Raw genomic sequence first — 55,983 nt, 5'->3', positions numbered from 1 at the left:
GCAGTTCGCTGGCGGGGGACTCGGGAATGGGGCCGACATCGGGCTTGCTCATGAAACCTCCAGATTTCTTACCGGACTCGGCCATGCAATCACAGCTTCGTGGTCGCTGAACGAGCGGTGCCGCAAGTACGTACCCACGGGTGGCCGGGAAACTCCCGGCCGTGCCGCCGTACCCGGGAGATCCAGTGTTCGTCCGCCGCCTCGCCGTCACCGGCCTGCTCGCCGCCGCCTCCGTGCCCGCGATTCCCACTCCCGCCCTCGCCCACGGCGCCCCGGTGACGCCGATCAGCCGCTCGGCGGCGTGCGGGGGGAACGGCACCGAGCGTACGGCCGCCGCCTGCAAAGCCGCGCTCAAGGCGACCGGGGGCTTCCTCGGCGCCTTCGACAACCTGCGCCTGGCGAACGTGAAGGACGACCGCGCCAGCGTGCCGGACGGCAAGCTGTGCAGTGGAGGGCTGGACGCCTACCGGGGACTCGACCTGGCCCGGGACGACTTCCCGGCGACCGAGGTCAAGTCCGGGGAGCGGCTCGCGGTGTCGTACCGGGGGACGATTCCGCACCAGGGTGTGTTCCGGATATTCCTCACCCGGACGGGTTACTCCGCGGCGAAGAAGCTGACGTGGGACGACCTCGGGGCGAAGCCGATCGCCGAGGTCACCGATCCGCCGTTGCGGGACGGGGCGTACCGGATGCGGGTGACGCTGCCGGAGCGGACCGGGCGGCACATGCTCTACGTGGTGTGGGAGACGACGAGTACGCCGGACACCTACTACTCGTGCTCCGACCTGGTCTTCCCGGCCGCGGCGAAGAAGGCGGCCGTGACGAGGGCGCCGGCGTCGCGTACCCCTGCCTCGTCTGCTCCTTCTTCTGCCGCACCCTCGTCCGCCGCTCCCTCGGCGGCGGCTCCTCCCGCACCCACCTCCGAGGCTCCGGAGACGGCCGACACGGTGCTCACGTCCGCCGAGAAGCCCGCGGAGCCCGGGATGGTCACTCTCGGACACTGGCTGGTTTTGGGAGCGCTCACAGCAGCCGCCCTGGTCATCGCCGGTGCGGGCCTCTCCCGGCTGCGCCGCCGCCGCGGACAGTGAGCCGATTCTGAGAATTTGTTGAACCGCCCAGGTGTGGATCTCGTACTGATCGGCGTCGACATGCACCGCCCGTCCGGCCCCCAACAGACGACGAAAGGCCAAGCATGAGTCGTGTTCGTTACCGCGCCCCGGGACGTCAGTGGCTGTCCCGCCGCCGGGTCCTCGCCCTCGCCGCAACCGGCGTCGGCGTCTCCGCGGTTTCGGTCGCCGGCCTCAGCCTCGCCGGTGAGAACGAAGCCTCCGGCGACGGTTCCCCGCTGGTCATCTCGGTGCGTGACGCCAAGAAGGGCACGATCGACGTCTTTTCCGGCGAGAAGTTGAAGACCATCACCGACAAGAAGCTCGTCGCGAGCCTTCTCAAGGCCGCCGGCCGCTGAGCTGAAGAGGATTCAGAAAAATGTCTTCACACCGCGAAGCGCCGGAGATCAGCAAAGACCCGGTGGCCGACAGTTCCGACCTGTACGCGTTCGTCAGCCCCGACGACCCGGACACGGTCACCCTGATCGCCAACTACGTTCCGTTGCAGCTCCCGGCGAGCGGCCCGAACTTCTTCGAGTTCGGCGACGACGTGCTCTACCAGATCCACATCGACGCGAACGGTGACGCCCGCCCCGACGTCACCTACCAGTTCCGGTTCCGCACCGAGCTGCGCAACGACCGTACGTTCCTCTACAACACCGGCCCGATCGAGTCCCTGGACAGCGAGAACTGGAACCGCCGTCAGTTCTTCTCGGTGACCAAGGTCGACGGCCACGGCAAGAGCACCGTCCTGGCGAAGGACCTGCCCTGCCCGCCCTGCAACGTCGGCCCGCTCTCGATCCCCGACTACGAGAAGCTCGCCGCCGACGCCGTGCACAAGCTGAAGACCGGTGAGAAGGTCTTCGCCGGCCAGCGCGCCGACGCCTTCTTCGTCGACCTGGGCTCGATCTTCGACCTGGGCACCCTGCGCCCGTTCCAGGACAAGCACCTGGTCGGCCAGAACCTGTTCAACTACGCCGGCAAGGCGGTCAACGCCACCGACAAGACGAACGTGCACAGCATCGCCGTGCAGGTCCCGCTGCACATGGTCCGCCGCGACGGCAAGAAGCGGGTACGCGGACGCGACGCCGGAGCGGTCATCGGCGTGTGGACGTCGGCCAGCCGCCGCCAGGTGGAGGTGCGCAACGGCGACGGCAAGTCCGCCGACGTGGTCGTGGGTCCCCCGGTCCAGGTGTCCCGGCTGGGCAACCCGCTGTTCAACGAGGTCATCGTGCCGATGGCGCAGAAGGACAAGTGGAACGCGCTGCCGCCGAGCGAGGACAAGCGGTTCGCCGAGTTCGTCGCCACCCCCGAGCTGGGCGCGCTGCTGCCGGTGCTCTACCCGGGCCTGTTCGACAAGCTGGACGCGCTCAACAAGACCAAGGAGCCCCGGGCCGACCTGCTCGCGATCCTGCTCACCGGTATCCCGGACGGCATCATCGACGGCTTCCAGAACAACACCGGTGACCTGCAGGCCGACATGCTGCGGCTGAACACGGCCATCCCGCCGGCCGAGAAGGAGAACAAGTTCGGCGTGGTCGGCGGCGACCTGGCCGGCTTCCCCAACGGGCGGCGCATCGCCGACGACGTGGTCTCCATCTCGCTGCGCGCCATCGCCGGGGCCACGGTCCCGCTGGTGAACGCCGACTTCGAGCCGGACGCCGCGGCCGCGCTGGTGGAGCAGGGCCTGAGCATCAAGGACTCCAGCGCCAAGCTGCTCAAGAAGTTCCCGTACCTGGGCACCCCGTTCGACGGCTTCGGGAACCCCTCATGACCCACGCGCACAGCCACGGCTCCGGGCACCACCATCACCACACGCTCGCCCCGTCCGGTCAGGGCACCGTGATGCTGAACATCGGCGGGGGGATCGGCGCGCTGATCATCCACACCGACGGGCAATGGCACGGTCACGAGATCGAGGTGAGCCCGGCGGGGGCTCCGGAGGACCGTACGCACGCCGCGGTCCGCGCCCGTTATGTCCGGGGTGGGGTCACCTTCAGTGTGGTCCTCGACGCCCTCCCGCAGGGCCGGTACCTGCTCTGGCAGGACGCCGCGGAGCCATTGGCCGAGGTGGAGGTCCACGGCGGGTCGGTCACCGAGTTCGCCTGGCCGGTCGACGCGATTCCCGGACGGGGCCTGCTTCCGGTTTAGTGTGAAGGCATGGCAGGCGGCCTGAATCGCGGACCGGTGTCACCGGGAGCGGACATTCCGGTCCACATCGGACTGCGCACCACCGACATGGAGGAAGCGCGGGCCTTCTGCCGCAAGATGTACTACGGACCCCTGCGGATCGAGCCGGTCGGCGACCCCCGGCGCTTCCATTTCAGCGCCGACGTGGTCCTGCTCGGCCCGATCACGCTGGGCGAGGTGGGGTACGGCACCGACATCCGGGTGTCGATAGCGGCCCTGGAGACGTCGTACCACGTCCTCGTCCCGCTCACCGGGGTACTCACCTCCCGGCACCGCGGCGCGGTCGTCCTCGCCGACCCGACCCGCGCCGTGGTGTACCGGCCCACCGGCGACATCGAACTCGAATGGCCCGGCACCTGCCGCCTGCTGAGCGTCAAGGTGGAACGGGCGGCGCTGGAACGCGAACTCGACGCGGCCCTCGACCAGCGGGTGGTGTCACCGCTGCCGCTGGGCGCCAGCTTCGACCTGGTGGACGGCCCCGGCCGGACGTGGGCGGCGCTGGTCCGGCTGCTCCTCACCGAGCTGCGCGGCCGCAACGGGCTGGCCAGCCAGCCGCGGATGGCGGCACGCTGGCGGGACATGGTGGTGAGTGGGCTGGCCCTCACCGTGGAGCACCCTTACGGTGAGGAACCGGCAGGGCTTCAAGGACCACACCGTCCGCGTACGGTCAAACGCGCTCTTGACGTGATGCACACGGAGCCGTGGCGTCCCTATACCGTGGGTGACCTGGCTGATGTGGCTGGTGTGGGGGTTCGGGTGCTGCAGGAGTCGTTTCGGCAGCATGTGGGGATGCCGCCGCTCACCTATCTGCGGCGGTTGCGGCTTGATGGGGTTCACGCTGAGTTGTCGCGTTCCGAGGATGGGAAGGCGAGCGTGAGCGAGATCGCCTATCGATGGGGGTTCACGCATCTGGGGCGGTTCGCGGCGGTTTATCGGGATCGGTTCGGGGTCTCGCCGTCCCACACGCTGCGCGGCCGCGATTAGCGCCTCTTTCCGGTAGCCCCTGCCGGAGGCGAGCCTGCGGCCGCTCCCCGAGGCGGGCCGCCGGGCTTGCGCAAGATCGACTGGGGTAGGTAGCAGCACACGTTGGGGTTGCGTGTGCGTTGACAGGGCTCGGGCCGCGCTGATCGGCCGGCTTACAGCTCGATGCGCTGGCCCTTGCCGATGACGACCACCCCGTTGTCGCTGACCGTGTAGAGCTTGCGGTCGCGATCGAGGTCGACGCCGATCTGCGCGCCCTCGGGGATGATCACGTTCTTGTCGATGATGGCGTTGCGGATGATCGAGCGGCGGCCCACCGAGACGCCCTCCATGATGACCGCGCCGTCGACGTGGGCCCACGAGTTGACCCGCACGTTGGGGGAGATCACGGAGCGTTCGACGAGGGCGCCGGAGACCACCACGCCGGGGGAGATCATCGAGTCGATGGCGCGGCCCTGCCGGTCGTCGTAGCCGTGGACGAATTTCGCCGGCGGCCACGAGCCGTAGTTGGTGAAGATGGGCCAGTCGTGGTTGTAGAGGTTGAAGATCGGCAGGGTGGCGATCAGGTCCATGTGGGCCTCGTAGAACGAGTCGAGGGTTCCCACGTCGCGCCAGTAGCCGAGGTCGCGGTCGGTGCTACCGGGCACGTCGTTGTCGCGGAAGTCGTAGACGTTCGCCTCGCCGCGCTCGACGAGCATGGGGATGATGTTGCCGCCCATGTCGTGTTTGCTGTCCGGGTTCTGGGCATCGGCGCTGACCGCCTCGCAGAGCGCCCGGGTGGTGAACACGTAGTTGCCCATCGACGCGTAGACCTCGCCGGGGGCGTCGGCCAGGCCGACGGCGTCGCGGGGCTTCTCGCGGAACGCGCGGATCCGCTTGCCGTCCTCGCCGACCTCGATCACGCCGAACTGGTCGGCGAGCGACAGCGGCTGGCGGATGCCGGCGACGGTGACCGCGGCGCCCGAGGCGATGTGGTCGTTCACCATCTGCTTCGGGTCCATCCGGTAGATGTGGTCGGCACCGAAGACGATCACGTAGTCCGGGGACTCGTCGTTGATCAGGTTGAGGCTCTGGTAGATGGCGTCGGCGGAGCCGGCGAACCAGCGCGGGCCGAGCCGCTGCTGCGCGGGGACCGGGGTGACGTAGTTGCCCAGGAGCGTGGACATCCGCCAGGTCTTGGAGATGTGCCGGTCCAGTGAGTGCGACTTGTACTGGGTCAACACGACGATCTTGAGATACCCCGCGTTGGCGAGGTTGGAGAGCACGAAGTCGATCATGCGGTAGATGCCGCCGAACGGTACGCCGGGCTTGGCCCGGTCCGCCGTCAGGGGCATCAGGCGCTTGCCTTCTCCACCAGCCAGAACAATCGCAAGCACCTTGACAGCCATGGGAAGGACGCTAATGTGACCGCCGCCCGTCCGCCACCCGAAAGGGCGGTTCGAAATATCTTGCGGATCTTGCAGACAGCTTACTCGGGCGCAACGAGCGCGGCTCCGGGCGCGGCACGGGCGATGGCGCGGGCGATGGCGCGGGCGATGGCCGAGGCACGCGTCGATGACTCGATCACTTCGCCTCCACCATGAGGCCCGCGGCGGCGAAGTATCCTGCGACACGTGACCGCATCGGGAACTGAGCAGCTGCGCGCCGACCTGATCACCCGCGAATACCCGCCGGAGGTGTACGGGGGAGCCGGGGTCCACCTGGAGTACCTGGCTCGTGACCTGCGCGGCCTCGCCGACGTGCGGGTGCACTGCTTCGGCGCCGAGCGGGACGAGCCCGGTGTCACGGCGTACCCCGAACCCGCCGAGCTGTCGGGTGCGAACGCGGCCCTGCGCACCATGGGGGTGAACCTCGCGATGGCCGCCGGGTGCGCCGGGGCGGACGTCGTGCACAGCCACACCTGGTATGCGAACTTCGCCGGTCACACCGCGAAGCTGCTGCACGGCATCCCGCACGTGGTGACCACGCACAGCCTGGAGCCGCTGCGCCCGTGGAAGGCCGAGCAGCTCGGCGGCGGTTACGCGCTCTCGTCGTTCTGCGAGCGGACCGCGATCGAGCACGCCGACGCGATCATCGCGGTCTCCGGCGGGATGCGGCGTGACGTGCTCAAGGCGTACCCGTCGGTGAATCCCGGAAAGATCCACGTCGTCTACAACGGCATCGACACCGAGCTGTACCAGCCGAACCGCGGCACCGACGTGGTCGACCGGCTCGGCATCGACCGCAGCCGCCCCAGCGTCGTGTTCGTCGGCCGGATCACCCGGCAGAAGGGCCTGCCGTACCTGATGCGGGCCTGCCACGACCTGCCCGCCGAGACCCAGATCGTCCTGCTCGCCGGCGCACCGGACACCCCCGAGATCGCCGCCGAGGTGGAGAGCCTGGCCCGCGACCTGCGCGAGGCCCGCGACCCGCAGGGCGTGATCTGGGTGCAGGAGATGCTGCCCAAGCAGGAGGTCATCCAGGTTCTCACGCACGCCACGGTCTTCGTCTGCCCCTCGGTCTACGAGCCGATGGGCATCGTCAACCTGGAGGCGATGGCCTGCGAGACCGCGGTGGTCGCCACCGCGACCGGCGGCATCCCCGAGGTGGTCGCGGACGGCGAGACCGGCCTGCTGGTGCCGATCGAGCAGGTGGAAGACGGTACGGGCACGCCCGTCGACCCGGCGAAGTTCGTCGCCGACCTGGCGGCCACCCTGACCCGGGTGCTGCGTGACCCGCAGCTCGCCGAGCAGATGGGCCGGGCCGGCCGCCGCCGCGCGGTCGAGCACTTCAGCTGGTCCCGGATCGCCGAGGACACCCTCGAGGTCTACCGGTCGGTGCTGTGACCTTGCTCAAGAAGCCACCCCTGCAGGTGGCCCTGCTGCTGGCCGTGGTCCTGTTCGCGGTCGCGGTGCTCGGGGTCGGCCTGCTCCGGGCGGCGTTCTACGAGCCGGCCGCGGTGACCAGCACCGCTGTTCCGGGCGTACCGGCTCCGGCGCCCACCGCGACCGGGAAGTGCGGGACCCAGCCGGTCAAGGCCGCTCGCGAGTTGCGCGGGATGTGGCTGACCACGGTCTACAACATCGACTTCCCGAGCAAGCCGGGCCTGTCCCAGGCGCGGGTGAAGTCCGAGTACCTGGGGTGGCTGGACCTGGCGGTCGCCCAGCGGCACAACGCGATCTTCGTGCACGTCCGCCCGAGCGGCGACGCGTTCTGGGACTCGAAGTTCGCGCCGTGGTCGAACTGGCTGACCGGCAAGCTGGACGGCACCGATCCCGGCTGGGACCCGATGGCGTTCATGGTCGACGAGGCGCACAAGCGAAACCTGGAATTCCACGCCTGGTTCAACCCGTACCGTGGCACGCAGCCCGCACCCACCGGAGCCGGCGCCGACCTCGCCAAGCTCGCCCCCGATCACCCGTTGCGGCTTCACCCGGAGTGGCGCCTCGCCTATCCCACCGGCAAGGCGAGCCGGCTCTACTTCGATCCCGGCATCCCGGAGGCGCGCAAGTTCGTCGAGGACTCGATGCTGGAGGCGGTGGAGAGGTACGACGTCGACGGCGTCCACTTCGACGACTTCTTCTACCCGTACCCGGAGAACGGCCAGGACTTCCCCGACAAGGCGTCCTACGCGAGGTACGGCGGCGGGAAGACCAAGGCCGACTGGCGCCGGGAGAACGTGAACACCCTGGTCCGCGAGATGCACGAGCGCCTCCAGGAGATCAAGCCGTGGGTCAAGTTCGGGATCAGCCCGTTCGGCATCTGGCGCAACCAGGGCGAGGGCTCCGACTCCAAGGGCCTGGAGAGCTACAGCGCGATCTACGCGGACACCCGCAAGTGGGTGCGCGAGGGCTGGCTCGACTACATCGTGCCGCAGTTGTACTGGACGATCGGCTTCGACAAGGCCGACTACGCCAAGGTGCTGCCGTGGTGGGTGCGGACGGTCAAGGACACGCAGGTGCAGCTCTACATCGGCATGGCCGACTACCGGGTGGGTGAGAAGGGCGACTGGAGCGACCCCGCCCAGCTGGACAAGCAGATGCAGCTCAACGACAAATACGGCGTGCAGGGCCAGGTCCATTTCAGCGCCAAGCAGATCCGGGAGAACCGGCTGGGCTCGGTGGCGCGCTATCAGAGCCGGCATTACGCCTCGCCCGCGCTGCTGCCCAGGATGGCTCGCCTGCCGGCTGCACCGCCCGCGGCACCCCGCATCACCGGCGCCGAGCGTTCCGCCGGCGGTTCTCTGACCATCAGGACGGCGCCGGGTGGGCGATCCACGAGCTGGGCCCTTTACCGTACGCAGGAAAACAGTGCCACCCTCGTCGCCACCGGCCGCACCGGCACCGCCGTCACGGACCCGAAACCACCCGCCGGCACCGCCACCTACTGCCTGAGCGCCCTCGACCGCTCCGGCAACGAGGGCCCGATCAGCGCACCCTTCACCACGACCGGCTCCTGACCACGACGTGACCGGGGTCGATACGATCCGTATCGATACCGGGACCTCGGGGAAGGCGTCCAGCGCAGTGAGCAGTGAGCCCATTCTCTACCGTCAGACCCTGCGCCTGCTCCGGCTGTCGCTGATCGTCTTCGCCCTGATCGCGGTCCTCTCCCTGGTGGTGCTGTCGCCGATCGGGATGCGGTGGTTCGCCGACGGCCAGGCCGACTGGTCACAGCTGTCCGACATCGGCCAGGCCTACGGCGGGATCTCCGCGATCCTGTCCACGCTGGCGATCCTCGGCGTCGCCGTCTCGCTGATCCTGCAGAACCGGCAGGTGCGCGCCGAGCAGGCGCTCACCCTGCGGAACCGGCAGATGGAGATCATCAAGATCACCATCGACAATCCGGAGCTGGCGATCCAGGAGCCGGAGTACGGCGGTGACACCGGCGCCATTCTCCTGGGCATGCACTCGAACCTGTGGATGCAGCAGTGGCGGATGGCCTGGGATCTCGGCTTCATCGGCGACGCGGAGGTGCGCAACCAGGCCGCGCAGCTCTTCATGGACGAGCGCCGGCACCACTGGTGGGACCAGTTCGGCCCGGGCTGGGACGGCGACGCCCGCCATTTCAAGAGCGGCACGTCCTTCGTCAGCCTCGTCGACCAGGGGATGCGGGTCGCGAAGCAGCGGCTCGCCGAGACCGCGGCGGCCGCATCGGCGGCGGCATCGGCGGCTGAGACGGCGGCGGCATCGGCGGCTGAGACGGCGGCGGCTGAGACGGCGGCGGCGGGCGACCCGGAGCCCTGATTCGCCGATACGATGCGGGCCATGTTTCGTCGTGACCCGGTCAAGCCGGCCGATCAGATCGTCACCGCATGGGAGCAGCGCGACGAGGGTGCCTTCCTGGCCGCCCTGGAAAAGCTGCCGCAGGCCGCCCGGCGCGCCAAGCCGGACCAGGTGCAGGCGGCGGTGGTGCGGCTCCTGCCGGTCCTGGCGGAGATCAGCCCCGGTTCCGGCGGCCACCTGGCCCAGCTGGCCGGCGCCATGGCCGACCTGGGCACCGACGTGACGGTGGTGGCGCCGATCCTGGTCCGCCGGGCGGCCGGGGTGCTGGAGCAGGCTGCGGAATTCGAGCGGGCCTACCGCGCCGAGCACGGCTCGGTGCCGTCGTCCGGGTTCGAGGCTGTGATCCCGCAGGTGATGGAGCGGTTCACCGGCGACCCCGCCCTGGTCGAGGCGTATTTCACCGCCAACCAGTGGGTCCAGCCGGTGATCTACCTGTCGCAGCGCAAGGAGTTCCGCGCCGCGGTCGCCGCCGTTCCCGACCGGCCGCGGCTGCTCTCCGCCGCCGGTGCCGCGAAGGACTTCGTGGACGCCGCCGGCTGGCTGCAGGGCCTGCTGGTCGTCGTCGACGACGAGCCGCTGATCGTGCTGCACCGTGCGACCGGGCGCGCCTTCCGGGTGACGATCAGCGGGATCGGTGACAACTTCCAGCTGCACACGCTGCTGGCCGGTGCTCTTGTCGGCGACGCCGGCGCCGGGCTTGCGGGCGAGCGTCCCAGCGCGGTGGAGATCGCCGCCGCGTCCGACGGCGACCCGGAGCCCGCCAACGGCATCCGCGGCACCTTCAACCTGGTCGACCACACCGGGGAGTGGATCTGGAACGAGGGCCACCCGGCCGACATCCCGGCCCTCGACGGCGTCCGGCTGGTCGTGATCGACCCGGCGCCGTACGACCGCACCTGGAACACCGGCCGCCTCTACCCACACATGAAACCCGAGCTCACCGTCGCAGGCGAGCTCCCCGCCGACGAGGCGGCCACCTGGTCGGGCCGGGTCAAACCGTCCCAGCGCTAGGACGGCATTCCGCGTTGGGGCAGGGTCTCGGTCCGGTCCCTCGTGACGCTCCGAGACCCCTTGTCACGCTCGGCGATCGGCGGCCCATGTTCGCCACCGCCGCGGCGCGCGGTGCGGAAACCGGGAGTGGTCATAGCCGCACCCATGGTCCGCACAACGGCGCGGGCCTCGATCACCGCTCACGGTCGGCGCTGCGGCCGTTCAGGCCGTCGTCACGACGTCAGGTCCTGACTCTCCTGGAACTATTCCGAGAGGCGTAAGCGTCGGCATCCATGCCTCACATCGTGCCGGATATGAAGATCGATGCCGAGTCGGATATTGATGGACGCAAGGTGGAACCGGCGACGGAGGTCAGCCGGTGACTTTGCCGCCGGCGACTTCCAGGTGGCGGTTGGTGGCGACCGCCTCCAGCATCCGGCGGTCGTGGGTGACCAGCAGCAGCGTTCCCGGGTAGGTGCTCAGCGCCGACTCCAGCTGCTCGATCGCCACCAGGTCCAGGTGGTTCGTCGGCTCGTCGAGGACCAGCAGGTTCACGCCGCGGGCCTGGAGCAGCGCCAGGGCCGCCCGGGTCCGCTCGCCCGGTGACAGCGACTCGGCGGGCCGCGTCACGTGGCCTGCGCGGAGGCCGAACTTGGCGAGCAGGGTCCGCACGTCGGCGTCGCTGAACGACGGGACGGCGGCGCCGAAGGCCTGGGCGAGGGGCGTGTCGCCGAGGAACAGGCCGCGTGCCTGGTCCACCTCGCCGACGACCACGCCGGGGCCGAGGTGCTGGGCGCCCTCGCCGATCGGGATGCGACCGAGCAGGGCGCCGAGGAGCGTGGACTTGCCGGAGCCGTTCGCGCCGGTGATGGCCACCCGGTCGCCCCAGTCGATCTGCAGGGTCACCGGTCCGAGAGTGAAGTCGCCACGTCGTACCGTCGCGTCTCGAAGCGTGGCCACCACCGCGCCCGCGCGGGGAGCCGCCGCGATCTCCATGCGCAGCTCCCACTCCTTGCGGGGCTCCTCGACGACCTCGAGCCGCTCGATCATCCGTTCGGTCTGCCGGGCCTTGGCCGCCTGCTTCTCGCTCGTCTCGCCGCGGAAGGCCTTCGCGACCTTGTCGTTGTCGGGGGCCTTGCGGCGGGCGTTGCGCACGCCCTTCTCCATCCAGGCGCGCTGCGTGCGCGCCCGGTCCAGGAGGTTCTCCTTCTTGTCCGCGTACTCCTCGAACTCCTCCCGGGCGTGCGCCCGGGCCCGCTCACGTTCCTCCAGGTAGCTGCTGTAGCCGCCGCCGTAGAGGTTGACCTGCTGCTGGGCCAGGTCGAGTTCGAGCACCTTGGTGACGGTGCGGGTGAGGAACTCGCGGTCGTGGCTGACCACCACGGCGCCCGCGCGCAGGCCGGTCATGAACGCCTCCAGGCGTGCCAGCCCGTCCAGGTCGAGATCGTTCGTCGGTTCGTCGAGAAGGTACAGGTCGTAGCGGCTGAGCAGCAGGGATGCCATGCCGGCGCGGGCCGCCTGCCCGCCGGAGAGCGCGGTCATGGGCAGGTCCAGGATGCCGGTCAGGCCCAGTTCCCCGGCGATCTGCGCGGCGCGTTCCTCCAGGTCGGCGCCGCCGAGGTCGAGCCAGCGCTCGAGCGCCACCGCGTATCTGTCGTCGGCGCCGGCCGCGCCCGCGGCGAGGTCTTCCGCCGCGGCGTCCATCGCGGCCTGCGCGGCCGCCACCCCGGTGCGCCGGGCCAGGAAATCGGTCACCGACTCGTCTGCGCGCCGCTCCCGTTCCTGGGGGAGATATCCGACGTTGGCGGCGGGCGGGCTGAGGGAGACGCTTCCGCTCTCCGTGGGGATCAAACCGGCGAGGGTACGCAGGAGCGTGGTCTTGCCCGCTCCATTGACCCCCACCAGCCCGATCACGTCACCCGGTGCCACCACCAGGTCGAGTCCGGAGAAGAGATTACGGTCGCCGTGCCCCGCGGCGAGTTCCCGGGCGATCATCGTGGCGCTCATCAGACGCCCATCGTAGGACGCAGGCTCAGCGGAGCTTGGCGCCGTACACGTGGTCGACGGTCATGGCGAGCAGCACGCGGCGGTCGGAGACCATCACCGAGCGGTACTCGTCCCAGTCGGGATGCTCGCCGGCGGCCTTCCGGTAGTAGTCCACCAGGGCTTCCACCTCGGGACCGTGCGGATCGGTGCCCGGGCCGATCAGCGTGGCGGTGCCGTCCGCGGTGGCCCAGGACCAGCCGTCGGCGCTCGTCACCTCGAGGGCGGCGCGGGGGTCCCGGCGCAGGTTCACCGTCTTGGCGCGCCCCTCGACCATCGAGACGTAGATGACGTCCTTCTCGCGGTCGTAGAACGGCGTCACCGGGGAGAGCTGTGGACGGCCGTCCGCCTTGATGGTGGCGAGCACACCGAGCCGGCTCTCCGCGAGCAGCGTGCGCGGGTCGAACAGGGTTGTCGTCATGTCCGTGCCAAGTCCGGCGGGGCAGCGCCTTATTCCGCGTCACGGTAACGTGAGCATTGCTCAACATCGATGCAAAAACGGGGGAATTCCGCGTGCTCAAACGCTTGTCTCATGCTGTCCTGGTTCTGATCGCGGCGACCGCATCGGGGGTGATGACGAGCCCCGGCGCCGCGCAGGCGGCCGCCACCTTCGCCCGGATCGACGCCTCGCCGTTCGTGCTCGACCCGTCCGACAGCTTCCAGCGATACGGCGACATCGTGTCCCGTATCGAGGCGAGCGGGAAGGTCACCAGCGCCGCGTCGCTGAGTGCCGCGATCGACGGCACCCAGGACTTCGAGCCCGTCTGGGGCTTCGGCAGCTACTCGACCGGGATCGCCGCCTCGCGAAACCCTGTCGGGTTCCGCTGGGACGGCGAGGACGACGACTGGAACGATCCGTGGCGCCCGCAGGGCATCACCGGCTCGTGGGACGCGCAGCCCAACCTGCTCTGGGAGAACCGGAAGATCGCCGTGACGAGCTGGCACGGCCCGCACGACCGGAACAACCCGAACAAGAACGTCGACGACTTCACCCGGCTCACTTTCGTCGACCACACCAGCACCTCGAGCCTGAAGTTCCGCGACGTGCTGCTCGTCGTGCCGAAGACCGTCGACGGGGTGGACACCTTCGCCAGGTTCAACTGGAACCACGGCGACGGCGTCGTCTGGTACGGCAACACGCTGCTGGTCGCCAACGGCGGCCGGATGCACGCGTTCAGCCTCAAGCACCTGTGGAAGATGACCCGCTCCGAGGAGGAGGTCGGTCTCGGCGCGGACGGCTCGAAGGCGCCGAGCGGGCGCTGGCACCGATACGTGCTGCCCATGGTCGGCGAGTACTTCCCGGAGTCCACGCCGCCGGACAACGGCTACATCGGCTGTGAGTCGCGCGTCAAGACGCGCCACTGCCTCAACTCGATCAGCCTCGACCGCCGCGGCAGCAACCGTGACTCGCTGGTCTCCGCCGAGTTCGTCGGCGACGACCTCGCCGGCGGCCGGGCGTTCCGCTGGCCGATGGACGCCTCGACCGCCCTGCCGCTGGTCCGCGAGGACGGCAAGGTGCACGCCGACGAGGCGTTCGTGTCGCCGATCTGGCACATGCAGGGCATCGCCAGCGACGGCGCCAACTGGTTCATCTCCGGCACGTGCGCCGGGGGCAGCGGCACCTGCGTCCACAAGGCCGCCCCCGACACGTCGCCGAGCCAGCAGGCCACGGTCAACCGCGGCCTGCAGAACCTGTCGTACCAGCCCGCCTACAACGGGTCGGCGCCGCGGTTGTGGGGCCTGACCGAGGGCAACGACCGGTTCGTCTTCAACATCTCGGTGCCGTAAGCGGTCAGGTCGCGATCGGGACGGCCGCGCCGCTCACCCGCACCCCGGGCTCGCCGGGGACCAGGCGGACCGTGATGCGGCTCGGCCGTCCCAAGTCGTCGCCCTGGCGCAGCAGCAGGGTGGCGTCCGCGGGCACCAGGCCCAGCTCCCGCAGGTAACCGCCGAGTGCCGCGGCGGCCGCGCCGGTGGCCGGGTCCTCGTAGACGTCGCCGATCGGGAACGGGTTGCGCACGGCGAACTCCGCCGCACCGGCCCGGTGCACCAGCTGCACCGTCGTCCAGCCACGCTCGGTCATCAGCGCCTTGAGCGCCGGCACGTCGTAGTCCAGGCCGGCGAGGCGCTCGCGGCTGGTCACGGCCAGGATCGGGTGGTACGCCCCGGCGTACGCGACCCGCGGCGGCAGAGCGGTGTCGAGGTCGTCACGCCCCCAGCGCAGTGCCGCGAGCAGCGCGGTCAGGTCGCCGGCGGCCAGGTCCGCCACGCTCGTCGCGACGCTGGTCAGGGTGGCCACCCCGTCCGTGCCCACGGTGACCGGCACCTCGCCGGCGTTCGTCACGAAGAGATGCTCACCGGGGCCGAGAGCCGCTGCCGTCGCCACCGTGGCGTGCCCGCAGAACGGCACCTCCAGGACCGGGCTGAAGTAGCGCACGCGGTAGGCGCCGCCGGGCCGTCCCGTCACGAACGCGGTCTCCGAATAGCCGACCTCCGCCGCGATCGCCAGCATCTCGGCGTCACCGAGCCCGCCCGCGTCCAGGACGACCCCGGCCGGGTTGCCACCCCGGGGATCCGCGCTGAAGGCCACGTACCGCTGAATCTCTGTCATGGGGCTGACCCTGCCGCGCGGCACCGGGGGTGACCAGAGCCAATCGCGCGTGCCTGGATGTGTCGCCCCGCACAGTCGATGTTTGTCATACCCGCGGGGTAGCGTTCGTGCGGTGACAGAGGCGATCACACCCATCCCACCAGCCGGCCTGCCGCGCACCCTCGGCGAGCTGCGGTCCTCAGGCCATGAGTTCCGCACCGTCAAGGAGGAGCTGCGCGACAATCTGCTCCGCAAACTGGGCGCGGGCGAGCCGCGCTTCCCCGGCATCGTCGGCTATGACGAGACGGTGCTTCCCGAGGTGGAGCGTGCCCTGCTGGCCGGCCACGACATGGTGCTGCTCGGCGAGCGCGGCCAGGGCAAGACCCGGCTGATCCGGGCATTGGGCGGCCTGCTCGACGAGTGGACCCCGTTCATCACCGGCTCCGAGCTGCACGAGCACCCCTATCATCCACTCACTCCCGCCGCTCGGCGGCTGGCCGCCGAGGCCGGTGATCTCCTGCCGGTCTCCTGGCTGCACCGCTCCGAGCGTTACGGGGAGAAACTGGCCACCCCGGACACCAGCGTCGGCGACCTGATCGGCGACGTGGATCCGATCAAGGTGGCCGAGGGCCGTGCCCTGGGCGACCCGGAGACGATCCACTTCGGCCTGGTGCCCCGGACGAACCGGGGCATCTTCGCGGTCAACGAGCTGCCCGACCTAGCCGAGCGCATCCAGGTGTCGCTGCTCAACGTGCTGGAGGAGCGCGACATCCAGGTCCGCGGCTATCAGCTGCGCCTCCCGCTCGACCTGCTGCTCGTCGCCTCGGCGAACCCCGAGGACTACACGAACCGCGGCCGGATCATCACCCCCCTCAAGGACCGCTTCGGCGCCGAGATCCGCACCCACTACCCGGTGGATCTCGAGCTGGAGACCGCTCTGATCCGGCAGGAGGCGGCGCTTGTCGCGTCCGTGCCGGAGCACCTGCTCGACGTGCTCGCGCGCTACACGCGGGCGGTCCGCGACTCACCGTCGGTCGACTCCCGCTCCGGGGTGTCGGCGCGGTTCGCGATCGCGGCGGCCGAGACGGTCGCGGCGTCCGCGCTGCGCCGGGCCGGGCTGCGCGGCGAGCGTGAGGCGGTGGCCCGGGTGTGCGACACCGTGTCGGTCACCTCGACGCTGCGCGGCAAGGTGGAGTTCGAGAGCGGCGAGGAGGGCCGGGAGACCGAGGTCCTGGCGCACCTGCTGCGGGTGGCGACCGCCGAGACGTTCCGGGCCCGGCTCTCCGGGCTCGATCTGTCCGGGTTCACCGACCTGGTCGCCGAGGGCGCCATCATCCAGACCGGTGACCTGGTCAGCGCCGAGGAGCTGCTCGGCCAGATCGGCACCGTGCCGGGCCTGGCCAAGGTTCTCGACCGGCTGGATCTCGGTGACGCGCCGAGCCCGGGGCAGGCGGCGTCCGGCGTGGAGTTCGTCCTGGAGGGTCTGCACCTGACGAGGCGCCTCGCCAAGGAGCTGACCGACGACGGCCGCACCCTCTACGGGAGCTGACCGTGCCGGGCAACGTCTTTCGATACGGCGCCTGGCGCGACGGCCCCGACCCGCTCGCCCCGCCCTACGACGTCCGCGCCGCCGTCGACGAGATGGGTGAGCGGGTCCTCGCGGGCGACAGCCTGCGCGACGCGCTGCGTGACCTGATCCGGCGCGGCCCGCGGGACGGCCGCGGTCTGGACGCGTTGCGTGAGCGTGCCCGCCGGCTGCGGCGTGACGCGCTGCGCCGGGGCAACCTGGACGGCGCGGTCACCCGCGCCCAGCAGATGCTGGACCAGGCCGTCGCCACCGAGCGCGACGCGCTCTCGGCCAGGGACGACGACGCGGCCCGCTTCAACGAGGCGGTCCTCGACAGCCTGCCGCGCTCGGTCTCGCAGGCCGTCTCCGAGCTGTCCGACTACCAGTGGGCCTCCGACGAGGCCCGCGCGATCTACCAGCAGATCCTCGACGGCCTGCGGCAGGAGGTGGTCTCGCAGCGGTTCGCGGGCATGCGGCAGGCGCTCCAGCAGGGCGACTTCGAGGACGTCTCGGCGATGCTGAGCGATCTCAACGACCTGCTCGCCCGGCACGCCCGCGGTGAGGACACGGCCGACGCGTTCCGTGACTTCATGGCGAAGCACGGCCGGTTCTTCCCGGACGATCCCGCAAACGTCGACGAGCTGATCGACTCCCTGGCCCGGCAGGCCGCCGCCGCCGAGCGGCTGATGCGCTCGCTCAGCCCGCAGCAGCGCGAGGAGCTGGAAGGCCTGATGCAGCAGGCGCTCGGCGAGGGCCCGTTGGGCGGGCAGCTCGCGGAGCTCTCCGACAACCTGCGATCGCTGCGCCCCGGCCTGAACTGGGGCCGTGGTGAGCGGATGCGCGGCCAGAACGACCTGGGTTACGGCGACGCGGCCGCAGCACTCGGCGAGATCGGCGACCTGGACGAGCTGATCGAGCAGCTCGAGCAGGAGCACGCCGGCGCGACCCTCGACGACGTCGACGTGGAATCGGTGGAGCGCCAGCTCGGCCGGGGCGCCGCCGACGACCTGCGCCGGCTGCGCGAGCTGGAGCGCGAGTTGCGCCGCCAGGGCTGGGTGCAACGCGACGCCGAGGGGCTCACCCTCTCACCGAAAGCGCTGCGCCGGCTCGGCCAGACCGCCCTGTCGCAGATCTTCCGCGACATCGCCGGCAAGCGCGGCGACCACGACATGCGCGACGCGGGAGCGGCCGGCGACCTGATCGGCTCCTCCCGCCGCTGGGAGTTCGGCGACGACCAACCCCTCGACGTCGTGCGCACCCTGGGCAACGCGGTTCGCCGCCGGGCCGGCTCCCGAGACGTCCAGACCCTTCCGGTACGCCTCGAGCCCGACGACTTCGAAGTCGCCGAAACCGAGCGGCGCGCCTCGGCGGCGGTGGCACTCTGCGTCGACCTCTCCTACTCGATGTATGCGGACGGTCGCTGGGGCCCGATGAAACAGACCGCCCTCGCCCTGTCCCACCTGGTCGCCACGAAATTCCAGCAGGACGCGCTACAGATCATCGGCTTCGGCAAGTACGCCCAGAACCTCTCCCAGGGCGAGCTGGCCGCCATCGAACCGACGGTCGAGAAAGGCACCAACCTCCAGCACGCCCTGAAACTCGCCGGCCGTCACCTGCGGCGTCACCCGGGTGCGGAGCCGGTCGTGCTGGTCGTGACCGACGGCGAGCCGACAGCGCACCTGGAGGACGACGGGGAGGCGGTGTTCTGGTGGCCGCCCTTGTCGGAGACTGTGCAGGCGACGGTGCGGGAGGTCGACCAGCTCACCCGGTACGGCGCCACCATGAACGTGTTCATGCTCGGCGAGGACCCGGGTCTGCGCCGGTTCGTGGGGGCGGTGGCTCAGCGTAATGGGGGGCGGGTGTTCAGCCCTGAGCCGGGGGAGTTGGGGCGCTACGTGATCGACGACTACGTGCGCGCCCGGCGCGGCCGACGGTGACGTTGACGGGCGGCGCGGTGGCACTTCCCGTCGCCCGTCGCGCCGCCGCATTCACGCGCCGCGCCACCGCCCCGCCCTGCGCCGCGCCACCGCGCCGCGCCACCGCCCTGCGCCGCGCCGAGCCGCGCCACCGCCCCGCCCTGCGCCGAGCCGCGCCACCGCCCCGCCCTGCGCCGCGCCGCGCCACCGCCCCGCCCTGCGCCGCGCCGCACCCACGCGCCGCGCCACCGCCCTGCGCCGCGCCGCGCCACCGCCCCGCCCTGCGCCGCGCCGCGCCACCGTGCCCGGCGTGCCCAGCCCGCCGCGCGGACGTCAGCAGCCAGCCAGCCAACCGCCCGCCCGCCTGCAGCCGCCCGCCTGCCGCCGCCTCCGCTGTCGGCGCGTCTGGCGTGGGTAGGCGCGCACGTTGGGGTTGCGTGTGCGGTGGTTGGGCCTATGACGTGCCTATGACGTGGGTAAACGCGCACTCAACCTCAACGTGTGCGCCTGTATCGCTGCCCGCGAGCGGCTTGGCGCTCGGGCTGTGGGGTGGGCCGGCGGCGGGGGTCAGCGGCGTGGGTCAGCGGCGGAGGGTGTCGATGGGGGCCTCGCCGTAGCGTTCGCGGTAGGCGGCGGCGAAGCGGCCCGCGTGGGTGAAGCCGTAGCGGTAGGCGATCTGGGCGACGGTGGTTCCGGGAGGTGCTTCGCGGAGGTCGTCGTGGACCAGGCCCAGGCGTAGTTGCCTCAGGTAGGACATGGGGGGCATTCCCGCGTACCGATGGAAGCTCTGCTGCAGTGACCGCACGCCGACGCCGGCGATCTCGGCGAGGTCGGCCACGGTGAAGGGGCGGCCCGGTTGGGCGCGCATCGCGTCGACCACCCGCCTGATCGCGCCCGGTGCGGCGAGGCTGGGGCGCTGGCGGTCCAGTTGGTCGCGGTAGCGGTGCCCGGTGGCCAGCAGCAGGCCGGTGATCATGGATTCTCGCAGGCGGGCGCCGACCACCGGGTGTGCGGTCAGGCCGCCCGGCAGGCCGGTGTCGGCGGCGATCATGCGGGTGAGGCGTGCCCAGGTGGCGCCGGGGCCGTGGGTCACGTCGAGGAGGGGGCTGAGGTCGAGCGGTCCGCGTACCGGGGTCTCGAGCATGCTGGCCAGCTGGTTCTCCAGGTCCCGGCGGCTGATCTTCACGGCGAGGATGCGGCAGTCGCCGTCCCAGCTGTCGACGGTGGTGTCGCCGACCGGCTGGTATACGGCGGCGTGGCCGGTGTCGGCCCGGTGCGGTTCGTCGCTGCCCTGGTGTGAGGTGAGGCGGCCGGTCAGGGGCATGTTGACGTGGTAGGCGTCGAGTTCGCCGGAGAAGATGCGCACGTCGACGCCGAAGCTGAGGTCACCGATGGTGACCGCCGGGCTGCCGGCGACGGCGAAGGTCGCGGTCCATTCGGCGGGCCAGGCGAGCACGTTGGCGTCGATGGCGTAGAAGTGCCGTCGGAGAACGTCACAGGCCTCGTCGACGTCCGTGAGCGAGTGAGTCGAAGCACGCACGTCTTACAGCTTGACGTTTCAATGAACAGGTTGCCAAGCGTGTGGAAGGCGTCACGTTAACGGTATCCCGGGTGAATTCGGGCCAAACTCCTGATGATCTTTCGGCGCTTTGCGGCCTCCATCCTGGTTTGCCCGCGCTCTGGCGCAGATCTTGTGCTCCCCGACACCCGGATGGGTGGCCGACAGCCGACAGTCTCGGTCGCCCGATCGATGAACTAGCCTCCTAGGATGCTCTACGGGATGTGGCGGGTGTGACTGCGCGTCGGCTACGGGGAGGCGGCTGGTTATAGTTGCTCGGCGAGTGCCCTGGAGATAAGTGCTGCACCGCCGTGGGGGATCAGGGTCGCGGCGGATCAGGGCGGCATTGCGGACACGGGGTCCGCGCTGGAGCCGGGCGGGGGCCACGGCCGGGGGGAGAGGAAATCGCGATGTCGCAGCACCCTGCGCCGTCCATCGAGACCTCCAACCGCATCTGGACGCTCCCCAACGTGATCAGCTTCCTGCGGCTGCTCGGCGTTCCGCTCTTCCTCTACCTGCTGCTCGTCGCGGAGCAGGACATCGCCGCGGTGATCGTGCTGGCGATCGGCGGGTCGACGGACTGGGTGGACGGCTACATCGCCCGCCGGACGAACTCGGTCAGCCGCCTCGGTGAGCTTCTCGACCCTTTCGCTGACCGGCTCTACATCCTGGCCACGCTCATCGGGTTCACCGTGCGCGAGGTGGTGCCGTTGTGGTTCACCGGCGCGCTGCTGGCCCGTGAGGCGGTGCTCGGTGTGGTGCTGCTGATCCTGCGGCGGCGTGGCTACGGGCCGCCGCCGGTGCACTACGTGGGCAAGACCGGCACGTTCCTGCTGCTCGCCGCGTTCCCGCTCATCCTGCTGGCGAAGGCCGTGCCGTCGATCGCCTTCTGGATGACACCTGTCGGCTGGGGCCTGGCCTGGTGGGCGCTCGGGTTGTACTGGGCGGCCTGCGGCCTCTACATCGTTCAGGCCGTGCGAATGCTGCGCGCGGACAAAGCCGACCGGGCCGAAAAGGCCGGCAGAGTGGGCAGCGCTGACAAGGCAGGCAGAGTGGGCCGGGCCGGCAGCGCGGGCAGCGTCGAGAAGGCCGAGAGAGCCGACAAGGGCGAGTCGTGACGGTCCCGGATCCGGACGGCGGCTCGGGGAAACGGACGTACGCCCCCGACTTCCTGACCGAGTTGTTCCGCAATCCGCTGGACCCGGGTTACGCCGACGCGGCGGCCCGCCGCGAGCAGACCGGTGGGCGGACCGGCACCGGCAAGCGTGCGGCGAGTGTGTCCTCGGCCGTGGTGCTGCTGATGATCGGCTTCCTGCTGGTGATCGCCTACCGGCAGACCGTGGCGGAGGAGCCGGCGCGGACGCAGGCGCGCCAGGAGCTGGTCGAGCAGGTGGAGCGGCGGCGGGACGAGACCGAGAACCTCCAGACGCGGGCGGACAAGCTCGCCGACGAGGTGGCCGGCCTGCGTGAGCTGGCGCTCAGCGACGCGGCGGTGGCTCAGCTGCGTGATCTGGAGGCGGCCTCAGGGCTGGCTACGGTACGCGGGAACGGTGCCAAGGTGACCGTGGCGGACGGGCCCACGTCGGTCGACGCGGTCACCGGGGAGCGGCGTACCGAGGGCCAGGTGAAGGACACCGACCTCCAGCTGGCGGCGAACGCGCTGTGGGCCGAGGGTGCCGAGGCGATCGCGATCAACGGGGAGCGGCTGACCGGTACGTCGACGATCCGGCAGGCCGGTGAGGCGATCCTGGTCGGTGTGCGCCCGGTGACCACGCCGTACGAGGTGGTGGCGATCGGGCCCGGCGATCTGGCCAAGGCGTTCCGGGGTGGTTACGCCGGTCAGTTCTTCGAGACTCTTTCCGCCCGGTACGGCATGTCGTTGGAGGTGTCCGTGGTGAAGAACGTGACTCTGGATGCGGCGGCCGAGCAGAAGCTGCGGATCGCCGAGCCGAGTGTTGCCCCGCCCGCCCCGTCGGGTTCGTCGCCGGCCGGCTCCGGGTCGCCCGTGCCGTCCGGCTCTGTGTCGGAAGGCGGACGATGATCGCCGTACTCGCCCTGATCGCCGGTGTCCTGCTGGGCATCGTGTTCAATCCGGCGGTGCCGCCGGAGTTGGTGCCCTATCTGCCGATCGCGGTGGTGGCGGCGCTGGACGCGGTGTTCGGCGGGGTTCGCGCCAAACTGGACGGCATCTTCGACGACAAGCAGTTCGTCGTGTCGTTCATCTCCAACGTGCTGGTGTCGGCGCTGATCGTGTACGTGGGTGATCAGCTGGGTGTCGGTGGCCAGCTGTCCACGGGTGTCGTGGTCGTGCTGGGCGTGCGGATCTTCGGTAATGTCGCGGCGATCCGCAGGCACCTCTTCCGGGCTTAGGACTTCAATGACCGATCGTGACGATGCCGGCCAGCGTCCGGGCCGCGACCTTCCCGTGGTGGAGGACGCGCGGTCCGCCGCGCCCGTGACGTCCGCGCCGGCGGCGGATCCCGGCGTCCACGTGGAAGAGGAGCCGACGGTCTCTCTCGGCGGCGAGCAGGTGGCCGCGCGGGCGAACCGGGAGGACGAGGCGACGGTGTCGCTGAGCGGCGAGCCGGTGGCCGCGCGGAGGGACCCGGAAGAGGATCCGACGGTCGCGATGAGCGGCGAGCAACTGGCCGTGCGAGCGGATCCGGAAGCCGGAGACGGGCCTCGATCGGGTGACAGTGGGCCGGCCGCGGGGGAGACGTCCGCCACGTCACCCGATCCGTCGATTTCCGGTACAGCTCAGCCCGTACCCCAAGAAAGTGATCTTGATCGCGGAGCCGGAGGCGACCAGGGTCCCGGCCGGGGAATCCGGCGGCCGGCTCCGGCGGGGACGCTCATCTGGGTGCTGCTGGCGCTGCTGGGGTTCACGCTCGTGGTGCAGGTGCGCAGCAACGACGCCGACCATGGGCTGGCGACCGCGCGGCAGGAGGACCTGGTCCGGATCCTGAGCGATCTGGAGGCGCAGGACAGCCGGCTGCTGGCCGACATCCAGGCGCTGGAGAGCACCCGCCAGCAGCTGTCCTCGGGTGTGCAGGGCCGGGAGGCGGCGCTGGCCGAGGCGACGAAACGCACCGCTGAGCTGGGCCTGCTCGCGGGGACCGTGCCGGGGCGCGGGCCGGGCCTGGAGATCCTGCTGGACCGGGTGAAGGCCTCGGACGTGCTGAACGCGGTGCAGGAGCTGCGTGGTGCGCGCGGCGAGGTGATGCAGCTGGCCGGCGCCAACGGTGCCGCGGTGCGGGTGGTCGCGTCGAGCTATTTCGTGGACGCCTCCGGGGGCGGGATCATCGCCGACGGTGAACATCTGACGGGGCCGTTTCGTCTTCTGGTGATCGGGCAGCCGGACACCATGCGCACGGCATTGCAGATCCCGGGCGGGGTGGTCGCGTCGGTGCAGAACGACGGCGGTAGCGTGACCATGGACTCGCGTTCCCTGGTCGAAGTGACCGAGGTCCGTAAGGCGGCAAACCTGCAGTACGCGCGTCCGGTTTCGTGATTTACGGAGGAAGCGTTGATTCCTGAAGATCTGCGGTACACCGCGGAGCACGAGTGGGTGGCCGGCGACGGCAGCGGACCCGTGCGGGTGGGTATCACCCACTTCGCACAGGACGCTCTCGGTGACATCGTCTTCGTGGATCTGCCCGAGGAGGGCACGGTCGTGCAGGCGGGAGACTCGCTCGGCGAGATCGAGTCGACGAAGAGCGTGTCGGAGATCTACGCGCCCATTGCGGGCACCGTGGTGGCCAAGAACGCCACTCTCGCCGACGAGCCGGAAATCATCAACGGCGAGCCGTACGCGGCCGGATGGCTGGTGGAGATCGCGCCGGATGATCCGGCGGTGCTCGATTCTCTGCTCGACGCCGCGGCGTACCGGGCGCTCACCGAGAGCTGATGTCGTGTTCCGGGAGAATCAATGCCGCCCGGGGGCGAATGAACCTTTTTCACCGTGGCGAGGCTCCCGCTCCCGGCGGTGGTCAACGGCCCGGCGCCATCGGGCTCGATGCCAGGTTGAAAAAGGTTCAATAGAAGTCAATTGGTCTCCGCGAGTCCGGTTGCTCAGCGATATTGGCGCTGACTAGGCTCGCGGAGCACACGAAGAACTGTTATCCCTTTGAAACCGATAGTCGTGCGTCGGGCCGAATCCGGCCTCGGCGGGGCCGCAACGCGGGGGCTCCGCCGGGAGGCGACGACCAACTGATCCGTGAGGTGGTCCGATGACGCGCCCAGACGACGAGTTCCCCCCACTCGACGTCACGTCCACGCTGAACCTTGGCGCCCTTGACGAGGTGCTCGAGGGACCAGATACCGACGTGGTGCCGAGCCGCATGTCCGGCTCGCTGCCGCCCGGTATGGCTTTGCTGGTGGTGCGCCGTGGCCCTAACGCGGGCGCACGCTTCCTGCTGGATCACGATGTGACGACCAGCGGCCGGCACCCGGACAGTGACATCTTCCTCGACGACGTGACGGTGTCGCGCCGCCACGCCGAGTTCCACCGTGACGGCGGCACCTTCACCGTCCGCGACGTCGGCTCCCTCAACGGTACGTACGTGAACCGGGAAAGGGTTGAAGCCGCGACGCTCAGCAATGGCGACGAGGTCCAGATCGGCAAGTTCCGTCTGGTCTTCATCGCCGGTCCGCGTCCGGAGGGCGAGGGCGGCCGGGCGTGACGTCGTCGGGGGCGGCCGCGCGTGACCCGGGGGCTTCGCGCCCTCAGGACGGGCGTGAGGGTGCGCTGATGAGCATCGGGGAGGTGCTTGCCCATCTGCGCACCGAGTTCCCCGACACCACGATCTCGAAGTTGCGTTTCCTGGAGGCGGAGGGTCTCGTCGACCCGCAACGCACCGCCTCCGGGTACCGCAAGTACTCGTGGAACGACGTGGCCCGGCTGCGGTTCGTGCTGACCGCCCAGCGCGATCAGTACCTTCCTCTGCGGGTCATCCGCGAGCAGCTGGACCGGATGGAGCAGGAGCCGGCGGTGCCGCAGCGCCCGACGCTGGTGGCCGTCGGCGCCCAGCGGGCCACGGATCCGGCGGACACCCGGATCCCGAAGGCGGACCTGATCGAGCGCACCGGGGTGGAAGAGCCGCTGCTGGCCGAGCTGGAGCAGATCGGCCTGGTCGTGGCACGCCCGCCGGGCTGGTACGACGCCGACGCGGTGATCATCGTGGAGGCGGTGGTGGGTCTCACCCGCTACGGGCTGGAGGTCCGGCACATGCGGGCGTTCCGCAACGGCGCCGACCGTGAGGTGGGCCTGTTCACACAATTGCTGGCGCCTATGGTGCGCCAGCAGGACCCGGGCGCACGGGCCCGGGCGACGGAGACGGCACGTGAGCTGCAGGCGCTGTCGCAGCGCTTGCACTCGGCGCTGGTGCGCTCCGGACTGCGCGGCGAACTGGGTCGCTGACCCGGTTCGGCCTACCCTGTGGGGGGATCCCGCGCGGGTCGGTTTCCGGTGGTGTGCGTGTACCGTGCAGGTAGGGGCGGCTGGTGGGACAGCGGCGACAAAACAATGACACGAACTCAACGACACGGAGGCGGGCAGTGCGCGAGCTGAGCGTGGTCGGGGTCCGGGTGGAGCTGCCGAGCAACCAGCCGATCGTGTTGCTGCGAGAGGTTGACGGCGACCGTTACCTGCCCATCTGGATCGGGGCGGTGGAGGCGACCGCTATCGCGTATGAGCAGCAGGGCGTCAAGCCGGCCCGGCCGCTCACGCACGATCTTCTCCGGGACATCCTCTCGGCGCTGAAGGCGCCGCTGAAGGCGGTGGAGATCACCGAGCTGAAGGACAACGTCTTCTACGCCGATCTGCTGATCGGTGACAGCCTGCGGGTGTCCGCACGGCCGAGTGACTCGATCGCCCTGGCGTTGCGGGTGGGTGCGCCGATCCGCTGCGCGGATCAGGTGCTGACCGAGGCCGGCATCGTGATCCCGGATGAGCAGGAGGACGAGGTGGAGAAATTCCGCGAGTTCCTCGATCAGGTCCGGCCGGAAGACTTCGCGGGCTGATCCGGCTTTCCCGGGTTGATCCGATTTCGCGGGTTGATCCGGTTTTCCGCGGGCTGATCCGGTTTCGCGGGTTGATCCGGTTATCCGCGGGCTGATCCGGTTTCGCCCGTTGATCAATCCCTGCGGTTGATCGATCTTCGCGGCCGGCGAGCCTTCGTGGTTGATCAATTTTGTGGGCTGATCCGGCGGTGGTGTCCGATATCGACGGTCGCCGAAGGGCAGTGCTCGCCCACACGCGGCGTGTCGTGCCGTTACCTCCATGTTTCGGCCCGGACTGAGATATACGCTCGTGAAGTCCAGGTGAACCGGCACACCGCCCAGAGTTTGATCATGGGCAGCGGGGAGGTAATTCGCGTGCAGGAGCAGCCTCTGGAGGGCCCACTACTCGGCGAGGACGGCGCAGTCGGGTATCGGGGCGTGACCGCCTGTCAGGCGGTGGGGATCAGCTATCGCCAACTCGACTACTGGGCACGGACCACGCTGGTGGTGCCGAGCGTGCGTGACGCCTCGGGGTCCGGGACGCAGCGGCTCTACTCGTTCCGCGACCTGGTGGTGCTGAAGGTGGTCAAGCGCCTGCTGGACGCGGGTGTGTCGCTGCAGAACATCCGCCGGGCCATCGACACGCTGCGGGTTCGCGGTGTGGACGACCTGGCGGAGATCACGCTGATCTCGGACGGGACCACGGTGTACGAGTGCCGTTCCCCGGAGGAGGTCGTCGACCTGCTGCAGGGCGGTCAGGGCGTGTTCGGCATCGCGATCGGCGGTGCGTTCAAGGAGATCCAGGGTTCGCTGTCGCACCTTCCCGCGGAGCCGGCGGCACCGCAGCCGGTGGGCGCTCAGGTGCCCGCCGAGCCGGCCGAGGGTGACGAGCTCGCCGCGCGGCGGGCGCGCCGCAGGGCGGGCTAGCGGTCAGAAACTGTCCGCATCCCGCGGTAGCTTCTCCGGGTGACTCACATCGCAGACAGCCACGATGTCATCCAGGTCCGCGGGGCCCGGGAGAACAACCTTCGCGACGTTTCGCTCGACGTGCCGAAACGGCGGTTGACCGTCTTCACCGGGGTGTCCGGTTCTGGTAAGTCCTCGCTGGTCTTCGGCACCATCGCCGCCGAGTCGCAGCGCATGATCAACGAGACGTACTCGGCGTTCCTCCAGTCGTTCATGGGCAGCCCGGCACGGCCGGACGTCGACGCGCTGCACAACCTCAGCGCCGCGATCGTGGTGGATCAGGAGCGGATGGGCGCGAATGCCCGGTCGACGCTCGGCACCGCGACTGACGCGTACACGATGCTTCGGATCATTTTCAGTCGTCTCGGCTCGCCGAGTGCCGGCAGCGCGCTGGCCTACTCGTTCAATGCCGAGGGCATGTGCCCGGGGTGCGAGGGCCTCGGCAAGGTGTCCAGCATCGATGTCTCGCAACTCGTCGACCGGGAGAAGTCGATCAACGAGGGCGCGATCACGGTGCCGAACTTCAGCGTCGACGGCTGGTATGTCAAGGCGTACTCGGAGTCCGGCTTCTTCGATCCGGACAAACCGGTGCGGGACTTCTCGCCGGAGGAGCTGTCCGACTTCCTCTACAAAGAACAGAGCAAGATCAAGATCAACGGCATCAACACGACGTACGAAGGTCTCGTGCCGAAGGTGCAGCGGATGTACCTGGCCAAGGAGCGCGAGTCGGTGCAGCCGCACATCCGGGCGTTCATCGACCGGGCGGCGACGTTCGCACCGTGCCCGGACTGCGGCGGCACCCGCCTCAAACCGGCGGTGCTGGCATCGCGGATCGACGGTCGCAACATCGCCGAGTGCTCCGCGATGCAGGTCAGCGACCTCGCCGAGTTCCTGTCCGGCATCACCGCGCCGTCGGTCGGCCCGGTCGTGACGAACCTGCGGCACACCCTCGACTCGCTGGTCGAAATCGGTCTCGGCTACCTGTCGCTGGACCGGGAATCGGCCACCCTCTCCGGCGGGGAGGCACAGCGGGTGAAGATGGTGCGGCACCTCGGGTCGAGCCTCACCGACATCACCTACGTGTTCGACGAACCCACCGTCGGCCTGCACCCGCACGACATCCAGCGGATGAACGGGCTGCTGCTGCGGCTGCGCGACAAGGGCAACACGGTCCTGGTCGTCGAGCACAAGCCGGAGACCATCGCGATCGCCGACCACGTGGTGGACCTCGGCCCCGGCGCCGGGCCGGGCGGCGGCCGCATCCAGTTCGAGGGCACCGTCGAGGGCCTGCGCGCCAGCGACTCGCTGACCGGCCGTTACCTCGGCCATCGGGTGAGTTTGAAGGACTCCCTGCGTACCTTTGAAAATGTCTTGCCGATCCGCAACGCCAGCACGCACAACCTGCGTGACGTCTCCGTCGACATCCCGTCCGGTGTGCTGACGGTGGTCACCGGGGTGGCCGGCTCCGGCAAGAGCTCATTGATCTACGGTTCGCTGCCGCACCGCGACGGCGTGGTCGTCGTCGACCAGTCCGCGATCCGCGGGTCCCGGCGCAGCAACCCGGCCACCTACACCGGGCTGCTCGACGCCGTGCGCACCGCCTTCGCCAAGGCGAACCAGGTCAAACCGGCCCTGTTCAGCGCCAACTCGGCCGGCGCCTGCCCGAACTGCAAGGGCATCGGCCTGGTCTACGTCGACCTGGCGATGATGGCCGGCGTCGCCGGAGTCTGCGAGGAGTGCGAGGGCAAGCGCTTCACCGCCGAGGTGCTCGGCTACAAGCTGCGCGGCCGCGACATCAGCGAGGTCCTGGCGATGCCGGTCAGCGAGGCCCTCGAGTTCTTCACCGAGAAGCCGGCCCGGGCCGTCCTGGACCGGCTGGCCGCGGTCGGCCTCGGCTACATCACCCTCGGGCAGCCGCTCAACACCCTCTCCGGCGGTGAGCGGCAGCGCCTGAAACTGGCCGTCCACATGGGCGGCGGGACGGTCACCTACCTGCTCGACGAACCCACCACCGGTCTGCACCTGGCCGATGTGGATCAGCTGCTGGCCCTGCTGGACCGCCTCGTCGACACCGGCAACACGGTGGTGGTCATCGAACATCACCTGGCGGTGATGGCCCACGCGGACTGGATCATCGACCTGGGGCCGGGCGCCGGGCAGGACGGCGGCAAGGTCGTTTTCACGGGTACGCCCAATGAGCTCGTTACCAAGTCGGACACGGTGACGGCTCAGCACCTGCGGGAGTACGTGTCCCTTCCTTAATCCTGCTTGCCTGTCCGGCTCTTTCAGGCGTGGTTCTGCTCGTCCAGGAAGGTGTGGTTCTGCTCGTCCAGGAAGGTCAGTGCGGCGGTGGCGAACAGGGGGGAGTCGCAGAGGTTGTAGTGGGTGAGGCCGGGCAGGATCGCCAGGGCGTGACCACCCTTGGGCCGGCCGTCACCCATCCAGCCGCCGTCACGCTGCCCGCCGTCGAGCAGCCCGAAGACCTCGACGAAGTGGGCCGGCGGGCACATGTCGGCGTCCGCGGCCACGATCAGCGTCGGCACCTGCAGGCCGCGGACCTCCTCGGTGAAGTCGAAGTCCTTCAGCATCGCCGTACCGATCTTGTCGAGCAGGCGGGGGAAGTCCTCCGGGCGCGGCGCCACCCGCTGGTACAGCTCGTACATCGGGGTCTCCTTCATGAACTCCGCGGCGGCGGCGTTCACCTGGACCTGCTGCTCGAGGATCTCCGGGTAGGTGGCGCTGCGCCGGATCCCGGCGGACGCGGCGACCAGGCGGCCCACCTTCCGCGGGTGCCGGATCGCGACCTGCAGGGCGACCCCGCCACCGAGCGAATACCCGACCACATCCGGCCGGTCCAGCTCCAGGTGATCGATGAGGGCGGCGATGTCGTCGGCCATCAACGGGATCTCGATCGGCCGGTCGATGTCGGCGGTCCGGCCGTGCCCCTGCAGGTCGACCAGGATCACCTGGTGCTTCTCGCTGAACGCGGGCAGGACCGGGCCGAACATCTCACCCGAGCCGAGGCCGCCGTGCAGTAGCACCAGCGGCTTGCCGGTGCCGTGGATCTCGTAGTACAGGTTGATGCCGTTGACGTCGGCGTACCGGCCGGAGCCGGCGTTGTCAGCGGTCCACGTGGTCATGTCGACTCCCTCGAAGCGTTCCGTGATGATGTTGCGGGGTAGACCCGGCGGGTGCCGGAAACTCATCGCGGGTGGCGAAGAAAAACCGAACTCGGATAGTTTCGGCTGCGTGAGCGATGTGGCGGCGCAGCTTGAGGTGTTCCGGCCGGAATTGACCGGCTACTGCTATCGCATGCTGGGGTCCAGCTTCGAAGCCGAGGACGCGGTGCAGGACACCATGATCCGGGCGTGGAAGGGCATGGACAGCTTCGAGGGCCGCTCCGCCCTGCGCTCCTGGCTCTACCGGATCGCCACGAACGTCTGCCTCACGATGCTCGGCAGCGCCCAGCGGCGGATTCGCCCGATGGACCTCGGCCCGGCCGGCTCCGGCCACGCCACCCACCCCGGTGAGCCGCGCCCCGAGGAGATCTGGGTCGGCCCGGTCCCCGACGAGCGGATCCTCCCCGAGGGCACCGACCCGGCGAACGTCATCGCCGCCCGCGAGTCGATCCGCCTCGCGTTCGTCGCCGCGCTGCAGCACCTGCCCGCCAAGCAGCGGGCCGTGCTGATCCTGCGCGAGGTCCTCGCCTGGTCGGCGCAGGAGGTCGCCGAGTTGCTGGACACCTCCGTCGCCGGCGTGAACAGCGCCCTGCAGCGGGCCCGCGCCACGATCGCCGCCGCCGACACGGGCGCCGACGTGTACCAGCCGCTCGACGAGGAGCAGAAGGCGCTGCTCGGGCGGTATGTGAGGGCTTTCGAGGCGTACGATTTGACCGCTCTGACCGCCCTGCTGCACGAGGACGCCACCCTGTCGATGCCGCCGCTCCCGCTCTGGCTGCGCGGCCCCGACGACATCACCGCGTGGATGTCCGGCACCGGCCGCGGCTGCCGCGGCTCCCGCCTGATCCCGGCGGTCGCGAACGGCCTGCCCGCCTTCGGCCAGTACCGCCCCAGCGTGACCGGCGCCGGCCACGACCCGTGGGCCCTGATCGTCCTCGAAACCACCGGCGGCCGCATCACCGCCGTCAACAATTTCCTCGACACCGAGCGGTTGTTCCCGCTCTTCGCCCTCCCCACCCACCTCCCCTGACCCAGCTGGCCTCCTGCGCCCCGCTGGCCTCCTGCGCCCCGCTGGCCCTGAGTGGCGCCTCGCGCCGGTCGAGGCGCCCCTGGGAGCCAGCTGGGTTGTCCGGCTGGAGGTGAGGGGGGTGTTTTCGGCCGGGAGGCACCTCTGGGAGCCAGCTGGGTTGTCCGGCTGGGCGTGAGGGGGGTGTTTTCGGCCGGGAGGCACCTCTGGGAGCCAGCTGGGTTGTCCGGCTGGAGGTGAGGGGGGTGTTTTCGGCCGGGAGGCACCCCTGGGGGCCAGCTGGTTTGCTCGGCTGGGGGTGGGAGGGGGTCAGAAGATGCGGATGGCGGCTTCGGCGGGGGCGTGCAGGAGGGGTTCGATCTCGTCGTCGAGGCGGAGGAGAGTCAGGGAGGCGCCGGCCATGTCGAGGGAGGTGCAGTACTCGTTGACGTAGCTGCGGCCCACGGTGATGCCGCGGCCGGCGAGTTGCTGGTGTGCGTGGCGGTAGAGGATGTAGAGCTCGCTGATCGGCGTACCGCCCAGGCCGTTGATCATGAGGGCCACCCGGTCGCCGGAGCGGTAGGGCAGGTCGCCGGCCACGGCTTCGAGCATGTCGTCGACGATGGCGTCGGCTGACTTGATGCGGCGGCGCTCGCGGCCGGGTTCGCCGTGGATGCCGACGCCGAATTCGATCTCGTCGGCGCCCAGTTCGAACAGCGGTGAGCCCTTCGACGGCGGGGTGCAGGCGGTCAGCGCGACGCCCATGGTGCGGGTGACATCGTTGACCTTGCGGCCGATCCGGAGTATCTCGTCCATGTCCGCGCCCTGTTCGGCGGCGGCGCCCACGGCCTTGATCACGAAGAAGTTGCCGGCCACGCCGCGGCGGCCGACCGTGTAGGTGGAGTCCTGCACTGCCACGTCGTCGTCGACGGTGAGGATCTCCGCGCGTACCCCGTCGGCCTCGGCCATCTCCTTGCCCATGTCGAAGGCCATCCGGTCGCCGGTGTAGTTGTTCACCAGCAGCAGCACGCCCTTCGGTGAGGCCAGCAGCTTCGCGGTCTCGTAGACGTAGTCCATCGGCGGCGCGGCGAACACGTCACCGGGGCAGGCCGCGTCGAGCATGCCGCGGCCGACCGCCATGACGTGCGCCGGTTCGTGGCCGGAGCCGGAGCCCTGGACGATGGAGACCTTGTCCTCGCGGGGCGCGTCGGTCCGCATGATCAGGTTGTAGGCCGGGACGTACCGGAGTTTGTCCGGGTTGGCCAGGGCGACACCCTCGAGCATCTCGGCCACGTAGTTCTTCGGGTCGTTGACGAACTTCTTCATGACGTCGCTCCTCGCCGTTGCCAGGTTTCACTGATCCGCTCGACGATGACCGCCACCGCGACGGCTCCCGCGTCGGCCGAGCCTCTGCTGCGCTCGCCGGTGTACGACGCGCGCCCCCGTTTCGCGACCATGCCGACCGTTGCCTCGGCCGCCTCCCGGGTGACCGCCGCGGCCGCCCGCAGCGCCTTCTCGCCGTCCGCCCCGCCGGCGAACTCCCGTTCCAGGCAGTCGGTCATCGGCACGAGGGCGTCCAGCAGCGTCTTGTCGCCGACGTCGGAGCGGCCGCGGGTCTTGATCCCCTCGATGGCCGCCCGCAACATCACCACGACCTGTTCACCGGAGAGATCCGCGGGAGAGGAACCGGCAGCTGCCCCGGCGCGCAGGAAGGCGGTGCCCCAGAGCGGCCCGGACGTGCCGCCGACCCGCGACGCGATGACCATCCCGGCCCGTTTCAGGAACGTGCCGGCGTCGCTGCGGTCGATGTCGTCCCAGCCGTCGAGCAGCTTCTCGAACCCGCGGGCCAGGGAGTAGCCGAGGTCGCCGTCGCCGACCACGGCGTCGAGGTCGCCGAAGTACTTCTCGTTCTCGACAGCGGTCTCGGCGATCGTACGGACCACCAGCTCCACGCCCGGCAGTGCGTTGCCGCTCATCGGTGCCCTCCCAGGCAGGCGCGCAGGTCGTCGAGCGTGAGGTAGCTCCCCGGGCGCGCCCTGCTCCGGTTGGCCAGCACTTCGATCGCGGGCCGGCCCGGGTCGCCGAGTTCCGACACGACCAGCAGCGCCTCGCTGAAGTCCTCGTCGCGGGTGTAGCCGTTGACCGTCACCAGGCAGGCGAGGCCCGCGCCTACGGCGGCGAGCAGCCCGTTGCGGGAGTCCTCGACGACGAGGGTGTCCGCCGGGTCGAGGCCGAGCCGGTCGACCGTCAACTGGTAGATCGCCGGGTCGGGCTTCTTCGCCGGCACGATGTCACCGGCGAACACCGGGATCCGTGCGGCGGCCGCCTGTCCGGCGGTGTTCGCGAGCACTGCCCGTACCGAAGCCTCTGCCGACGTCGACGCGACCGCGACTGTCCATCCTGCCCGGAGTGCGTCCTGGATGATCCGGGCTGTTCCCGGCCTGGCCGGAATCCGGCCCTCGGCCACCAGCCTGGTGAAGGTCGCGGTCTTGGCCCGGTGCCAGGTGCGGAGCAGATCGGTGCGGTCGGCGTGCCCGGCGGCCTCGGCGAACCGCGGATCGGCGAACAGCGACGCCATCCGCTCCTTGCCGCCACCGATCCGCAGCTTCTCGGCGTAGTCGTCCTCGCTCCACCGGACCGGCAGGCCGAACTGCGCGAAGGTGGCGTTGAAGGCGGGCAGGTGGCCGTGCCGTTCGGTGTCGGCCAGCACGCCGTCGCAGTCGAACACGAGGGCGGTCACCACGCCTGCCCCGATCCGCCGAACAGCCTGATGTGCCGGCGGGCCATCTCGGCGACCGCGGCCCGCTGGTGGCGGAACAGCGCCGGCGGATCCCACTGCCCGGCCTCCTGGAGGAACTCCAGGCCGGAACGCATGAACGTCTCCTTGAGCGCGGTGGAGATGTTGACCTTCGCGCAGCCCCGGGCGATCAGGTCGGTGAACTGCTCGTCGGCGAGCCCGGTGCCGCCGTGCAGGGCCATCGGGATGCCGGTGGCCGCGACCAGGTCGCTGACCCGCTGGGCGTTGAGCACGGGCGCCTGCTTGTACTGGCCGTGTGCGTTGCCGATCGCCGGGGCGAAGCAGTCGACGCCGGTGCGCTTGATGAAGTCGACGGCGACTTCCAGGCTCTGCACCATGGGCGCGTAGTCGTTGCCGATGTCGTCCTCGACGCCCTGGATCCCCTCGATCTCGCCCTCGACGTGGGCGCCCGCCCGGCGCGCCTCGGCCACCACCTCGGTGGTCTGGCGCAGGTTCTCCCGGACGTCGAGTTCGTGGGCGTCGAAGAGCACCGAGTTCCAGCCGCCCCGCAGGCAGTCGGAGATCACCGTGCGGTCCGGGCAGTGGTCCAGGTGCAGGGTCACCGGTACGGACACGTCGCGGGTGAGCGCCTGGAAGATCCCGAACAGCTGGGGGCGGCCGTACATGCGGACGGTCTTCACCGAGGTCTGCAGGATGACCGGTGCCCGTTCCTGCTCGGCCGCCGCGAGCACAGCCTCCAGGGTCAGGTCGTTGACGATGTTGAAGGCGGCCACCCCGTAGCGCCCGGCGAGCGCACGATCGAGGATGTCCTTCATGGCGACGACGGGCATGACGCCAGTCAAGACCCGCGCGCACGCCCCACGGTATGGGGAGAATTCCCCACCCAGCCGTTGTCCATGGCGGTCACGACCGCCGCGGTGCGGTTGGAGGTGCCGGTCTTGCGCATGATCGCGGCGACGTGTTTGTCCACCGTCTTGGTGGACAGCCCGAGCCGGCCGGCCATCTCGCGATAGGTGAGCCCCTGCCGGAGCAGCCCGAGGACCTGCGCCTCCCGCGGGGTGAACGGCGCCGGGACGGACACCGCGGGGGCGCCGGGCAGGAGGGCGCGCACCGGTACACCCCGGGGATCTCGCCGCCCGGACTCGACGATCGCGGCGGCCGCCGCCTGGCTCAGCGCCTCCAGCCGGTCGACGCCGCGCGGCGAGAGCGCACTCGCCGAGGGGGCGAACACGACGTTGACCGCGATCACGTCACCGCGCCACCAGATCGGGATCGCGGCTGCCGGCCCCCGGCGCGCCGGATGCGCGGCGGCCAGATGACCGGCCCGGATCTGGCCGTAGTCGGGGATCAGAACCGGTCGTCGGCTGCCGAACGCGCGACCGGTGGCACCCTCGTCGAGAGCGAACGAACTGCCCAGCCGGCAGGACACACCGAACTCGGCCGCCTTGACGTAGCACCCGCGGCTCACGTCGACGAGCGACACGCTGCCGGCCACCGAACCCGTCAGCCGGCCGGTGTGCCGCAGCAGGCGGCGCAGCACCGGGGCCATGCGGAGATCACCGAAGACGTCGGCGACCGCCTCGTCGAGACGGAAGGCCTCCGCGGCGGAGCCGCTCACGTGCGGCGACATACCGTCGAACCTAGGGGCGCCCACCCGGAAAAATCAACGGCAAGACCATCAATGGGTACGACCGGACGACCTCGTTCCCGCCCGGATACCGGCACGGCGCCGGCCGTCGTGCACGCCGGGCGCGTCACTTCTGCGGTATTCGTGAAAACCGGGAGCTGCGTTTCCTTCATGATCTGAATATGTCCTTCCGGGGTCATGTCGTGTTGACAGTCGTCAATTGCGGGCATCTACTGGGCTGGTCCCGCACCCCCCTCGCGGTGCGGAATTCGCTCCCTGGAGGCGTCGGTGCGCGCACGGCTACGAGGAGTCCTCTCAGCTGCGACAACATTGGTTCTGGCGGCGGTGGCCGGCGGGTGTGCCGGGTGGGGCGGGACCAATACCGGGACCGGTGCCGACAGCATCAGCGTGCTTATGGTCAACAACCCGCAAATGATCGACCTGCAACGGCTGACGGCAGATCATTTCACCGCCCGGACCGGAATCGGCGTCAATTTCACGGTGCTGCCGGAGAACGACGTCCGCGACAAGATCAGTCAAGAGTTCTCCAGTCAGGCCGGTCAGTACGACATCGCGTCGCTGAGCAATTTCGAGATCCCGATCTACGCCAAGAGCGAGTGGATCGCCCCGCTCGACGGTTACATCGCGGCCGACGCGCAGTTCGACCAGAGCGACGTCCTGGCACCGATGACACAGTCGCTGAGCGCCGAGGACGGCAAGATCTACGGAGAGCCGTTCTACGGTGAGTCGTCGTTCCTGATGTACCGCAAGGACGTCCTCGACCAGCAGGGCGTGGAGATGCCGCCGAAGCCGACCTGGCAGCAGGTCGCCGACATCGCCGCCCGGGTCGACGACAAGGTGCCCGGGATGGCCGGGATCTGCCTGCGCGGCCAGCCCGGCTGGGGCCAGGTCTTCGCACCGCTGACCACAGTGGTGAACACGTTCGGCGGCACCTGGTTCAGCGCCGACTGGCAGGCGCAGGTGGACGCGCCCGAGTTCAAGCAGGCCACCCAGTTCTATGTGGACCTGGTCCGCAGCCACGGTGAGATCGGGGCGCCCCAGGCCGGCTTCACCGAGTGCCTGAACAACATGGTCCAGGGCAACGCCGCCATGTGGTACGACGCCACGAGCGCCGCCGGGACGCTGGAGGCGGCGGACTCGCCGGTCAAGGGCAAGATGGGCTACGTCGCGGCGCCGGTGGTGAAGACGAAGAGCTCCGGCTGGCTGTACGCGTGGTCCTGGAGCATCCAGCAGGCCAGCGAGAAGAAGGACAACGCCTGGAAGTTCATCTCCTGGGCGTCCAGCCGGGAGTACGAGGAGCTGGTCGGCGCCCAGATGGGCTGGTCGCGTGTTCCGGCGGGCAAGCGGGCCTCGACGTATGAGAACCCGGAGTACCTGCGGGAGGCCGGCGCGTTCGCCAAGCCTCAGCTGGAGGCGATCGCCAGTGCGGACCCGGTCAACCCGGGGGTGCAGCCGCGGCCGGCGATCGGCATCCAGTTCATCGACATCCCGGAGTTCACCGACCTCGGCACCCAGGTGTCGCAGCACGTCAGCAGTGCGATCGCGGGCCGGATGAGCGTCGACGAGGCGCTGGAACGCGGCCAGGAGCTGGCGGACGACGTCGCCGAACGGTACCGGGCCCGGCAGGGCTGACCGTCAGCTCCACGGCTCTCAGCCCCTGGAAGGAGAACAGCGCATGACTCTTGCGGTGGAGAAGACCGGCCAGGAGCAGGCCGGGCCGAGCCCGTCGGCGGCGGGCGAGATACGAACCGCTCGCTGGGGACGCCGAGCACCGCTGCTGCCCGCCCTGATCTTCATGATCGTGGTGACGCAGCTGCCGTTCCTGGCGACGCTGGTGATCTCGTTCATGGACTGGAACGCCTATTACCCGGACGAGATCGGCTTCGCCGGGTTCGCCAACTTCGGCCGGGTCCTCACCGACGTCAACATGCGCGAGGCGGTCTGGACGACGATCATGCTCACCGCGTCGGTCGTGATCCTCAGCCTGCTGCTGGGGCTCGGCATCGCCCTGCTGCTCGACCGTAAGTTCCGGGGGCGCGGCGCTGTCCGTACCATGATGATCGCTCCTTTCCTGGTGGTGCCCGTCGCGGCAGCGCTGCTCTGGAAGCACGCCCTCTACAACCCCGAGTACGGCCTGTTCAACGGTGCGATCACCTGGGTGTGGGGGCTCTTCGGCGCGGACCCGCCGCAGCCCGACTGGATCAGCTCGATGCCGCTGCCCGCGGTGATCGTCGCCCTGGTCTGGCAGTGGACGCCGTTCATGATGCTGATCCTGCTGGCCGGCTTGCAGGGCCGGCCGCTGGACGTCATCGAGGCGGCCCGCATCGACGGTGCGACGACCTGGCAGATCTTCACCAACATGACGCTGCCGCACCTGCGCCAGTACATCGAGCTGGGCGGGCTGCTGGGCTCCATCTACGTGGTGCAGAACTTCGACCACGTCTTCACGATCACCTCCGGCGGGCTCGGCACGGCGAACCTGCCCTACGCCGTCTACCAGACCTTCTACAACGCCCATGACTACGGCCGGGCCTCGGCGGCGGCGGTCGTTGTCGTGGTCGCCACCATCATCATCGCCACGTTCGCGCTGCGGACCGTGTCGACCCTCTTCAAGCAGGAGACAGGCCGATGACGTCGATCACCGATACCGGCCCGGTCCCGGCCACCCGTACCGAATCCGGCGAGCCGCGCCGGCCCCGCAAACCGCGCAGCGGGCCGCTTCTCTCCCTCGCCGCCTGGGTGGTCGGCCTGCTCTTCGTGCTGCCGGTGGTGTGGATGGTGCTGACCTCGTTCCACAGCGAGGCCGACGCCGCGACGAACCCGCCGTCGGTGCTCGCCCCGCTGACGCTGGAGGGTTACCGCGAGTTCTTCACCGGCGGCGCCAGCCCGTGGCCGCCCCTGCTGAACTCCCTGACCGCGAGCCTGGTGTCCACGGTCTTCGTGCTGCTGCTGGCGATCCCGGCCGCGTACGCGCTGTCGATCAAACCGGTGAAGAAGTGGACCGACGTGATGTTCTTCTTCCTCTCCACCAAGATGCTGCCGGTCGTCGCCGGCCTGCTGCCGCTCTACCTCTTCGCCCAGAACGTCGGTCTGCTGGACAACATCTGGCTGCTGATCCTCTTCTACACCTCGATGAACCTGCCGATCGCGGTCTGGATGATGCGCTCGTTCCTGATCGAGGTGCCGGTGGAGATGCTGGAGGCCGCCAGCATGGACGGCGCCGGCCTGGCCCGGACGCTGCGCTCGGTCATCGCACCGGTGGTCATGCCGGGCATCGCCGCGACCTCCCTGATCTGCTTCATCTTCAGCTGGAACGAGCTGCTGTTCGCGCGGGTCCTGACCGCCACCGTGGCCGAGACCGCGCCGGTGTTCCTGACCAGCTTCGTGACCAGCCAGGGGCTGTTCCTGGCCCAGCTCTGCGCGGCGGCCTTCATCGTCTCGCTGCCGGTGCTGATCGCCGGCTTCGCCGCCCAGGACAAGCTCGTCCAGGGCCTGTCGCTCGGCTCGGTCAAATAACACGGCCCGGCCCGGCTCCCGACCACGACCCCGGAGGGCACCATGACCGCCCTGACCGCAGCGACCCTGACGGATCTGCCCGCCGAGGTACCGCGACCCACCTACGACCGGCGGCGGTTGAGCACCGGCATCGTCCACTTCGGTGTCGGTGGGTTCCACCGCGCCCACCAGGCGATGTATCTCGACCGGCTGATGAACGCCGGCAAGGCCCTCGACTGGGCCATCTGCGGTGTCGGCGTGATGCCCGCCGACCGCCGGATGAAAGAGGCCCTCGACGCGCAGGACGGCCTCTACACGCTCGTCGTCAAAGCACCGGACGGCACGATGGAGGCGCGCGTCATCGGCTCCATCCGCGAATACCTGTTCGCCCCCGACGACCCCGAGACCGTCGTCGCCAAACTCGCCGACGACGCCACCCGCATCGTGTCGCTGACGGTGACCGAGGGCGGCTACAACTTCTCGCCCGTCACCGGAGAGTTCGACGAGTCCAACCCGGCCGTGCGGCACGACCTGCAACCCGGTGCCTCGCCCACCACGACGTTCGGGCTGATCACCGAGGCACTGGCCCGCCGCCGCGACCGAGGCGCACCACCGTTCACGGTCATGTCCTGCGACAACATCCAGGGCAACGGCGACGCCGCCCGGCGCAGCTTCGTCGCGTTCGCCCGGCTGCGCGATCCCGGGCTCGCCGACTGGATCGCCCGCGAGGTGTCCTTCCCCAACTGCATGGTGGACCGGATCACCCCGGTCACCACCGAGGAGGACATCACCGAGGTCAGCGGCCGGTTCGGCATCGAGGACCGCTGGCCGGTCGTCTGCGAGCCGTTCACCCAGTGGGTGCTGGAGGACGACTTCACCGTCGGCCGGCCGCCGTTCGAGGAGGCCGGCGTGCAGCTCGTCGAGGACGTCGAGCCCTACGAGCTGATGAAGCTGCGCCTGCTCAACGCCAGCCACCAGGCACTCTGCTACTTCGGCCACCTCGCCGGTTACCGCCTGGTCCACGAGGCGTGCCAGGACAAGCTGTTCGCCGCTTTCCTGCTGGCCTACATGGACCGGGAGGCCACCCCGACGCTGGAACCGGTACCCGGCATCGACCTCACCGGTTACCAGCACAACCTGATCGACCGGTTCTCCAACGCCGCCGTACGCGACACCATCGCCCGCCTCTGCGCCGAGAGCTCCGACCGCATCCCGAAGTGGCTGCTCCCGGTGATCCGTCACAACCTCGCCTCCGGAGGTGAGATCCATCGCTCCGCCGCCGTCGTGGCCAGCTGGGCCCGGTACGCCGAGGGCGTCGACGAACAGGGCGAGCCCATCACCGTCGTCGACCCGCTGCGCGACACCCTGATGGCGAACGCCCGGCGCCAGCGCGAGGACCCGCTCGCCTTCGTCGCAAACCGGCAGCTGTTCGGCGACCTGATCGACGACGCGCGGTTCGTCGCGGCGTATCGGCGGGCGCTGGCATCGCTGCACCGCAACGGTGCGCGGGCGACGCTGGAGCAACTGGTGGCTCCGGCCGGCGGCTGACCCCGGGCCGCCGGGACCGCAACGATGAGGGGGCGCAACGGCGATCGGGGGATCCACATGAGACGGGCGAACGAGACGTGTTCAGCCGTCGGCGCCCTGGACGGCTCCTAGTGCGGGCCGCCTGCTACGGAGTGCGAGCGTCGCCGGCACCACGGCCGCGATGACGGCGACCACGGCGCATGCGCCGACCGTCGCGGCGATCGCCTGCCAGGGCAGGACGATCGGGGACCGGACGGACAGCGCTGCCAGCGAGCCCTGGATGCCGAGCAGGTTGACCGCTGTCACGATCAGGCCCAGGACCGCGCCGACCGCCACGACCGTCACGGCCTCCACGGCGGCCAGGACCAGGACCTGCCGTTTCGTGGCGCCGGCGAGCCGCAGCAGGGTGAGGTCGCGGACCCGGTCGGAGGTTGCCATCACCATGGTGCCGGCCAGCGCGATGCCTGTGTAGATCAGCGCGATGCCGAGCACCACCAGGAAACCCGCCCGGGTCTGGCGGCTGTTGCCCGGCGACGCCGATCGGATCCATTCGGCGCGGGTCCGCACCGTCGCCCCGGCCGGCTGCAGAAGAGCCCGGACCGCCGCAGTGCCGGCCGGCTGCGAAATGGCCCGGGCTGTCGCCGCCCCCGCCGCGGCGTCACTGGCCCACGTGATCTCCAGCCGATCCGTCACGGCTCCGGGAGCATTACGCCGGGTCACGTAGACGCCGTTGCTACCCGTGCCGGTCGCGATCACCGCGACGATCCGCAGCGACACCTTCGTGCCGTCGCCCAGCCACACCTCGACGCGTTCCCCGACGGTGTGCCGCGCCCACTCCTCGTTGACCACGATGCCGTCGTCGTCGAGGTCGGACAGGCTACCGGCCACCACCGGCAGGTTCCGCGTGGTGACGAGTTCCCGTGCCTCGACCGCCCGCGCATCGGAGCGCACGAGGGCAACGCCGTCCTCGAGGGCGTAGACGGTAGTGGCCGCGCTGGCCGTCACCGCAGCTCCGGGCACCTGGCGGACCTGTTCGACCGTACGGTCATCGAAGTCACCCACCGCGATCAGATCCGCCCGCGTCTGGTCCCGGATCTCGGCCCGCTTCGCCTCGTTGATCGTCGCCGTCGCACCCAGCAGCGACCCCGCCAGCGCGACCGTGACCAGCACCGGGGCCGCGATCGCCGCCGTGCGGCGGACTGCTGCGGCGGCGTTCTCGCGCACCAGCATGCCGATCGCACCGGGCAGCCGGGGTGGGATCAGCCACCGCACCAGGACCGGCGCGAGCAGCGCGACCGCCGTGATCAGCACCATCGGCTGCGTCGTGTAGGTCTTGCGGTGCAGCGCCTCACCGGGATCGGCGATCATCCGCCAGAACAGCATGCCGAGTCCGCACACCAGCAGCCCGGCACCGGGAATCCACCGCCCCGGTGGCATCGCCCGGCTGTCCACCGACGCTTCGCTCAGCGCCTCCACCGGGCGCACCCTCCCGGCACGCACCGTCGCGGCCAGGACGCCGACAAGCGCGACGATCAAACCCAGCCAAAAGGCCATATGGTACGGCCAGAGCTGCGTGCCGATCCGGAACCAGGACGGTGCCAGTTCTTCCTGGACGAGCAGGCTCGCGAGCCGCGGTGCGCCGTACGAGCCCAGCACACACCCGGCCGCCGACGCCACAACGCCGACCAGCAGGGCCTCCAGGAACATCATCCGCCGGACCTGTCGCGGGGTGGCGCCGGCGGTCCGGAGCAGGCCGATCTCGCGGCGCCGCTGGGCGACGGCGAAGGCGAACGTCGACGCGACCACGAAGACTGAGACGAACGTGGTGACACCGCCGGCGGTGCCGAGCAGCGCGTTCATGGCGATCAGGGCGTCGCGGTCACGGTCGGGCTCCGGGTCGGCGCGGTGCCGGTCGTCGCCGGTGAGTACCTGGACGCCGGGGCCGGCGATCGTCCGGATCAGGTCGGGGGCGGCCCGCACGACCAGGTTGTCGATGCGGGGGGACAGGTTCGCGGCCTCGTCGTCGGTGAAGAACATCGGCGCCTCGAAGGAGGAGGGCGCGACCACGCCGACGACCGTTCGCCGGCCGAGCCCGGCCGGGGTGTACACCTGCACCGCCTCGCCCACCAGGGCGGGAGCACCGGCCAGCACGACGTCGCCGGGCCCGCGGGGCTCGTGCCCGGCCACGATCCGGTACCCGCCGAACCCGGCGACCGACCAGGGGTGACCGACCAGCTCCCCGACGCCGGCGACATGGAGGGGGAACGACCGGTCGGCCACCGTGTGCGCCCTCGCGGCGAGCGCCGCAGCCAGCTCAGGCGCCACGCCGCGCGGCTCAGCCAGCGGCTGGACCCGATCGCCGATCGCCGATCGCACGCGCAGCTCGTCCGCGCCGCGCACCACGACTGAAGCCCCGGCGAAGCGCTCGGGTCGCTGCGCGGGGGCGTCGAACGTCGACGCGAGACCGAGTCCCATGGTGGCGATCAGCGCGACGCCGAGCGCCAGCGCGACGAACGTGCCGACGAGCGTCACCCAGCGGGTCCGCAGGGTACTGAGGGTCACGGTCAGCACGCGGCGGTCTCCAGCCGGGTCATCCGGGCGGCGACGGTTTCGGCGGACGGCGACGCCAACTCGCCGTTGAGGCGGCCGTCGGTGAGGAAGAGGACGCGGTCGGCGTACGAGGCGGCGAGCGGGTCGTGGGTGACCATCACGATGGTCTGGCGCGCTTCGTCCACCATGGACCGGAGCATCGTCAGCACGTCACGGCCGGTGGTGGAGTCGAGGGCGCCGGTGGGTTCGTCGGCGAAGAGCACGTCGGGCTGGGTGATCAGCGCGCGGGCGATCGCGACGCGCTGCTGCTGGCCGCCGGACAACTCACTCGGGCGGTGCCGGGCGCGGCCCGCGAGTCCTACCCGGGCCAGGGCGTCGACGACCTGCGAACGGCCGGGCCGGCGACCGGCCAGGCGCAGCGGCAGTGCCACGTTCTGCGCGGCGGTGAGAGCGGGCAGCAGGTTGAAGGACTGGAACACGAAGCCGATGCGCTCGCGGCGCAGCAGGGTCAGCCTGTTCTCGCTGAGCGCCGTCAGGTCCGTCCCGCCGAGCAGTACCGTGCCCGCGGTGGGGCGGTCGAGGCCCGCGGCGCACTGCAGCAGCGTCGACTTGCCCGATCCGGAGGGGCCCATGACGGCGGTGAAGGTGCCCTCGGCAAAGGAGAGGGAGAGGTCGTCCAACGCGGTCACCGCTGCGTCACCCGAACCATGGGTGCGGGTGACCGAGCGGAGCCGGATCGCGTCACGGGTCATGGATCAACCCTGGTGCGCGCGCACGCCGGGCGCAGTCTCCCTGGCGCGACTCTTGGAGGTAGCGCGGGCGCTACCCGCTACGGTGTCGCGAATGGGAGCGCACACCGTGTGGCAGGCCCTGGGCCGGCCGGATTTCCTGCGGTCCGGCTGGCCGCTGCGCTCGGTGGGGTACCTGGCAGTCACCGGGGTGACCGGGTTGGTCACGCTCGCCGTCGCGGTGGTTCTGTTCGCCGCGGGCGGGCTGCTGGCGGTGGTGGTCGTGGGCGTTCCGCTGCTCGGTGCGCTCGCCCTGCTCGGCCTGCCGGTGGCGGGCATCGAGCGCTTGTCGTTGCGGCTCGTCGACACCCGGCCGGTGCCCGGCGCGCACCGCCTGCCGCCGGAGCCGGGTCTGTCCTCGTGGCTGCGTACCCGGTTCACCGAGCCGGTCACCTGGCGTGAGCTGGGTTTCGCCGCCCTGGTCATGCTGGTGCTGTGGCCGATCGACCTGCTCGCCGTGGTGCTCGGCGTCACGGTGCCGCTCGCGCTGCTGGCCACCCCGGTGCTGTTCGCCACGGTCGGTGAGGGCGAGCGGGTGAACGCGCTGAAGGCCTACGCGGTCACGTCGTGGCCGGCTGCATTTGCCACTTCCGCGGCGGGGGTGGTCACCGTGGTCGTTTTTCTGTACGGGCTGAGCCTGCTCGCCGCCCTCCGGGGAGCACTGGCACGGGTCCTGCTGACCCCGGCCGGGCCGGGGGAGCGGGTCACCGAGCTCACCCGCTCCCGGGTGCGCCTGGTCGACGCGTTCGAGGCCGAGCGCGGCCGCATCGAGCGCGACCTGCACGACGGCGCCCAGCAGCGGCTCGTCGCGCTCACCATGATGCTCGGGGTTGCCCGGCTCGACGCCCCGCCGGGACCCTTGGCGGCGCAGTTGACGCGCGCTCACGACGAGGCCGGCAAGGTCCTGGTCGACCTGCGGGAGCTGATTCGGGGCATCCATCCGCCGGTGCTCACCGATTTCGGCCTGGCGGAGGCGATCATCGATCTCGCGGCCCGATCACCGATCCCGGTCGACGTCCGCCTCACGCTGCCCCAGCGCTTCACCCCGGCGATCGAGTCGGCGGTCTATTTCGTCGTTGCCGAGGCACTGTCGAACATGGTGAAGCACTCGGGCGCCGGCCGCGGCGAGATCACCGGCGGCTACGCGCGAGGCCGCCTGACGGTCGGCGTCCTCGACGACGGCTGCGGTGGTGCCGGAACTGACGCGGGGACCGGACTGCTCGGCCTCGGGGACCGAGTGGCCGTCGCCGGTGGCAGACTGTCGCTGTCCAGCCCGCCGGGCGGACCCACCCGGATAGTCGTGGAGATTCCTTGCCGGCCGCTTTCGAACCCCGCGACGAGCCCCGCGACGAGCCCCGCGACGCTTCCGAACCCCGCGACGCCGCCGGACTCCGGATAGTCCTGGCCGAGGACAGCGTTCTGTTGCGGGAGGGCTTGATCGGCCTGCTGGCGCGGTTCGGCCACCGGGTTGTCGCCGCGGTCTCCGACGCCGGTGGCCTGCGTGAAGCCGTCGAGCAGCACGATACCGACGTGGTCGTGACCGACGTGCGCATGCCGCCCGGTTTCAAGGATGAGGGACTTCGCGCGGCAGTGGATCTGCGCCGCACCCGGCCCGGTCTGCCTGTTCTGGTGCTCAGCCAGTATGTGGAGACCAAGTACGCGACGGAACTGCTGGGCGCCGGGGACGGTACGAGCGTGGGTTACCTGCTGAAGGACCGGATCGGCCAGGTTGAGGAGTTCCTCGACGCGCTGGATCGGGTGGCGGCCGGTGGCACTGTCGTCGACCCCGAGGTGGTGCGGCAGATGCTGCGGCGGCGGCGGAACCCCCTCGAACCGCTCACCGTCCGTGAGCGGGAGGTGCTGGCGCTCGTTGCGGAGGGGCGGTCGAACGCCGCGATCGCCGCGCGACTGGTGGTGTCGGACGCGGCGGTGGCCAAGCACATCCGCAGCATCCTGCACAAGCTCGACCTTCCTCAGACCGAGGAGAGCCATCGGCGGGTGCTCGCGGTGCTCACCTTTCTCCGCTCCTGAGGGTAATGTGACCCAGGTCACGCGCCCTGGTGAACCCCTGTCGATCATCCTGTCGTCTTGCTGATCGTGAAACGAAGTCTGAACGCGGCTGACGAGGACGAACTCGTCCGCCGCATCGCTGCCGGGGACCGGCGCGCCTTCGACGAGCTGTACCGGCGCACGTCGCCGTGGCTGCTCACGCGGTTGCGGCGCCGGTGCACCGATGACGACGTGGTCGCCGACGTGATGCAGGAGACCTACCTGGCCGTCTGGCGGGCGGCGGGCAGCTTCGCCGGTGCGGCTTCGAACGGCAGCGCGGTCGGCTGGCTGTGGACCATCGCCGCTCACCGCCTCGTCGACGCGTTCCGCCGGCGGGCCCGGCAGAACCAGCTTCCGGCGGTGCCGCCGGCCGAGGCGTTCGCCCCCGCCGCCGAGGACGAGGTCATGGCCGGGCGGGTCGGCCAGGAGCTGGAACAGGCTCTGCTCGTGCTCCCGCCCGAGGCCCGGCAGGTGCTGCGGGCGATGGTTCTCGACGGGTTCTCGGTGCGGGAGACGTCACTGCTGCTGGGCCTGCCGGAGAACACGGTCAAGTCCCGGGCCCGCAGGGCCCGGATCGCTCTTCGGGAGGCGCTGTCATGACCACCCATCCGAGCCCCGCGGTGATCGCCCGCTACACCGACCGGGAGACGGACCTCGACGAGGTCACGGTCTGGTCGGTCGAGGTGCACCTGGAGGACTGTGCGGACTGCCGCGCCCTGGTGGCCGCCAGCACGACCGACGACACCCGCGCGCTGCTTGCCGGCATCGCCGCCGGACTGGACGACCACATCACCGCCGGGCCGGATCCCGAGCGGGTCAAGCGCTGGTCGGCGGTGCGTAACCGCTGGCTGGTCTGGCACCTGGTGCCGTGGACCGTCATGACGCTGACGGTCCTGGTCTGTGCGGTCTTTCTCCAGGCGATACAGCCGAGCCTGCCGTCGCTGGTGTCACTGCTGGCGCCGGTAGCGCCACTGCCCGGGGTCGCGATCGCATGGAGCCGGCGGCGCGACCCGGCCTGGGAGGTGATCGCGGGAACGCCACAGGCCGGACTGGCGATGCTGCTGCGGCGTACGGCCGGCGTGCTGGCCGTGGTGGTACCGGCGCTGGCGTTGGCGAGTACCCGTACCGGAGTCTCCTTGGCCCTGACGCTGTTGCCCTGCCTGGCTTTCACCGCCGCGAACATCGCCCTGGGCGCCTTCATCGGCGTCCGCCGCGCCGCCATCGGCCTCGGCGTCCTCTGGACGACAACCGTCGTGGTGCCCGCCGTGGGCACCGCCGACCTGCCGGCCGCCCTCGAACCTGGCAGCACGCCCGCCTGGGCGCTGCTCACCCTCACCCTGGCCGGCATCGCCGCGACCCGGGCCGACAACTTCCGCCGGCTGACCAGCCGCAACTGAAAAGACCCGATCGGAGAAAAGATATGCGTACGGTGAGCGCGGCCGAAACGGCCCCCACCATCCACCCCTGGGCGGTCCACGCCGAGGGTCTGCGGGTCCGTGCCGGGCGGCACGTGGCAGTTGACGGCCTCGACCTGGCCCTCGGCACCGGCGTTCACGGGCTGCTCGGGCCGAACGGCGCCGGCAAGACCACGCTGATGCGCGCCCTGGCCACCGTGCTGAAACCGGCCGGCGGCCGGCTGGCCCTGCTCGGTGAGCAGGTCGACGGCCGTGCCGACCTGCGGAAGGTACGCCGGGGGCTCGGCTACCTGCCGCAGCAGTTCGGTTTCTACCCGCGGTTCACGGTGCGGGAGTTCGTCGAGTACATGGCGTGGCTCAAGGAGATGCCGAAGGCCGCCATCCCCGGTGCGGCACAGCGGGCCGTCGAGCGCGTCGGACTCGCGGCCAAGGCCGGTGCGCGGATGAAGACCCTGTCCGGCGGCATGCTGCGCCGGGCCGGCATCGCGCAGGCGATCGTCAACGACCCGGAGGTTCTGCTGCTCGACGAGCCCACCGTCGGCCTCGACCCGGAGCAGCGCCTGGACTTCCGCGAGCTGCTGCGCGATGTGGGCGTCGACAGCTGTGTGCTGGTCTCCACCCACCTCGTCGAGGACGTGGTGGCCGCCTGCAGCGACGTGGTACTGGTCAACGAGGGCCGGCTGGTCTTCCAGGGAACTCCGGACGACCTGGTCGCACAGGGCAGCGAGAACCACCCCGGCGACAGTCCCGCCGAGCGGGGTTACTCCGCGCTGCTGCGCCAGCACCGGGCGGGTGCGGGCCGATGAGCCGCATCCTGGGTATCGAACTGCGCCGCTCCGCGGCCCTCGGCGCCGCGCTGATGCTGCTCACGATCGGTGTGGTGGCGATGTTCTTCCTCGACGAGGGCGCGTCGTTCATGAGCAGCTGGATGCAGCTCGCCATGACGCAGCGGCTCTATCTGGCGGTGCTGTGGCCGCTCGCGCTGGCCGCCGGCGCCTGGCAGGCCGGACGCGAGCGCCGGTCGAAGGTGGCCGAGCTCTTCGGCAGCACCCCCCGCCCGGTGCCGCAACGGACGGTGCCGACGCTCGGTGCGATGGCTGTCGCGGTGGTCGCCGCCTACCTGGGGATGCTGATCGCCGGCGGCGTACCGATCTTCGGTACCGCCGAGTACCTGCCGGCGGCGGTGTTCGCCGTGATCGCTGTCGGCGCGCTGGCGCTCGTCGCGGCGGTCTGGCTCGGCCTGGCCGTCGGGCGCCTGCTGCCGTGGCCGGTCACCGCCCCGGCGCTGGCCGTGGCGGGCCTGGCACTGTTGCTGTTCATCCCCTTCCTGACCCGCCCGCGAGGGTGGCTGGCCCTGGTGTTCTCGCCGATCTACGAGATGAACATGCCGGACAGCTACGCCACCGTTCTTCCCCGGGTGAGCGTGTCGCAAGCGGTCTGGTTCGCCGCGCTGGCCATCGCCGCCGTGCTGCTGTTCGGGTCCGAGGGCCGTCGCGGCCGCCTCGCGGCGCTGCTGCCCGTCGTGGTGGGCGCCGCCCTGGCGATCACCGTCATGCCGCACAGCAACCGGCTGGTCAACCAGTCGCTCGACCCGGTGGCCCGGGAACTGGTGTGCACCGAGGACCTGCCGCGGGTGTGTGTCAGCCGGGTGAACTCCGGAATGCTGGCCGAGGTGACCGCGCCGGCCCGGGAGGGCCTGGCGGTCCTGGCGAAGCTGCCGGGCGCGCCGGCCGAGGTGCACGAGGACACCACCACGTACTTCCCTGAGAATTACCCGGAGTGGCGGACCGACGTGGTGCTGCTCGATGTCGAGGCGGGCCCGGACGGTCATCTGCCGAAGAAGACGAGTGTGCTGGAAGGGGTGGTGGCCGGTGCCTTCGCCAGCCCGCCCCTGTGCGACGACTCCGCCGGCCCGGCGGACCGGCTCGCGGCGGCCTACTGGCTGATCGGGCGGGAGCCGGTGCCCGGCGGTACCTTCGCCGACGAGTTCAATGCCGAGGCAGTGGCGCTGTGGCACACCCTGCAGAAGCTGCCCGCCGGCGAGGTGCAGTCCCGCGTGGCGGCGCTGCGCAGCGCAGCCCAGAACTGCTCGGTCAAGCCCGGACCGTTCTTGGACAGCGCGCGATGAGGTGGCTGTCGCTGTACCTGCGATCCCGGCGCGCCCCGATGGCACTGCTGCTGACCGGCGGCTGCGCGGTGCTGATGTGGTCGCTCTGGTCGCTGTCCTCCAACGCCCGCCTCGTGGGTGTGCAGATGGTCGTCCTGACGGTGCTGCTGCTGGTGGCGGGCCTGACCGCCACCCTCGGCGGGCCTGACGACGCCCTGGAGGCCACGGCCGCGTTCTCCTGGCTGCCGCGGCGGGCCGCTCACCTGCTGGCGGCCTTCCTGATCATCGTGGTGCTGCTGCTGGCGACCCTGCTGACCGGCGCCCGTTTCGGCCCCGCCTGGCTGGTGGTCCGGGACGCGGCCGGGCTGCTCGGCCTGACCGCCCTGGGCGCCGCGACGATCGGGACGGCCCGGGCGTGGTTCCTGCCGCTGGGCTGGACGCTCGCCGCGATCCTGTTCCCGCAGTCGGAACCGGCCCTCGCCCGGATCCTGACCTGGCAGGCGCAGGAACCGGCGAGCACCGCGGCGAACGTGACGGCCGGCCTGTTCGCGCTCAGCGGCTTCGTCGCCTACGCGGTGGCCGGCCCGGCCCGGAGCGCACCCGCCGAGGCCGCCCAGCATTGATCGGCATTACTTGCCGACCTCCGGCAAGAAGGCCGCGGTGCAATTGTCCGGAGACGGACCCTGCCGGCGGCACCGGCGCTGGGCACCCTTGACGGTGCTCGGCGCCGGTCGGTGCTGAGGAGGCCGGTGGAGGGTGGTGTGGCGCGATGTCGGTACCGATCGGGGACCACGTCGGTGGTCCGGGAGCCCGTGTGACAGGGACGACAGCGACACGGACGGCGCCGGCGGCGGCGGGCACAGCGGCGCAGGCGCCGGCACTGGGCACAGCGGCGCAGGCGCCGGCACTGGGCACAGCGGCGCAGGCGCCGACAGGGGCTGGGGTGGCAGCGGCGGTGCCGGCTGCCGTCGCGGTCGATCTGGGTAGTGGGTGCGTGCAGCTGTGGGCGTCGCAGCGGGGAGTGGTGCAGGCGCCCACCGGCGATTTTTTCGGGTCCGCGGGCGTTTTGGTACGGCGTGGCCGGATCACCGACGCCCCAGGGTGCCTGAACCTGTTGTCCCGGTTGAAGGAGCGCTATCCGGAGCCGCTGACCGATGTCGGTGTTGTTGTCGCCTGCCGCCCGGTCAACGCGACCGAGGCCGACGAGTACGTCCTGCGCCGGCTGGTGACCGCGGCCTTCGAGCCCGCCCGGGTGATGCTCATCGACACCGTGAGGGCCGCCGCGGTCGGCGCGGGCGCCGCGGCTGGTGCGCTGATCATCGCCGACATCGGTGCGCAACTGACCGAGCTCGCGGTGCTTGACCGGGGCATCGTCGTGGCTGCCCGGAACCTTGACATCGGCACCCGCGACATCGCCCGGGGCGCGGGCATCGGCCTTCTCGTCGATGTGGTGGTGCGCAACCTCACGATCCTGCGCGAGGACCCCGCGGTGCGGCAAGTGGCCGAGGCCGCCCTGGCCAGGGGAATGGTCCTGGTGGGGGACGGTGCCGCCCATCCCGGCCTGCCGTCCCGGCTCTCCGTCGCGCTGCGTATGCCGGTGCACTGCGCCGCCTCGCCCCGCACCGCCGCTGTCAACGGCGCCGGGCTCGCCGCGATGGCGATGTCACGCCACCGCGGCACCTGATCGTCCCGCGAACCGGCCAGCGGCTGCGGGGCCCAGCGTCGCGCCGCCGGGCCTCGGGTGGCCCAGCGTCGCGCCGCCGGCTTCGGGCTGCCGGGCCTCGGGTGGCCCGGCAGCGGTGGCGGGTCAGCCCTCGTGTTTGCTCTGGCAGGGTACGCAGAAGCGGGCGTGCGGCAGGATCTCCAGGCGCTCGGGGTTGATCGGGGCGCCGCACTTCTCGCACCGGCCGTAGGTACCCTCGGCGATGCGGAGCAGGGCGCGGCTGAGCTGGTCGAGGTTCGCGCGGGTCGCGGTCAGCAGGGCGGCGCGGGTGTGTGCCTCGGCGGGATCGCCGGTGTCCGCCGTGAGCTCGGTGAGCCTGGCCGTCTGCGCCGCAAACTCGTCGGCGAGAGTGGCGCGCCGCGTGGTGAGCCATTGCCGGTCGGTGGCGTCGTGGATGTCGGTGCTCATCGTGAGTCGGTCCCTTTCCGGGTAACAAAAAAGGGACGAAGCCGAATGCGCTTCGCCCTTGCGGTCCACCACCATGCTTCGTCGGCCGGAACGCCTCCGACAGGGCTGTGGCGGGCATACAAGGGCGGGGCTTGGTTGCCGACGGTCGGCAATCAGATTGTCACGCGCCGAGCCGGACGCGCTGTCATCCGCGGGGCCGGCGACGCTGTCACGCGCGGGGCTGGACGCGGGGACGTACGTGGAGGGCGCTCCTCTCGGGGACGTCGGCCAGCCCGTCGGCGAGTCGCTGCATCAGCGTGGCGAGGGCGTGCTGGTCGGCGGCGGGCCAATCGTGCAGGGCCTGGGCGAAGAGGAGGGCGCCCTGGTCGTCCAGCGTTGCGAGTTGGCGGCGGCCCTCGTCGGTGGCGGTGAGCAGGGCGGCGCGTTTGTCGCCCGGGTCGCCCTGGCGTTCGATCAGGCCGCGGTCCTCCAGGCGCCGTACTTGAGGGGTGATCGTCGACTTGTCGACTCCCTGCCAGGAGGCGAGATCGGAGGCGCGGACCGGGCCGTGGGTGGTGACGGCGCGGAGCAGCGTGATGTCGTTCGTGGAGAGGGCTGCCTCGGCGGCGCCGAACAGGGATCGGCGCACGTCACCGCGATGCGCCCATCGCAGCAGGTGGGTGAATGCTTCCTGAACCCGGTGGGCGGGGGAGTCCTCGCTGTGCATGGATCACACCCTACTCGCCTAGTTGGTTTGTGCAAACCAACTATCTGGAGTATAGTTGGGTATTGCCAACTACTTGATAGGTGGTGAGATGACATGGTCACCAATGCGACCGTGCTCAACGACGCCGACCGCTCGGTGGGCGAGTTCTACCGGCTGGGCGAGTTCTCGTCCTACCCCGACGCTGCGCGGATGGTGCTGCGGCTGTTCGACTCAGGCTTCCCGGTCATGCAGGCCCGCATCGTCGACCTCGGGCCGGACCGGTCCGAAGAGCCCGGGCGGAACGAGCAGCCCGGGCGGAACGAGCAGCCCGGGCGGAACGAGCAGCCCGGGCGGATGGGGCGCGAGGGGCGCTGGGGGCATGAGGCGCGGGCGGGATTGCTCGGCGCCGGCCTCGGTGGCTGGCTCGGCACGCTGACCGGGCTCGTGCTGGTTCTGGTGCTTCCCGGCGAGGCGTGGCTGGATGTGCTGCTCGGAGCCGCGCTGATCGGAGCCGCCGCCGGAGGCGTCATGGGCCTGATCATCCACTGGGGAACCGGCGGACGCGGTGATCGCCGGAAAGTCAGCCGGTACGCGGTGGAGGTCGGCGATGCTTACGCCGACGAAGCTCTGCGTGCGCTCGGTCTCCCGCCGAACGAAGGTGGCACTGATGCACGGAGCAACCGCCGGATCGGGGCTTGAACGGCGAACGTTAGGGCGACGAGAGTCTGGGCATCCGCAGCCGCAAGCCCGAGACTGGACGTTGATCAGTCGCCGAGGATCTACGTGGGTCTGGAGGCTTGATGGAACTGGAGAGAACCGCCCTGCCCGGGATGGGCGTGTCCTACACCTTCGCCACCGCCGAGGGGCAGCGCGTCGGAGTGGTGGCTCACCTCAGCGGTCGCCGTGATCTGATCTCCTACGACAGCGAGGACCGCGAGAGGGTTCTGCACACCGCGGTGCTCACCGACACCGAGGCGCGGACCGTGGCGCAACTGCTCGGCCTGCCCGTTTTCGTGGATCAGGTGGCGGAGCTGGCCGGTGGGCTCGACGGTGTGGAGGCCGTGCGTATCCCGATCACGGCCGGCTCGCCGTACTGGGGGCGCAGTATCGCCGATACGCGAGCGCGTAGCCGTACCGGTGCATCGATTGTCGCAGTGATCCGCGACGGGACCGCCATCCCGTCACCCACGCCTGACTTTGAATTTCGATCAGGCGACGCGGTTGTCGCCGTCGGCGACGACGCGGCCACCGGCGCCCTGCGGGAAGTGCTGATCAACGGCTGAGGCGCCGCCACAACCCCGCGGGCGAGCTGATCCGAGGACGCGGGCCGGCGGCTGACGGAGGGAAACCACGCGTGCTCGTGCTGCTGACCGCTCATCTGATGGCCGCGCTGCTGGCGCCCGCACTCGTCCGCAGGCTCGGGTTGCGGGCGTTCTACGTGCTGGGGCTGGTGCCGGCCGCGGGCCTGGGGTGGGCGCTGGCCCGGACGTCCGCGATGGGCGGCGGGGGAGCGGTCACTGAGGTGTATCCGTGGGCGAGTTCCCTCGGCCTGGAGCTGGCGCTGCGGATGACCACCCTGTCCTGGCTGATGGTGCTGCTTGTCGGCGGTGTGGGTGCGCTGGCTCTGTTCTACTGCGGGCGGTATTTCTCGCCCGGCGAGCCGGGGCTGGGGCGGTTCGCCGGGGTCTTTGTCGGTTTCGCCGGTGCGATGCTGGGTTTGGTCGTCTCGGACAACCTGATCGTGCTGTACGTCTTCTGGGAATTGACGACGGTCCTGTCGTATCTGCTGATCGGCCATGACCCGGCCAGTCGTGCGTCCCGGCAGGCGGCGTTGCAGGCGCTGATCGTCACCACTGTGGGTGGGCTGGCGATGCTGGTCGGCATCATCATGCTCGGCGAGCACGCGGGCACCTATCGCTGGTCGCAGGTCGCGTCCGCGCTGCCCGGCGGCGGCTATCTGGCGGTCGCGGTGATCCTGCTGCTGCTCGGCGCGCTGTCGAAGTCGGCGATCTTCCCGTTCAGTTTCTGGCTGCCCGCGGCGATGGCCGCACCGACTCCGGTCAGCGCCTATCTGCACGCCGCGGCGATGGTGAAGGCCGGTGTCTTCCTGGTCGGGCTGCTGGGCCCGGCGCTGGCCGATGCCGCGTCGTGGCGTCCCGTGGTGCTGGTCGCCGGTGCCGTGACGATGCTCTTCGGCGGCTGGACGGCGCTGTGCCAGCACGATCTGAAGTTGCTGCTGGCCTACGGTACGGTCAGCCAACTGGGTCTTCTCGTCATCGTTCTCGGTGCGGGTTTTCGCGACGCGGCGCTGGCCGGGGCGATGATGCTGCTCGCTCACGCCCTGTTCAAGGCGGCCCTGTTCTTCGTGGTCGGCATCATCGACCACAGCGCGGGCACCCGGGACCTGCGTGAGCTCAGCGGTCTGCGACGCTCGGCACCGGTGGTCTGGGTGGCGGCCCTGCTGGCGGCGCTGTCCATGGCGGGCGTGCCGCCGCTCGCCGGTTTCGTCGGCAAAGAGGCGATCTTCGAGGCCTTCCTCGGGGGTGGCGGCTGGGAATGGGCGGTCCTGGCCGTTGTCGTCTGCGGTTCGGCGCTGACGGTGGCCTACACGCTGCGGTTCCTCTGGGGAGCCTTTGCGGACAAGCCCGAGGTCGCGGCACGCCCCGTCGAGCGGGTCGGATGGGCGTTCCTCGCCCCGGCAGCACTGCTGGCGGCGGCCGGGCTGGTGGCCGGGCTGTTCGCGCCGGTGATCGACCGGAACCTGGCCGGTTATGCCGACATCTATCCGGACGGCGGCACCTACCACCTCGCCGTCTGGCACGGTCTGACGCCGGCCCTGGGCCTGTCCGCGCTGGTCCTGACGGCCGGTGCCGGGATGTTCCTGATCAACGTCAGAACCCGGTGGTGGCGGCGGTTGCGGCTGCCCGTGCACGGGGGCGCGGCGTATGAGCGGGTGACCGGCGGGCTGGGGCGGCTCGCGGTCGAGGTCACCGGTGCCACCCAGCGTGGCTCCCTGCCGATCTATCTCGGGACGATCCTGGTGGTGCTGGTCCTGCTCGGTGGTGCGGCGCTGCTGTCCGGGCCGCTACCGGGTGGCTTCCGGCTGTGGGATCACCCGCTTCAGCTGATCCCGGCTGCGGCGCTCGTCATCGGGGCTGTGTTCGCGACGCGGGCCCGGCGGCGGCTGTCGGCGGTGGTGCTGGTCGGGGTGACGGGGTACGCCACAGCGGTCCTGTTCATCCTGCACGGCGCCCCCGACCTGGCGCTGACGCAGTTCCTCGTGGAGACCTGCACGCTGGTGATGTTCGTGCTGGTGCTGCGGCGCCTGCCGGGGCACTTCTCGGCCCGTCCGCTGGTGGCGAGCAGGCGCCTGCGGGTGGCCATCGGGGTCGCCGCGGGTGCGGTGGTCTCCGGGCTGGCGTACGTGGCGACCTCGGGCCGGCAGGCGGTCTCGATCTCCACCGGGTTCGCCGA

General features: G+C 70.4%; 53 protein-coding genes and 1 pseudogene (1 of these 54 only partly in view). 38 read left to right on the top strand and 16 right to left on the bottom strand.

The features are described from left to right. Nucleotides 1–52, bottom strand: the 5' portion of a protein-coding gene (locus ACFQV6_RS20355; protein ID WP_378029103.1) for an FKBP-type peptidyl-prolyl cis-trans isomerase. The gene continues 317 nt to the left of window position 1, outside the view; 52 of the gene's 369 nt are visible here — the first part of the coding sequence; the start codon lies at nt 50–52; the stop codon falls past the left edge of the window. Nucleotides 53–185: 133 nt separating this feature from the next. Here ACFQV6_RS20355 and ACFQV6_RS20350 point away from each other — a divergent pair, with 133 nt between their 5' ends. The 5 genes from ACFQV6_RS20350 (at nt 186) to ACFQV6_RS20330 (ending at nt 4,280) form a co-directional block, all read left to right on the top strand. Beyond that, nucleotides 186–1,088 (top strand): lytic polysaccharide monooxygenase, encoded by a 903-nt coding sequence (locus tag ACFQV6_RS20350; RefSeq protein WP_378029102.1) that lies wholly within the window; start codon nt 186–188, stop codon nt 1,086–1,088. 104 nt (nt 1,089–1,192) lie between these two features. Next, entirely contained in the window at nt 1,193–1,465 is a 273-nt protein-coding gene (locus ACFQV6_RS20345; protein WP_378029101.1) for a hypothetical protein, read from the top strand. 20 nt (nt 1,466–1,485) lie between these two features. Continuing rightward, nucleotides 1,486–2,880 carry a DUF4331 domain-containing protein gene (locus ACFQV6_RS20340; RefSeq protein WP_378029100.1) on the top strand — a complete coding sequence of 465 codons (1,395 nt, stop codon included), beginning with the start codon at nt 1,486–1,488 and terminating at the stop codon, nt 2,878–2,880. Then, a complete protein-coding gene (locus ACFQV6_RS20335) occupies nt 2,877–3,257 on the top strand; it encodes a phospholipase (protein WP_378029099.1) in 381 nt (126 codons plus the stop codon). The genes ACFQV6_RS20340 and ACFQV6_RS20335 overlap by 4 nt, the downstream gene beginning before the upstream one ends. Before the next feature lie 9 nt (nt 3,258–3,266). Further along, nucleotides 3,267–4,280: an AraC family transcriptional regulator gene (locus ACFQV6_RS20330; protein ID WP_378029098.1), complete on the top strand. Its 1,014-nt coding sequence runs from the start codon at nt 3,267–3,269 to the stop codon at nt 4,278–4,280. A 152-nt stretch (nt 4,281–4,432) separates the two neighbouring features. Here ACFQV6_RS20330 and glgC read toward each other — a convergent pair whose 3' ends face one another. Further along, on the bottom strand, nt 4,433–5,665 hold the full coding sequence (gene glgC, locus ACFQV6_RS20325; RefSeq protein ID WP_378029097.1) for a glucose-1-phosphate adenylyltransferase: 1,233 nt from the start codon (nt 5,663–5,665) through the stop codon (nt 4,433–4,435). A 225-nt stretch (nt 5,666–5,890) separates the two neighbouring features. Between glgC and glgA the strand changes: the two genes are divergently transcribed. The 4 genes from glgA (at nt 5,891) to ACFQV6_RS20305 (ending at nt 10,552) form a co-directional block, all read left to right on the top strand. Then, a complete protein-coding gene (glgA, locus tag ACFQV6_RS20320; protein WP_378029096.1) occupies nt 5,891–7,102 on the top strand; it encodes a glycogen synthase in 1,212 nt (403 codons plus the stop codon). Continuing rightward, nucleotides 7,099–8,715 carry a glycoside hydrolase family 10 protein gene (locus ACFQV6_RS20315; RefSeq protein ID WP_378029095.1) on the top strand — a complete coding sequence of 539 codons (1,617 nt, stop codon included), beginning with the start codon at nt 7,099–7,101 and terminating at the stop codon, nt 8,713–8,715. Before glgA ends, ACFQV6_RS20315 begins: the two co-directional genes overlap by 4 nt. Nucleotides 8,716–8,782: 67 nt before the next feature. Then, nucleotides 8,783–9,502 (top strand): DUF6082 family protein, encoded by a 720-nt coding sequence (locus tag ACFQV6_RS20310; RefSeq protein ID WP_378029094.1) that lies wholly within the window; start codon nt 8,783–8,785, stop codon nt 9,500–9,502. A 21-nt stretch (nt 9,503–9,523) separates the two neighbouring features. After that, a complete protein-coding gene (locus ACFQV6_RS20305) occupies nt 9,524–10,552 on the top strand; it encodes a hypothetical protein (protein WP_378029093.1) in 1,029 nt (342 codons plus the stop codon). A 351-nt stretch (nt 10,553–10,903) separates the two neighbouring features. On the opposite strand, the gene ACFQV6_RS20300 is transcribed toward ACFQV6_RS20305, so the two are convergent. Then, nucleotides 10,904–12,538, bottom strand: coding sequence for an ABC-F family ATP-binding cassette domain-containing protein (locus ACFQV6_RS20300; protein ID WP_378029092.1), 1,635 nt, complete (start codon nt 12,536–12,538; stop codon nt 10,904–10,906). Between the two features lie 25 nt (nt 12,539–12,563). Further along, nucleotides 12,564–12,995 carry a PPOX class F420-dependent oxidoreductase gene (locus ACFQV6_RS20295; protein ID WP_378029091.1) on the bottom strand — a complete coding sequence of 144 codons (432 nt, stop codon included), beginning with the start codon at nt 12,993–12,995 and terminating at the stop codon, nt 12,564–12,566. Between the two features lie 92 nt (nt 12,996–13,087). Here ACFQV6_RS20295 and ACFQV6_RS20290 point away from each other — a divergent pair, with 92 nt between their 5' ends. Beyond that, nucleotides 13,088–14,362: a hypothetical protein gene (locus tag ACFQV6_RS20290; RefSeq protein WP_378029090.1), complete on the top strand. Its 1,275-nt coding sequence runs from the start codon at nt 13,088–13,090 to the stop codon at nt 14,360–14,362. 4 nt (nt 14,363–14,366) lie between these two features. On the opposite strand, the gene ACFQV6_RS20285 is transcribed toward ACFQV6_RS20290, so the two are convergent. Beyond that, the gene (locus ACFQV6_RS20285) at nt 14,367–15,185 is read right to left on the bottom strand and encodes a PhzF family phenazine biosynthesis protein (RefSeq protein ID WP_378029089.1); all 819 of its coding nucleotides are present in this window, start codon (nt 15,183–15,185) and stop codon (nt 14,367–14,369) included. Between the two features lie 112 nt (nt 15,186–15,297). Here ACFQV6_RS20285 and ACFQV6_RS20280 point away from each other — a divergent pair, with 112 nt between their 5' ends. Continuing rightward, nucleotides 15,298–16,713, top strand: a complete 1,416-nt coding sequence (locus ACFQV6_RS20280) for a sigma 54-interacting transcriptional regulator (protein WP_378029088.1) — start codon at nt 15,298–15,300, stop codon at nt 16,711–16,713. A gap of 2 nt (nt 16,714–16,715) precedes the next feature. Further along, nucleotides 16,716–18,668 (top strand): VWA domain-containing protein, encoded by a 1,953-nt coding sequence (locus ACFQV6_RS20275; protein WP_378029087.1) that lies wholly within the window; start codon nt 16,716–16,718, stop codon nt 18,666–18,668. 559 nt (nt 18,669–19,227) lie between these two features. Here the strand turns inward: ACFQV6_RS20275 and ACFQV6_RS20270 are convergent. Beyond that, nucleotides 19,228–20,187, bottom strand: a complete 960-nt coding sequence (locus ACFQV6_RS20270; protein WP_378029086.1) for an AraC family transcriptional regulator — start codon at nt 20,185–20,187, stop codon at nt 19,228–19,230. 428 nt (nt 20,188–20,615) lie between these two features. Between ACFQV6_RS20270 and ACFQV6_RS20265 the strand changes: the two are divergent. The 10 genes and pseudogenes from ACFQV6_RS20265 to ACFQV6_RS20220 form a co-directional block, all read left to right on the top strand. Continuing rightward, nucleotides 20,616–21,206: pseudogene (locus ACFQV6_RS20265) on the top strand (CDP-alcohol phosphatidyltransferase family protein); the annotation flags it as partial. Nucleotides 21,207–21,319: 113 nt separating this feature from the next. Continuing rightward, nucleotides 21,320–22,246 (top strand): DUF881 domain-containing protein, encoded by a 927-nt coding sequence (locus ACFQV6_RS20260; protein ID WP_378029085.1) that lies wholly within the window; start codon nt 21,320–21,322, stop codon nt 22,244–22,246. Beyond that, nucleotides 22,243–22,575, top strand: a complete 333-nt coding sequence (locus tag ACFQV6_RS20255; protein ID WP_378029084.1) for a small basic family protein — start codon at nt 22,243–22,245, stop codon at nt 22,573–22,575. Before ACFQV6_RS20260 ends, ACFQV6_RS20255 begins: the two co-directional genes overlap by 4 nt. A gap of 7 nt (nt 22,576–22,582) precedes the next feature. Further along, nucleotides 22,583–23,716, top strand: coding sequence for a DUF881 domain-containing protein (locus ACFQV6_RS20250; RefSeq protein ID WP_378029083.1), 1,134 nt, complete (start codon nt 22,583–22,585; stop codon nt 23,714–23,716). Nucleotides 23,717–23,731: 15 nt separating this feature from the next. Then, complete coding sequence (gene gcvH, locus ACFQV6_RS20245; protein WP_378029082.1) at nt 23,732–24,112, top strand: glycine cleavage system protein GcvH; 381 nt, start codon at nt 23,732–23,734, stop codon at nt 24,110–24,112. Between the two features lie 322 nt (nt 24,113–24,434). Continuing rightward, complete coding sequence (locus tag ACFQV6_RS20240; RefSeq protein ID WP_378029081.1) at nt 24,435–24,887, top strand: FHA domain-containing protein; 453 nt, start codon at nt 24,435–24,437, stop codon at nt 24,885–24,887. A 68-nt stretch (nt 24,888–24,955) separates the two neighbouring features. Then, nucleotides 24,956–25,624 carry a MerR family transcriptional regulator gene (locus ACFQV6_RS20235; protein ID WP_378029080.1) on the top strand — a complete coding sequence of 223 codons (669 nt, stop codon included), beginning with the start codon at nt 24,956–24,958 and terminating at the stop codon, nt 25,622–25,624. A gap of 137 nt (nt 25,625–25,761) precedes the next feature. Further along, on the top strand, nt 25,762–26,226 hold the full coding sequence (locus ACFQV6_RS20230) for a bifunctional nuclease family protein (RefSeq protein ID WP_378029079.1): 465 nt from the start codon (nt 25,762–25,764) through the stop codon (nt 26,224–26,226). Nucleotides 26,227–26,556: 330 nt separating this feature from the next. Further along, on the top strand, nt 26,557–27,132 hold the full coding sequence (locus ACFQV6_RS20225) for a MerR family transcriptional regulator (RefSeq protein ID WP_378029078.1): 576 nt from the start codon (nt 26,557–26,559) through the stop codon (nt 27,130–27,132). Nucleotides 27,133–27,171: 39 nt separating this feature from the next. After that, nucleotides 27,172–29,433: an ATP-binding cassette domain-containing protein gene (locus ACFQV6_RS20220; protein ID WP_378029077.1), complete on the top strand. Its 2,262-nt coding sequence runs from the start codon at nt 27,172–27,174 to the stop codon at nt 29,431–29,433. A 23-nt stretch (nt 29,434–29,456) separates the two neighbouring features. Here ACFQV6_RS20220 and ACFQV6_RS20215 read toward each other — a convergent pair whose 3' ends face one another. Continuing rightward, a complete protein-coding gene (locus ACFQV6_RS20215; protein ID WP_378029076.1) occupies nt 29,457–30,311 on the bottom strand; it encodes an alpha/beta fold hydrolase in 855 nt (284 codons plus the stop codon). 109 nt (nt 30,312–30,420) lie between these two features. On the opposite strand from ACFQV6_RS20215, the gene ACFQV6_RS20210 reads away from it, so the two are divergent. Beyond that, nucleotides 30,421–31,380 (top strand): sigma-70 family RNA polymerase sigma factor, encoded by a 960-nt coding sequence (locus ACFQV6_RS20210; protein WP_378029075.1) that lies wholly within the window; start codon nt 30,421–30,423, stop codon nt 31,378–31,380. Between the two features lie 306 nt (nt 31,381–31,686). Here ACFQV6_RS20210 and dhaK read toward each other — a convergent pair whose 3' ends face one another. From dhaK to ACFQV6_RS20185, 5 genes are read right to left on the bottom strand one after another with little or no spacing between them, the layout of a single operon-like run. Next, a complete protein-coding gene (dhaK, locus tag ACFQV6_RS20205) occupies nt 31,687–32,682 on the bottom strand; it encodes a dihydroxyacetone kinase subunit DhaK (protein ID WP_378029074.1) in 996 nt (331 codons plus the stop codon). After that, nucleotides 32,679–33,332 (bottom strand): dihydroxyacetone kinase subunit DhaL, encoded by a 654-nt coding sequence (dhaL, locus tag ACFQV6_RS20200; RefSeq protein WP_378029073.1) that lies wholly within the window; start codon nt 33,330–33,332, stop codon nt 32,679–32,681. The genes dhaK and dhaL overlap by 4 nt, the downstream gene beginning before the upstream one ends. Next, a complete protein-coding gene (locus tag ACFQV6_RS20195) occupies nt 33,329–34,096 on the bottom strand; it encodes an HAD-IA family hydrolase (protein WP_378029072.1) in 768 nt (255 codons plus the stop codon). The genes dhaL and ACFQV6_RS20195 overlap by 4 nt, the downstream gene beginning before the upstream one ends. Then, nucleotides 34,093–34,944 carry a class II fructose-bisphosphate aldolase gene (locus ACFQV6_RS20190; protein WP_378029071.1) on the bottom strand — a complete coding sequence of 284 codons (852 nt, stop codon included), beginning with the start codon at nt 34,942–34,944 and terminating at the stop codon, nt 34,093–34,095. The genes ACFQV6_RS20195 and ACFQV6_RS20190 overlap by 4 nt, the downstream gene beginning before the upstream one ends. An 8-nt stretch (nt 34,945–34,952) precedes the next feature. Next, the gene (locus ACFQV6_RS20185) at nt 34,953–35,744 is read right to left on the bottom strand and encodes a LuxR C-terminal-related transcriptional regulator (RefSeq protein WP_378029070.1); all 792 of its coding nucleotides are present in this window, start codon (nt 35,742–35,744) and stop codon (nt 34,953–34,955) included. A 429-nt stretch (nt 35,745–36,173) separates the two neighbouring features. Here ACFQV6_RS20185 and ACFQV6_RS20180 point away from each other — a divergent pair, with 429 nt between their 5' ends. The 4 genes from ACFQV6_RS20180 to ACFQV6_RS20165 are packed head-to-tail and all read left to right on the top strand — an operon-like array spanning nt 36,174 to nt 40,805. Further along, complete coding sequence (locus ACFQV6_RS20180; RefSeq protein ID WP_378029069.1) at nt 36,174–37,394, top strand: ABC transporter substrate-binding protein; 1,221 nt, start codon at nt 36,174–36,176, stop codon at nt 37,392–37,394. A gap of 43 nt (nt 37,395–37,437) precedes the next feature. Beyond that, nucleotides 37,438–38,394, top strand: a complete 957-nt coding sequence (locus ACFQV6_RS20175; protein ID WP_378029068.1) for a carbohydrate ABC transporter permease — start codon at nt 37,438–37,440, stop codon at nt 38,392–38,394. Continuing rightward, on the top strand, nt 38,391–39,278 hold the full coding sequence (locus tag ACFQV6_RS20170; RefSeq protein WP_378029067.1) for a carbohydrate ABC transporter permease: 888 nt from the start codon (nt 38,391–38,393) through the stop codon (nt 39,276–39,278). The genes ACFQV6_RS20175 and ACFQV6_RS20170 overlap by 4 nt, the downstream gene beginning before the upstream one ends. A gap of 42 nt (nt 39,279–39,320) precedes the next feature. After that, the gene (locus ACFQV6_RS20165; protein ID WP_378029066.1) at nt 39,321–40,805 is read left to right on the top strand and encodes a mannitol dehydrogenase family protein; all 1,485 of its coding nucleotides are present in this window, start codon (nt 39,321–39,323) and stop codon (nt 40,803–40,805) included. A gap of 81 nt (nt 40,806–40,886) precedes the next feature. Here the strand turns inward: ACFQV6_RS20165 and ACFQV6_RS20160 are convergent, their stop codons facing one another. Both ACFQV6_RS20160 and ACFQV6_RS20155 read right to left on the bottom strand, forming a co-directional pair. Continuing rightward, nucleotides 40,887–43,346: an FtsX-like permease family protein gene (locus ACFQV6_RS20160; protein ID WP_378029065.1), complete on the bottom strand. Its 2,460-nt coding sequence runs from the start codon at nt 43,344–43,346 to the stop codon at nt 40,887–40,889. A gap of 2 nt (nt 43,347–43,348) precedes the next feature. Beyond that, nucleotides 43,349–44,086, bottom strand: a complete 738-nt coding sequence (locus ACFQV6_RS20155; protein ID WP_378029064.1) for an ABC transporter ATP-binding protein — start codon at nt 44,084–44,086, stop codon at nt 43,349–43,351. 91 nt (nt 44,087–44,177) lie between these two features. Here ACFQV6_RS20155 and ACFQV6_RS20150 point away from each other — a divergent pair, with 91 nt between their 5' ends. From ACFQV6_RS20150 to ACFQV6_RS20115, 8 genes are all read left to right on the top strand, one after another. Further along, nucleotides 44,178–45,521 (top strand): sensor histidine kinase, encoded by a 1,344-nt coding sequence (locus ACFQV6_RS20150; protein WP_378029063.1) that lies wholly within the window; start codon nt 44,178–44,180, stop codon nt 45,519–45,521. Further along, nucleotides 45,518–46,153, top strand: coding sequence for a response regulator (locus ACFQV6_RS20145; protein ID WP_378029209.1), 636 nt, complete (start codon nt 45,518–45,520; stop codon nt 46,151–46,153). The genes ACFQV6_RS20150 and ACFQV6_RS20145 overlap by 4 nt, the downstream gene beginning before the upstream one ends. A gap of 66 nt (nt 46,154–46,219) precedes the next feature. Next, nucleotides 46,220–46,771, top strand: a complete 552-nt coding sequence (locus tag ACFQV6_RS20140; RefSeq protein ID WP_378029062.1) for an RNA polymerase sigma factor — start codon at nt 46,220–46,222, stop codon at nt 46,769–46,771. After that, nucleotides 46,768–47,568 carry a hypothetical protein gene (locus ACFQV6_RS20135; RefSeq protein WP_378029061.1) on the top strand — a complete coding sequence of 267 codons (801 nt, stop codon included), beginning with the start codon at nt 46,768–46,770 and terminating at the stop codon, nt 47,566–47,568. Before ACFQV6_RS20140 ends, ACFQV6_RS20135 begins: the two co-directional genes overlap by 4 nt. Before the next feature lie 23 nt (nt 47,569–47,591). Continuing rightward, on the top strand, nt 47,592–48,392 hold the full coding sequence (locus ACFQV6_RS20130; RefSeq protein ID WP_378029060.1) for an ABC transporter ATP-binding protein: 801 nt from the start codon (nt 47,592–47,594) through the stop codon (nt 48,390–48,392). Continuing rightward, nucleotides 48,389–49,714, top strand: coding sequence for a hypothetical protein (locus ACFQV6_RS20125; protein WP_378029059.1), 1,326 nt, complete (start codon nt 48,389–48,391; stop codon nt 49,712–49,714). Before ACFQV6_RS20130 ends, ACFQV6_RS20125 begins: the two co-directional genes overlap by 4 nt. Then, nucleotides 49,711–50,316 carry a hypothetical protein gene (locus ACFQV6_RS20120; protein ID WP_378029058.1) on the top strand — a complete coding sequence of 202 codons (606 nt, stop codon included), beginning with the start codon at nt 49,711–49,713 and terminating at the stop codon, nt 50,314–50,316. Before ACFQV6_RS20125 ends, ACFQV6_RS20120 begins: the two co-directional genes overlap by 4 nt. 191 nt (nt 50,317–50,507) lie before the next feature. Beyond that, nucleotides 50,508–51,377: a rod shape-determining protein gene (locus tag ACFQV6_RS20115; RefSeq protein ID WP_378029057.1), complete on the top strand. Its 870-nt coding sequence runs from the start codon at nt 50,508–50,510 to the stop codon at nt 51,375–51,377. A 123-nt stretch (nt 51,378–51,500) separates the two neighbouring features. Here ACFQV6_RS20115 and ACFQV6_RS20110 read toward each other — a convergent pair whose 3' ends face one another. Together ACFQV6_RS20110 and ACFQV6_RS20105 are read right to left on the bottom strand one after the other, a co-directional pair. Then, nucleotides 51,501–51,824, bottom strand: a complete 324-nt coding sequence (locus tag ACFQV6_RS20110) for a TraR/DksA family transcriptional regulator (protein ID WP_378029056.1) — start codon at nt 51,822–51,824, stop codon at nt 51,501–51,503. 208 nt (nt 51,825–52,032) lie between these two features. Then, on the bottom strand, nt 52,033–52,530 hold the full coding sequence (locus ACFQV6_RS20105) for a MarR family winged helix-turn-helix transcriptional regulator (protein ID WP_378029055.1): 498 nt from the start codon (nt 52,528–52,530) through the stop codon (nt 52,033–52,035). A gap of 93 nt (nt 52,531–52,623) precedes the next feature. On the opposite strand from ACFQV6_RS20105, the gene ACFQV6_RS20100 reads away from it, so the two are divergent. The 3 genes from ACFQV6_RS20100 to ACFQV6_RS20090 all read left to right on the top strand — a co-directional run. Further along, nucleotides 52,624–53,208, top strand: a complete 585-nt coding sequence (locus ACFQV6_RS20100; RefSeq protein ID WP_378029054.1) for a hypothetical protein — start codon at nt 52,624–52,626, stop codon at nt 53,206–53,208. 101 nt (nt 53,209–53,309) lie between these two features. Then, nucleotides 53,310–53,792, top strand: a complete 483-nt coding sequence (locus tag ACFQV6_RS20095) for a cation:proton antiporter regulatory subunit (RefSeq protein ID WP_378029053.1) — start codon at nt 53,310–53,312, stop codon at nt 53,790–53,792. 71 nt (nt 53,793–53,863) lie between these two features. Continuing rightward, nucleotides 53,864–55,983 (top strand): proton-conducting transporter membrane subunit (locus ACFQV6_RS20090; protein ID WP_378029052.1); only part of this gene is annotated, 2,120 nt, incomplete at its 3' end.

The organism is Actinoplanes sp. GCM10030250 (assembly GCF_042666575.1).
Lineage (GTDB): Bacteria > Actinomycetota > Actinomycetes > Mycobacteriales > Micromonosporaceae > Actinoplanes.
This window is presented reverse-complemented; position numbering and strand designations above follow the sequence as displayed.

Excerpts from the sequence above, each read along its gene's own strand:
- ACFQV6_RS20345 (WP_378029101.1), top strand. The coding sequence starts at position 1,193 with ATGAGTCGTGTTCGTTACCGCGCCCCGGGACGTCAGTGGCTGTCCCGC.
- ACFQV6_RS20340 (WP_378029100.1), top strand. The coding sequence starts at position 1,486 with ATGTCTTCACACCGCGAAGCGCCGGAGATCAGCAAAGACCCGGTGGCC.
- ACFQV6_RS20335 (WP_378029099.1), top strand. The coding sequence starts at position 2,877 with ATGACCCACGCGCACAGCCACGGCTCCGGGCACCACCATCACCACACG.
- ACFQV6_RS20330 (WP_378029098.1), top strand. The coding sequence starts at position 3,267 with ATGGCAGGCGGCCTGAATCGCGGACCGGTGTCACCGGGAGCGGACATT.
- glgC (WP_378029097.1), bottom strand. The coding sequence starts at position 5,665 with ATGGCTGTCAAGGTGCTTGCGATTGTTCTGGCTGGTGGAGAAGGCAAG.
- ACFQV6_RS20305 (WP_378029093.1), top strand. The coding sequence starts at position 9,524 with ATGTTTCGTCGTGACCCGGTCAAGCCGGCCGATCAGATCGTCACCGCA.
- ACFQV6_RS20300 (WP_378029092.1), bottom strand. The coding sequence starts at position 12,538 with ATGAGCGCCACGATGATCGCCCGGGAACTCGCCGCGGGGCACGGCGAC.
- ACFQV6_RS20295 (WP_378029091.1), bottom strand. The coding sequence starts at position 12,995 with ATGACGACAACCCTGTTCGACCCGCGCACGCTGCTCGCGGAGAGCCGG.
- ACFQV6_RS20285 (WP_378029089.1), bottom strand. The coding sequence starts at position 15,185 with ATGACAGAGATTCAGCGGTACGTGGCCTTCAGCGCGGATCCCCGGGGT.
- ACFQV6_RS20255 (WP_378029084.1), top strand. The coding sequence starts at position 22,243 with ATGATCGCCGTACTCGCCCTGATCGCCGGTGTCCTGCTGGGCATCGTG.
- ACFQV6_RS20250 (WP_378029083.1), top strand. The coding sequence starts at position 22,583 with ATGACCGATCGTGACGATGCCGGCCAGCGTCCGGGCCGCGACCTTCCC.
- ACFQV6_RS20240 (WP_378029081.1), top strand. The coding sequence starts at position 24,435 with ATGACGCGCCCAGACGACGAGTTCCCCCCACTCGACGTCACGTCCACG.
- ACFQV6_RS20235 (WP_378029080.1), top strand. The coding sequence starts at position 24,956 with ATGAGCATCGGGGAGGTGCTTGCCCATCTGCGCACCGAGTTCCCCGAC.
- ACFQV6_RS20225 (WP_378029078.1), top strand. The coding sequence starts at position 26,557 with ATGGGCAGCGGGGAGGTAATTCGCGTGCAGGAGCAGCCTCTGGAGGGC.
- ACFQV6_RS20215 (WP_378029076.1), bottom strand. The coding sequence starts at position 30,311 with ATGACCACGTGGACCGCTGACAACGCCGGCTCCGGCCGGTACGCCGAC.
- dhaK (WP_378029074.1), bottom strand. The coding sequence starts at position 32,682 with ATGAAGAAGTTCGTCAACGACCCGAAGAACTACGTGGCCGAGATGCTC.
- dhaL (WP_378029073.1), bottom strand. The coding sequence starts at position 33,332 with ATGAGCGGCAACGCACTGCCGGGCGTGGAGCTGGTGGTCCGTACGATC.
- ACFQV6_RS20190 (WP_378029071.1), bottom strand. The coding sequence starts at position 34,944 with ATGCCCGTCGTCGCCATGAAGGACATCCTCGATCGTGCGCTCGCCGGG.
- ACFQV6_RS20185 (WP_378029070.1), bottom strand. The coding sequence starts at position 35,744 with ATGTCGCCGCACGTGAGCGGCTCCGCCGCGGAGGCCTTCCGTCTCGAC.
- ACFQV6_RS20180 (WP_378029069.1), top strand. The coding sequence starts at position 36,174 with ATGATCGACCTGCAACGGCTGACGGCAGATCATTTCACCGCCCGGACC.
- ACFQV6_RS20175 (WP_378029068.1), top strand. The coding sequence starts at position 37,438 with ATGACTCTTGCGGTGGAGAAGACCGGCCAGGAGCAGGCCGGGCCGAGC.
- ACFQV6_RS20170 (WP_378029067.1), top strand. The coding sequence starts at position 38,391 with ATGACGTCGATCACCGATACCGGCCCGGTCCCGGCCACCCGTACCGAA.
- ACFQV6_RS20165 (WP_378029066.1), top strand. The coding sequence starts at position 39,321 with ATGACCGCCCTGACCGCAGCGACCCTGACGGATCTGCCCGCCGAGGTA.
- ACFQV6_RS20155 (WP_378029064.1), bottom strand. The coding sequence starts at position 44,086 with ATGACCCGTGACGCGATCCGGCTCCGCTCGGTCACCCGCACCCATGGT.
- ACFQV6_RS20150 (WP_378029063.1), top strand. The coding sequence starts at position 44,178 with ATGGGAGCGCACACCGTGTGGCAGGCCCTGGGCCGGCCGGATTTCCTG.
- ACFQV6_RS20135 (WP_378029061.1), top strand. The coding sequence starts at position 46,768 with ATGACCACCCATCCGAGCCCCGCGGTGATCGCCCGCTACACCGACCGG.
- ACFQV6_RS20130 (WP_378029060.1), top strand. The coding sequence starts at position 47,592 with ATGCGTACGGTGAGCGCGGCCGAAACGGCCCCCACCATCCACCCCTGG.
- ACFQV6_RS20125 (WP_378029059.1), top strand. The coding sequence starts at position 48,389 with ATGAGCCGCATCCTGGGTATCGAACTGCGCCGCTCCGCGGCCCTCGGC.
- ACFQV6_RS20120 (WP_378029058.1), top strand. The coding sequence starts at position 49,711 with ATGAGGTGGCTGTCGCTGTACCTGCGATCCCGGCGCGCCCCGATGGCA.
- ACFQV6_RS20110 (WP_378029056.1), bottom strand. The coding sequence starts at position 51,824 with ATGAGCACCGACATCCACGACGCCACCGACCGGCAATGGCTCACCACG.
- ACFQV6_RS20105 (WP_378029055.1), bottom strand. The coding sequence starts at position 52,530 with ATGCACAGCGAGGACTCCCCCGCCCACCGGGTTCAGGAAGCATTCACC.
- ACFQV6_RS20100 (WP_378029054.1), top strand. The coding sequence starts at position 52,624 with ATGGTCACCAATGCGACCGTGCTCAACGACGCCGACCGCTCGGTGGGC.
- ACFQV6_RS20095 (WP_378029053.1), top strand. The coding sequence starts at position 53,310 with ATGGAACTGGAGAGAACCGCCCTGCCCGGGATGGGCGTGTCCTACACC.